The sequence below is a fragment of the Methylobacterium sp. UNCCL125 genome, from assembly GCF_900116795.1.
GTDB lineage: Bacteria > Pseudomonadota > Alphaproteobacteria > Rhizobiales > Beijerinckiaceae > Methylobacterium > Methylobacterium fujisawaense.
Map to the genome: position 1 here is coordinate 15039 of NZ_FPBW01000030.1, position 54395 is coordinate 69433.

53 protein-coding genes and 1 pseudogene are annotated in these 54395 nt (G+C 67.6%); 31 read left to right on the forward strand and 23 right to left on the reverse strand.

Annotation, left to right across the window (positions count from 1 at the left end; all coding sequences use genetic code 11):
* The 6 genes and pseudogenes from BM396_RS33155 to BM396_RS25485 all read left to right on the forward strand — a co-directional run.
* Positions 1-612 (forward strand): hypothetical protein (locus BM396_RS33155; protein WP_210187143.1); only part of this gene is annotated, 612 nt, incomplete at its 5' end.
* Positions 613-1356: 744 nt separating this feature from the next.
* On the forward strand, positions 1357-3348 hold the full coding sequence (locus tag BM396_RS25470; protein ID WP_043386578.1) for a tetratricopeptide repeat-containing glycosyltransferase: 1992 nt from the start codon (positions 1357-1359) through the stop codon (positions 3346-3348).
* A gap of 43 nt (positions 3349-3391) precedes the next feature.
* Complete coding sequence (locus tag BM396_RS25475; protein WP_091995011.1) at positions 3392-4201, forward strand: hypothetical protein; 810 nt, start codon at positions 3392-3394, stop codon at positions 4199-4201.
* 451 nt (positions 4202-4652) lie between these two features.
* Positions 4653-5384, forward strand: coding sequence for a hypothetical protein (locus tag BM396_RS32305; RefSeq protein WP_139239540.1), 732 nt, complete (start codon positions 4653-4655; stop codon positions 5382-5384).
* A 426-nt stretch (positions 5385-5810) separates the two neighbouring features.
* Positions 5811-6554, forward strand: coding sequence for a glycosyltransferase family 25 protein (locus BM396_RS25480; protein WP_081948741.1), 744 nt, complete (start codon positions 5811-5813; stop codon positions 6552-6554).
* A gap of 143 nt (positions 6555-6697) precedes the next feature.
* Positions 6698-7150: pseudogene (locus tag BM396_RS25485) on the forward strand (IS5/IS1182 family transposase); the annotation flags it as partial.
* A gap of 36 nt (positions 7151-7186) precedes the next feature.
* Here BM396_RS25485 and BM396_RS25490 read toward each other — a convergent pair.
* Both BM396_RS25490 and BM396_RS25495 read right to left on the reverse strand, forming a co-directional pair.
* A complete protein-coding gene (locus BM396_RS25490; protein WP_043386572.1) occupies positions 7187-7888 on the reverse strand; it encodes a helix-turn-helix transcriptional regulator in 702 nt (233 codons plus the stop codon).
* A gap of 2 nt (positions 7889-7890) precedes the next feature.
* Complete coding sequence (locus tag BM396_RS25495; RefSeq protein ID WP_043386569.1) at positions 7891-8823, reverse strand: NAD(P)-dependent alcohol dehydrogenase; 933 nt, start codon at positions 8821-8823, stop codon at positions 7891-7893.
* A gap of 950 nt (positions 8824-9773) precedes the next feature.
* Here BM396_RS25495 and BM396_RS25500 point away from each other — a divergent pair.
* The 4 genes from BM396_RS25500 (at position 9774) to BM396_RS25520 (ending at position 13662) form a co-directional block, all read left to right on the forward strand.
* The gene (locus tag BM396_RS25500; RefSeq protein ID WP_236961497.1) at positions 9774-10988 is read left to right on the forward strand and encodes an FAD-dependent oxidoreductase; all 1215 of its coding nucleotides are present in this window, start codon (positions 9774-9776) and stop codon (positions 10986-10988) included.
* A 250-nt stretch (positions 10989-11238) separates the two neighbouring features.
* The gene (locus BM396_RS25505; RefSeq protein ID WP_043386563.1) at positions 11239-12183 is read left to right on the forward strand and encodes a helix-turn-helix domain-containing protein; all 945 of its coding nucleotides are present in this window, start codon (positions 11239-11241) and stop codon (positions 12181-12183) included.
* Positions 12184-13019: 836 nt separating this feature from the next.
* Entirely contained in the window at positions 13020-13313 is a 294-nt protein-coding gene (locus BM396_RS25515; RefSeq protein WP_043354282.1) for a hypothetical protein, read from the forward strand.
* Positions 13314-13377: 64 nt separating this feature from the next.
* Positions 13378-13662 (forward strand): hypothetical protein, encoded by a 285-nt coding sequence (locus BM396_RS25520; protein ID WP_236952889.1) that lies wholly within the window; start codon positions 13378-13380, stop codon positions 13660-13662.
* A gap of 24 nt (positions 13663-13686) precedes the next feature.
* On the opposite strand, the gene BM396_RS32950 is transcribed toward BM396_RS25520, so the two are convergent.
* The 3 genes from BM396_RS32950 to BM396_RS25530 all read right to left on the reverse strand — a co-directional run bounded on the left by BM396_RS32950 (position 13687) and on the right by BM396_RS25530 (position 15361).
* Positions 13687-13863: a hypothetical protein gene (locus tag BM396_RS32950; RefSeq protein ID WP_164706397.1), complete on the reverse strand. Its 177-nt coding sequence runs from the start codon at positions 13861-13863 to the stop codon at positions 13687-13689.
* Positions 13864-13961: 98 nt separating this feature from the next.
* Entirely contained in the window at positions 13962-14810 is an 849-nt protein-coding gene (locus BM396_RS25525; protein WP_043354281.1) for a methyltransferase domain-containing protein, read from the reverse strand.
* A gap of 197 nt (positions 14811-15007) precedes the next feature.
* On the reverse strand, positions 15008-15361 hold the full coding sequence (locus BM396_RS25530; protein WP_043386561.1) for a hypothetical protein: 354 nt from the start codon (positions 15359-15361) through the stop codon (positions 15008-15010).
* A 63-nt stretch (positions 15362-15424) separates the two neighbouring features.
* Here BM396_RS25530 and BM396_RS25535 point away from each other — a divergent pair, with 63 nt between their 5' ends.
* Complete coding sequence (locus tag BM396_RS25535; protein ID WP_043354278.1) at positions 15425-15757, forward strand: hypothetical protein; 333 nt, start codon at positions 15425-15427, stop codon at positions 15755-15757.
* Here BM396_RS25535 and BM396_RS25540 read toward each other — a convergent pair.
* The 9 genes from BM396_RS25540 to BM396_RS25580 all read right to left on the reverse strand — a co-directional run bounded on the left by BM396_RS25540 (position 15699) and on the right by BM396_RS25580 (position 23466).
* On the reverse strand, positions 15699-16190 hold the full coding sequence (locus BM396_RS25540; protein ID WP_244538950.1) for a hypothetical protein: 492 nt from the start codon (positions 16188-16190) through the stop codon (positions 15699-15701). The genes BM396_RS25535 and BM396_RS25540 overlap by 59 nt on opposite strands.
* 132 nt (positions 16191-16322) lie before the next feature.
* Positions 16323-16655: a hydroxyisourate hydrolase gene (locus BM396_RS25545; RefSeq protein ID WP_043354274.1), complete on the reverse strand. Its 333-nt coding sequence runs from the start codon at positions 16653-16655 to the stop codon at positions 16323-16325.
* Complete coding sequence (locus BM396_RS25550; protein WP_043386558.1) at positions 16652-18073, reverse strand: amidase; 1422 nt, start codon at positions 18071-18073, stop codon at positions 16652-16654. Before BM396_RS25550 ends, BM396_RS25545 begins: the two co-directional genes overlap by 4 nt.
* Positions 18070-18822, reverse strand: coding sequence for an aspartate/glutamate racemase family protein (locus BM396_RS25555; protein WP_043386555.1), 753 nt, complete (start codon positions 18820-18822; stop codon positions 18070-18072). Before BM396_RS25555 ends, BM396_RS25550 begins: the two co-directional genes overlap by 4 nt.
* Before the next feature lie 6 nt (positions 18823-18828).
* Positions 18829-19647 carry an ABC transporter permease gene (locus BM396_RS25560; protein WP_043386552.1) on the reverse strand — a complete coding sequence of 273 codons (819 nt, stop codon included), beginning with the start codon at positions 19645-19647 and terminating at the stop codon, positions 18829-18831.
* A 7-nt stretch (positions 19648-19654) separates the two neighbouring features.
* Positions 19655-20542 carry an ABC transporter permease gene (locus BM396_RS25565; RefSeq protein ID WP_170861881.1) on the reverse strand — a complete coding sequence of 296 codons (888 nt, stop codon included), beginning with the start codon at positions 20540-20542 and terminating at the stop codon, positions 19655-19657.
* A gap of 14 nt (positions 20543-20556) precedes the next feature.
* Entirely contained in the window at positions 20557-21600 is a 1044-nt protein-coding gene (locus BM396_RS25570; RefSeq protein WP_043349754.1) for an ABC transporter substrate-binding protein, read from the reverse strand.
* A gap of 37 nt (positions 21601-21637) precedes the next feature.
* On the reverse strand, positions 21638-22720 hold the full coding sequence (locus tag BM396_RS25575) for an ABC transporter ATP-binding protein (protein WP_043386549.1): 1083 nt from the start codon (positions 22718-22720) through the stop codon (positions 21638-21640).
* Positions 22717-23466 carry a maleate cis-trans isomerase family protein gene (locus BM396_RS25580; RefSeq protein ID WP_043349762.1) on the reverse strand — a complete coding sequence of 250 codons (750 nt, stop codon included), beginning with the start codon at positions 23464-23466 and terminating at the stop codon, positions 22717-22719. Before BM396_RS25580 ends, BM396_RS25575 begins: the two co-directional genes overlap by 4 nt.
* A gap of 176 nt (positions 23467-23642) precedes the next feature.
* On the opposite strand from BM396_RS25580, the gene BM396_RS25585 reads away from it, so the two are divergent.
* The gene (locus tag BM396_RS25585; RefSeq protein ID WP_043386546.1) at positions 23643-24371 is read left to right on the forward strand and encodes a GntR family transcriptional regulator; all 729 of its coding nucleotides are present in this window, start codon (positions 23643-23645) and stop codon (positions 24369-24371) included.
* 117 nt (positions 24372-24488) lie between these two features.
* Here the strand turns inward: BM396_RS25585 and BM396_RS25590 are convergent, their stop codons facing one another.
* The 4 genes from BM396_RS25590 to BM396_RS25605 form a co-directional block, all read right to left on the reverse strand.
* Positions 24489-24737: a PilZ domain-containing protein gene (locus BM396_RS25590; protein WP_043386543.1), complete on the reverse strand. Its 249-nt coding sequence runs from the start codon at positions 24735-24737 to the stop codon at positions 24489-24491.
* Positions 24738-24948: 211 nt separating this feature from the next.
* The gene (locus tag BM396_RS25595; protein ID WP_043386540.1) at positions 24949-26490 is read right to left on the reverse strand and encodes a sensor domain-containing diguanylate cyclase; all 1542 of its coding nucleotides are present in this window, start codon (positions 26488-26490) and stop codon (positions 24949-24951) included.
* A gap of 95 nt (positions 26491-26585) precedes the next feature.
* Complete coding sequence (locus tag BM396_RS25600) at positions 26586-28028, reverse strand: HAMP domain-containing sensor histidine kinase (RefSeq protein ID WP_051976218.1); 1443 nt, start codon at positions 28026-28028, stop codon at positions 26586-26588.
* Complete coding sequence (locus BM396_RS25605; protein WP_043386537.1) at positions 28021-28698, reverse strand: response regulator transcription factor; 678 nt, start codon at positions 28696-28698, stop codon at positions 28021-28023. Before BM396_RS25605 ends, BM396_RS25600 begins: the two co-directional genes overlap by 8 nt.
* Before the next feature lie 285 nt (positions 28699-28983).
* On the opposite strand from BM396_RS25605, the gene BM396_RS25610 reads away from it, so the two are divergent.
* From BM396_RS25610 to BM396_RS25630, 5 genes are all read left to right on the forward strand, one after another.
* Complete coding sequence (locus tag BM396_RS25610) at positions 28984-29181, forward strand: polyhydroxyalkanoate synthesis regulator DNA-binding domain-containing protein (RefSeq protein ID WP_043386535.1); 198 nt, start codon at positions 28984-28986, stop codon at positions 29179-29181.
* Positions 29182-29257: 76 nt separating this feature from the next.
* Positions 29258-30616 carry an efflux RND transporter periplasmic adaptor subunit gene (locus tag BM396_RS25615; protein ID WP_244538951.1) on the forward strand — a complete coding sequence of 453 codons (1359 nt, stop codon included), beginning with the start codon at positions 29258-29260 and terminating at the stop codon, positions 30614-30616.
* 8 nt (positions 30617-30624) lie between these two features.
* Positions 30625-33789, forward strand: coding sequence for an efflux RND transporter permease subunit (locus BM396_RS25620; RefSeq protein ID WP_043386530.1), 3165 nt, complete (start codon positions 30625-30627; stop codon positions 33787-33789).
* A 161-nt stretch (positions 33790-33950) separates the two neighbouring features.
* Positions 33951-34913 carry a glycosyltransferase gene (locus tag BM396_RS25625; RefSeq protein WP_043386527.1) on the forward strand — a complete coding sequence of 321 codons (963 nt, stop codon included), beginning with the start codon at positions 33951-33953 and terminating at the stop codon, positions 34911-34913.
* Positions 34903-35361, forward strand: coding sequence for a GtrA family protein (locus BM396_RS25630; RefSeq protein WP_051976217.1), 459 nt, complete (start codon positions 34903-34905; stop codon positions 35359-35361). The genes BM396_RS25625 and BM396_RS25630 overlap by 11 nt, the downstream gene beginning before the upstream one ends.
* Positions 35362-35737: 376 nt before the next feature.
* Here the strand turns inward: BM396_RS25630 and BM396_RS25635 are convergent, their stop codons facing one another.
* The gene (locus tag BM396_RS25635; protein WP_043386524.1) at positions 35738-37351 is read right to left on the reverse strand and encodes a hypothetical protein; all 1614 of its coding nucleotides are present in this window, start codon (positions 37349-37351) and stop codon (positions 35738-35740) included.
* Between the two features lie 412 nt (positions 37352-37763).
* Between BM396_RS25635 and BM396_RS25640 the strand changes: the two genes are divergently transcribed.
* Positions 37764-37991, forward strand: coding sequence for a hypothetical protein (locus BM396_RS25640; RefSeq protein WP_043349788.1), 228 nt, complete (start codon positions 37764-37766; stop codon positions 37989-37991).
* A 37-nt stretch (positions 37992-38028) separates the two neighbouring features.
* Here the strand turns inward: BM396_RS25640 and BM396_RS25645 are convergent, their stop codons facing one another.
* Complete coding sequence (locus BM396_RS25645) at positions 38029-38292, reverse strand: hypothetical protein (RefSeq protein WP_043349789.1); 264 nt, start codon at positions 38290-38292, stop codon at positions 38029-38031.
* Positions 38293-38531: 239 nt separating this feature from the next.
* Here BM396_RS25645 and BM396_RS25650 point away from each other — a divergent pair, with 239 nt between their 5' ends.
* On the forward strand, positions 38532-38822 hold the full coding sequence (locus tag BM396_RS25650) for a hypothetical protein (protein WP_043349792.1): 291 nt from the start codon (positions 38532-38534) through the stop codon (positions 38820-38822).
* Positions 38823-39132: 310 nt separating this feature from the next.
* Here the strand turns inward: BM396_RS25650 and BM396_RS25655 are convergent, their stop codons facing one another.
* On the reverse strand, positions 39133-40308 hold the full coding sequence (locus BM396_RS25655) for a type II toxin-antitoxin system HipA family toxin (protein WP_244538952.1): 1176 nt from the start codon (positions 40306-40308) through the stop codon (positions 39133-39135).
* Between the two features lie 761 nt (positions 40309-41069).
* Here BM396_RS25655 and BM396_RS25660 point away from each other — a divergent pair.
* The 8 genes from BM396_RS25660 to BM396_RS25690 all read left to right on the forward strand — a co-directional run bounded on the left by BM396_RS25660 (position 41070) and on the right by BM396_RS25690 (position 49323).
* The gene (locus tag BM396_RS25660) at positions 41070-41960 is read left to right on the forward strand and encodes a hypothetical protein (protein ID WP_043386523.1); all 891 of its coding nucleotides are present in this window, start codon (positions 41070-41072) and stop codon (positions 41958-41960) included.
* A 110-nt stretch (positions 41961-42070) separates the two neighbouring features.
* Positions 42071-42514 carry a hypothetical protein gene (locus BM396_RS25665; protein ID WP_139239541.1) on the forward strand — a complete coding sequence of 148 codons (444 nt, stop codon included), beginning with the start codon at positions 42071-42073 and terminating at the stop codon, positions 42512-42514.
* A 14-nt stretch (positions 42515-42528) separates the two neighbouring features.
* Positions 42529-44253 (forward strand): AAA family ATPase, encoded by a 1725-nt coding sequence (locus tag BM396_RS33470; RefSeq protein ID WP_244538953.1) that lies wholly within the window; start codon positions 42529-42531, stop codon positions 44251-44253.
* 582 nt (positions 44254-44835) lie between these two features.
* Positions 44836-45408, forward strand: coding sequence for a hypothetical protein (locus tag BM396_RS32310; protein WP_139239542.1), 573 nt, complete (start codon positions 44836-44838; stop codon positions 45406-45408).
* On the forward strand, positions 45402-46403 hold the full coding sequence (locus BM396_RS25675; protein WP_051976216.1) for a GHMP family kinase ATP-binding protein: 1002 nt from the start codon (positions 45402-45404) through the stop codon (positions 46401-46403). Before BM396_RS32310 ends, BM396_RS25675 begins: the two co-directional genes overlap by 7 nt.
* A gap of 68 nt (positions 46404-46471) precedes the next feature.
* A complete protein-coding gene (locus BM396_RS25680; protein WP_043386516.1) occupies positions 46472-47404 on the forward strand; it encodes an NAD-dependent epimerase/dehydratase family protein in 933 nt (310 codons plus the stop codon).
* A gap of 82 nt (positions 47405-47486) precedes the next feature.
* A complete protein-coding gene (locus BM396_RS25685) occupies positions 47487-48074 on the forward strand; it encodes a D-sedoheptulose 7-phosphate isomerase (protein WP_043386513.1) in 588 nt (195 codons plus the stop codon).
* A gap of 10 nt (positions 48075-48084) precedes the next feature.
* On the forward strand, positions 48085-49323 hold the full coding sequence (locus BM396_RS25690; protein ID WP_244538954.1) for an HAD-IIIA family hydrolase: 1239 nt from the start codon (positions 48085-48087) through the stop codon (positions 49321-49323).
* 54 nt (positions 49324-49377) lie between these two features.
* On the opposite strand, the gene BM396_RS32955 is transcribed toward BM396_RS25690, so the two are convergent.
* Entirely contained in the window at positions 49378-49527 is a 150-nt protein-coding gene (locus BM396_RS32955; RefSeq protein WP_164706398.1) for a hypothetical protein, read from the reverse strand.
* 98 nt (positions 49528-49625) lie between these two features.
* Positions 49626-50168 (reverse strand): NUDIX hydrolase, encoded by a 543-nt coding sequence (locus BM396_RS25695; RefSeq protein WP_043386508.1) that lies wholly within the window; start codon positions 50166-50168, stop codon positions 49626-49628.
* A 207-nt stretch (positions 50169-50375) separates the two neighbouring features.
* Here BM396_RS25695 and BM396_RS25700 point away from each other — a divergent pair, with 207 nt between their 5' ends.
* The 4 genes from BM396_RS25700 to BM396_RS33160 form a co-directional block, all read left to right on the forward strand.
* Entirely contained in the window at positions 50376-51632 is a 1257-nt protein-coding gene (locus tag BM396_RS25700; protein ID WP_244538955.1) for a class I SAM-dependent methyltransferase, read from the forward strand.
* Positions 51633-51634: 2 nt separating this feature from the next.
* Positions 51635-52600, forward strand: coding sequence for an NAD-dependent epimerase/dehydratase family protein (locus BM396_RS25705; protein WP_043386502.1), 966 nt, complete (start codon positions 51635-51637; stop codon positions 52598-52600).
* Positions 52587-53513, forward strand: coding sequence for an NAD-dependent epimerase/dehydratase family protein (locus tag BM396_RS25710; RefSeq protein ID WP_043386500.1), 927 nt, complete (start codon positions 52587-52589; stop codon positions 53511-53513). The genes BM396_RS25705 and BM396_RS25710 overlap by 14 nt, the downstream gene beginning before the upstream one ends.
* 323 nt (positions 53514-53836) lie before the next feature.
* On the forward strand, positions 53837-54395 hold a 559-nt coding region (locus BM396_RS33160), incomplete at its 3' end, for a hypothetical protein (protein WP_210165438.1).

Sequence of the window (54395 nt, forward strand, 5' to 3'; positions counted from 1 at the left end):
GGTTCGACCGGCTCGACGGGCGCCACCGGAGCCACGGGCCGCACCGGCGCGACGGGTTCGACCGGCTCGACGGGTGCCACCGGAGCCACAGGCCGCACCGGAGCGACCGGTTCGACCGGCTCGACGGGTGCCACCGGCTCGACCGGCTCGACCGGCAGCACGGGCGCGACGGGCGCCACTGGAGGCCACCATCACCACCACCACCATGGTCACGATCATCACCATGGTTACGACTCGGCGGATGCGACGAGATCGAACGGCGGCGCTGGAGCTGTGATCGATCAGGGATCCGTCAGCACGGGGATGGACCCGGTCTTCGCTCAGTCGACTCAGGGTTCGAGCGTGTCCGACATGGATGTCCTGAGATCGCTGGGAGACCTCATCAGCCGGTTGATCTCCAACAACGGCTCGGTGAGTGGCCTACTCAGCGATACGGCCGCGCAACAAGACATCCTGACTCTCATGAACGCGTTCCGGCTCGGCGGAAGCTCGGGCGACGCGACGACCCAAGCGAGCGCCTCGCTCGGAGCGAGCCGGTCGACGGCGGGTGGCGCGTCCTCGAACACGTCCTCGCCGACCGATCTGCTCAACAATCTGGGTCGGCCGAGCTGACTGGGATGACATGCGGAGGGCGCCTTTCCGGGCGCCCTCCGGAACAGAGAGGCCGCAGCTCGCCGCTGCGGCCTCTCCACGTTCGGCGCGGGCCGCGCAGGGCGAGGCGAGATGCGTCCGGCGCCCGAACCGCTCCGGTGCCGGCCCGCCACGGAGACCACGAGCGGTGCGCATGGGGGCGGCATCGGTGTTGCGTGGGTGGCTTCGATGCGCCGTGGCCGCGCGCATACCGAATGGTAATTCTTGGTCCCGACCGACGGCGACGTTCCCTCGGCAGCGCCAGACGCACCTCACGCCTGCGGGCAGACACCGCCCACACGCACGGAAGCCCTCGCCGACCGTCGCATCCAGCAGTACCTCGCGACACGAAAAGGCCTGCGACCTCGTCCGGGATGGCCTCAGCGGCTGGTCGACCAGACGTCGGCATAGCCCAGCCGGTCCGCGGCCCCGTCGTCCGGCACCTGACCGAGGGGCGGTTCTGTGCCCTCCGAGATCGGGATCTCACCCCATGCGGGCTTTTCGAGCCGGGACGATTCTGTCCAGATCGTTCCTGCCGACAGATTGATGTTACACCGCGCGAGCTATACTACCCGGCGAAGATATGGCAACATAGGCGTCTTATCGGCGCCCTGAAATCTGTAATATATCAACGAAGTCCGGTTTTCATGTGCGCCATGCGTCCGGACGGGGGTACTGAAAATTCTTGTCAGCCGCTCGCCTCTTTGATCGGGAGAGAACGGGACCATGGCAAAAATTGGCTTGTCCATGATAGTCAAGGACGAGGCGCGCGTGATCGAGCGCTGCCTCGAGAGCATGCTTCCTCTGATCGACTACGTGCTCATCTCCGATACCGGATCGACGGATGGCACCCAGGACATCATTCGTTCCTGGCTGGAGCGGAATCATGTATCGGGGGACGTCGTCGAGGAGACGTGGCAGGACTTTGCCACAAATCGAAGCTCGGCTTTGCGCCATCTCAGAGCGCGGAACGTCGTCAAATACGCCTTCGTCATGGACGCGGACGAAACGCTCACCTTCGACGACGGTTTCGACCCGCAGAAATTCAAAGCGTCTTTGAGCCATGATTATTACAACGTCGAGATCCGACGTGGCGGCATAAGATATTGGCGCCCTCAAATCATGTCGAACGAAAGGGATTTTTACTACAAGGGCGTGCTGCACGAGTATATCGAGGCACCGGACGGCGTCACATCGGGAGACGCCATCGGATTTCACATCGCATCGGGCGCATCGGGCGGCGCCCGAGAAAAGGATCCGGACACTTATCGCCGCGACGCCCGCAGATTGGAGGACGCCCTCGATGTCGAGAGCGACAGTTTCCTTCGGTCAAGGTATACGTTCTATCTTGGCCAAAGTTACCGAGACAGCAATCAGCTCGAGAAGGCCCTGGATGCATATCTCGCACGGAGCGAGATGGGTTATTGGACCGAAGAGGTGTACATCAGTTTATTGGAAGCCGGCCACCTCATGGATCGTCTCGGCCGGCCCGTCGACGAGATCGCTGACGTCTACCGACGCGCCATAGCGGTTTGCGGGACTCGCGCGGAAGCTTTTCATCACATCAGCGACCTCTATTTTCGACACGGCCGCAACGAGGAGGGCTTCGCTGCGGCCAAAGCGGGTTCTCATCTCGTCGAACCCGCAGGCGGACTCTTTCTTTCCAAATGGGTCTACGATTACGGCTTATTGGACAAGCTCGCCATCAACGCTTACTGGGCGGGACATTATAGCGAATGCTTAGAGGCCTGTCTGAAGCTTCTGGCGGACAACAGGCTCCCGCTGTCGGAACGCGCTCGGGTCGAGGCCAATGCCCGTGCGTCGTTGACGAAGATCCAGGACGAGAAGACCGCCGTCCGTCTGGGCTCGCGCGCGACGCCGAATTTCCTTGAGCAGTACGAGATCGGCCCCGCGCGGGAGCTGAAACCCGCCGCCGCAGATGCCCGCGTGCTGGTCGCGATATTGGCGAAGCAGATGGCCGCAGCGCTCCCACTCTATCTCGACTGCTTGAGAAATATGGATTATCCGAAATCCAAGATCGTACTTTATATAAGAACCAACAACAATACGGATGAGACGGAGAACATCCTGGCGCAGTGGATCGAGACATTCGGCGCTCAGTATGCGGCCGTCGAGTTCGATGCCAGCGACGTCGAAGATCCCGTCCAAACCTACGAATTGCACGAGTGGAACGCGACGCGGTTCCGGGTCCTGGGGCGCATCCGTCAGGAAAGCCTTCAACGGACGATCCATCATGGATGCGATTTCTACTTCACGGCCGATGTCGACAATTTCATTCGGCCAAACACGCTTCGCGAACTGGTGGCGCTGCAGTTGCCCATCGTGGCCCCCTTTCTACGATCGGTGGAGAGAGGAAGCTATTACTCGAATTACCATGCGGCGGTCGATGATCAGGGATACTACAGTCATTGCGACCAGTACGATTGGGTGTTGAACCGCTGGATCACAGGTGTCGTCGAAATGCCGGTGGTCCATTGCACCTACCTCGTCCGGACCGACGTCATCCCGCTGCTCAACTATCAGGACGGAACAGACAGGCACGAGTATGTGATTTTTTCCGACAGCGCTCGGAAGAGCAATGTCGTACAGTACATCGATAATCGTCAGATCTACGGCTACATGGCGCGCGATGACATACGAAGCGATACCGAACAGGCGCGCATCCTGCTAAGCCGCAGCCCGACACATGCGGGATAGGCTGATCTCACGTCGGAGCGTCGCTTTTGCTGGAGGTTTATACATGATAAGCCTCGGCCGTACCAGAGCAGGCAGCGCTCCGATCCTGGCGAATCCTGTCGAAGTCCGGGGCGAATGGCTCGCGCCGCCACGGTCGGCCGCGCTCGTGATCGGCCGCATGCGGGAGGCCTGCTGCTCCGGCATCCGCATGGTGTCCGATCGGCAGCCGCAGATATTACGGATCGAGAATTGCCCCGCCGGTCCACCCGCGGTCTGGCTGCATCGGGATGCGAGCGATACTGCCATCATCCATGTCGACGTGGGCGAGCGTGCTTGGACCCAGTTGGCCTATCAGTTCGGCCACGAACTGGGTCATGTCGTGAGTAATTCTTGGGACAGCGAAGCGAAACCCAGCGCGCCATGCCAGTGGGTTGAAGAAATGATCGCTGAAAGCTTCTCGCTCCGCGGTCTCGCCAACCTGGCGGCGGATTGGGAGGGGACCCCGCCGTTTCCGGGAGATGCGGGCTATGGGAAGGAGATAAGCCATTATCGAGATAACATTCTGACCCAGTACAATCAGATTGCGTCATCTCAAGGCCTCGGAACGTCCAGCTCTTGGTTCACCCGCAATAGATCAACCTTGGAGGGTTTCGTCGGACTATCCGACCATGCGAAGGCGGCGGTTTCGATACTGCTACCCGCCCTGATGGCGCGTCCCGCGCTGTTGGAAGACATCGGTGCGCTCAATCGCTGGCCGGAACGGGCGGCATTACCTCTGGATGCGTATCTCAGTCGGTGGCGCGCGAGTTGCAAGAGCTTGGGATCGGCCGGTTTATTGCCCGATCTGATCGAGACGACGATCTGCTCGCGCTGATCCGGATCGATCTCTGCTCATCCGGGTTCGCACAGTCCTCGGCAGCGGCGCCTTGTCTCTGGAGGTCTTGCCAGCCGTGAGGCGGCAATCAGGGGGCCGCATCGTGGGAGCGGCGCAAGTCTTCGACACGGGGCGAGCCGGTCGACAATCCGCTCATGGCGACGGCGGCACGGCCGAGCGGCGAAGTGCTCCTGGCCCTTGTCGGGAGTCGCGACCGCGAGGGTGTTGGCGCTGCCGACGCAGGCGCTTCGGTGGACCCGATCGGCGCGAGGGTTGCCGCCCCGTTCGCCGCTCGTCCCGCGACCGGCGGCAGACGCGGAGTTTCTTGGCAGAACTGGCGACGACCGCTTCCGATTCCTGAATGGGCAACTGATGCAGGAGCAAGGTTCTTGCGAATGCTGTCAAGTTGCGTCAATAATAGTCTTCCTTGCATCAGCGAGGCGGGATCGAGATGCGCATCATTGCCTCTATGACGACGATACCGTCCCGTATCGCGGAGATCGAGCCCGTCATCGCGTCTGTTCTCAATCAGGACGTGGCTGTCGATCATCTGGAGATCAATATTCCGTTCCATTGCAAGCGCAATGGAGAAGAATACATTCTTCCGGATTGGCTCGTTTCGGAAGGTCAGATCGCGGTTTTTCGAACCGATGATTATGGGCCGATCACGAAGATCGCCCCCACCCTGCTCCGTCATCGACATGACGATGCGTACATATGGTCGGTTGACGACGATTGCCGATATCCGCGAAATCAATTGAGATTGCTGACATCCGTATGCGGTCCGAATGAAGATCGGATACTCACCCGTTATGGAGGCAACCTGAAAGAAGGAGGTCTCTTCGAGCCCTGGTACGGGCACGGCGCATGCACGATGCTCGAGGGGTTTGGTGGGGTCCTGTATCCTCCGAATTGTATCAAGGACGATTTTGATCGATATTTAGTCGACACATCAAACGATAAATTTTGCCGCGCAAATGACGACATCGTTTTAGCCATGTATTTCAATCATCATCAGGTGCCAATATTCTTGCACAACGTCCCTTCTGACGATGTTCCGTATATGGTCGAAGGCTGGATGGCGCATGCCGATCGAGATGCGTTGTCGACCGGTGGGCACAATGTGGCTTATGAGGGCGCTTACAAATTTATAACAAACTACTTTATTTGCAATTCATCGTGACGGATGGAAGGCATCTGGCGCAGGTTCGATTGTCGCACATCGTGTGGATGACTTTCAGGCAGATGTAAATGCGCCTCTGTCCGCCAGATTGCCTTTGTCGCAGCCGCACATCACGCGTTATCATGATCTCGCCACTTGGATAATTCGAATTGGCTTTGCGGATCGGGAGCGGAAAGCAGGGAGTCCGGAACCAGGCCAATACGATCACCGTACTGTGGCTTGATTGATATTCGGACGAAAAGGCAATTTCTTGATGGAAAATCTGAAATTTATATTCATAGATACAAGCAAAAGATTTTTCGTATTGCGCACGAACGCACAAGCCTTTGCTCGACGAGCAAAATTATCAAGAATCTCGCTCTGTGTTGTTGTCTACTCTTTTGAATCAAGATTTTTCGATGTCCCGTGTGGCCGAGGCACAAGACGATGATCGATGCCGACCGGAATGTCCCCGTTCACATCATCAACCTGGATCGCGACGCTGAGCGATTGAAAACATTCATGCATCGCAACGATTTCCTCCAGGTTGTCCGGCCGGACGCTGTCGAAGGCCGAAACCTGGATCGCGACGAACTGGCCAGGACCGGGATGATCCATCGAGATTTGCGCTATACAAATCCAGCCTTGGGCAATGCACACTCCCATGTCGGTCTCTGGACCAAGGCAGCGGACGAGGATGTCTGTGTAACGATTGCGGAAGACGACGCGATTTTTTCGAGAGATTTTCATGCCGGGGCACGCGCAGTTCTGGACGCGCTTCCCTCCGATTGGGATGTCGTTCTTTGGGGGGTGAACTTCGACGCCTTTCTCTGGCTTGAGGTTGTCGAAGGGGTTCGCTGCAAGCTGCAGTTCGAACAGGATGATCTTCGCGCTCGGGTTGCAGAGTTCCGTGATCGTGCCGGGCTGAACGTGCCGCTCCGTTTGCGTCATAGCTTCGGGGTAATGGCGTACACGGTTTCAGCCCTCGGCGCGAGAAACCTCATGAAGATCTGTCTTCCGCTTTCCAATCAGCTGATCGGATTTCCGGGCTATGGGGTCGTGATCGAAAACAACACGATCGATGCGGCAATGAACGCGGCTTATCCGAGTCTCAAAGCCTTCGTCTGCATTCCTCCTCTCGCCATATCGGAAAATCGCCACGAGTCGTCGACCATTCAGGGTGCAAAATAAGGTGATGGCTTCTGCTTCCTGATCGATTATGGATCGTATTTATTCAATAAAAGTGAGCCGGCAGCCTGCCGTCTCAGTGTCGTCCCCCATAACGATAGTGCGGCCCGGCAGGGTGTGATTCACGGCTCCTGCCAGAGGCGCCGATGGATCATTCCTGGCTGACGGACGAGCAGTCTGCGAAGATCGCTCCGCACCTGCCCACCGATACGCGAGGCAAGGAGCGCGTCGACGACCCGCGCGTGATCGGCGGCATCGGTCACGGGCTGAAATCCGGCGGACGTCGGGCGGACGCACCGCGCGAGATCTACGGCCCGAAGAAGACCTTGACCGCTTCATGCGCTGGGCAGGCAAGGACGGGCGGTCTGTTCGAAGCTCTGGCTCAGGCTGGCGGACCGCCGGCCCAGGGTCTGATCGACCCATCCGGGGTGGAGGCCCATCGCTGTTCCACGGGAGGCGAAGGGGAGAACCGATGCGGGCAAGCGGGCGCTCGCGCGGTGGACGCACGGCCGGGATCCACGCGCCCCCCCGACCGCGCCTGCCGCCCGCTCGCTTTCCTGCTGATCGGCGGGCCGATCGCCGACTGCACGGCTGGTGCGGCCGCTTCCTCGGCAGCCCTGCGGAGGACCGCGGCCTTATCGGACCCTTTGCGCGCACAGTCGTTCTGCCACGGCGCGCCACGCTTTGACCAGCTGTCGACGGCTTCCCGGGTAGTGCTCCACGAGAAGGGTCATATCGACAACGCGTTCGGCGTCGAAAATGCAATAACCGGCCTCTCTCTCACACCAAGCTGCAAAGCTTCGCCCGGATCCGTCGAAACCAAGCATGATCGGCCAGACGATCCTCTCCGACGTGCCGCCACTTTCTTCACGGTAGACAACCCGCATCTTACGCTGCTCGCGCATCGCGCGGCGGCACTGCGCCAGATCGAAGCGCGTGGCGACCGAGGGAGGGCCGGAGGCGACGTAGAAACTGCTGTCGTCGAGAGCCGGCCGCAGGGTCGGAGTCAGCACGCTATCGATCTTGGCGAGAGCATTGCGAACGGCCCTAGCCAGGGCGGCGTCGGTCTGACGGCTCACCCATTCCGCACCGATGACCAGTGCGTGCAGTTCCTCTTCGGTGAATGAGAGCGGCGGGAGCAAGAAACCAGGGCGGAGAGCATAGCCGACGCCGGCCTCCGCATCGATGTCGGCCCCCATGGCTTGCAGAGTCGCGATATCCCTGCGGATGGTGCGCAAGGAGACGCCGGCTTCGCGAGCGAGCACCGCGCCCGCGACCACCCCTCGGTGACGGCGGAGACGCTGGAGGAGGTCGAAGAGACGGTGACTGCGCGACACGGCTACCCGATCGTGACGACCACTTTGCCGCGCAGCTTGCGGCCCGCCTCGATTGCCGAGATCAGCGGAATAGCTTGCGCGAGCGGCACGGTTTCGGCAATCGGCAGAACCAGCGTCCTGTCATGGGCTGCCTTTGCCAGGCGGTCGAGCAGGTCCGCACGTGGCTTTCCGACGATCGGTTTCATCCGCCGGTCGAACACGGCACGCAAGAACCGTACGGGCGTAGGCTCGACCGTGGTGAAGGTGCCGCCCTTGCGCAGCATGCCGATACCGGTTGACGTCGAGAGCGTTCCTGCAGCATCGAACACCACGTCGAATACCTCGGAAATCGTGGATGCGGCCTTGACCCGATAATCATAGACTGTTTGGAGCCCGAGCGAGCGGGCACGCTCGATCCCTTCGGCGCCACAGCTGCCCGACACCTTGGCGCCGAACATGCGTGCGATCTGCACGCCGGCCTCTCCGACCGCACCCGAGCATCCATTGATGAACACGCTCTGACCGGGCCTCAGTTGCGCCTTGTCGATGAGGCCATTCCAAGCCGTGACGCCCGCCGTCCCGAGGCATGCGGCCTGCTCGAAGGAGACGGTCGCCGGCTTTTTCGCGAGCGCGGCTTCCTTGGCAATGACAGCTTCGGCCAGTGAACCGGCCTCCTTGAAGCGCGCCATGCCGAAGACCGCGTCGCCGATCTTGAATCGGGTCACGTCGGCCCCGACCGCGGTGACGGTGCCGGCCAGGTCCAGACCCATTCCACGCGGGAACGATCGCCCGGTCACGATCTTCATCGCGCCGTTGCGGACCTTCCAGTCGATCGGGTTGAGCGCGGCGCGACGGACGGCGACCGCCACTTCGTCCTTCCCTGGCGTTCCCAGCGCAAACTCTTCGAGCCGCATGACTTCGGGGCCGCCGTAGGAGTGATATTGAATGCGTTTCATGGACTCGCCTTTCACCCGAGGCGGCGTCCTACGACGCCGTGGTGACAATTTCTGTCACCATCGTGGAAACGGGAGCGGCGGACGGCATCCGCCCGCGTGGGAGCGCGCCCTGATGGCGGGGGCGTACTGGCTTCAACAGCAAGTCAGGGAGCGCTCGGCCGCTGATTGGCCCCGATCCATGATGCAGTCCGAACCTTCGCGATCGAGACGTGGTGGATAGATCGCAGTGCCTGTTTGAGATCTGGATCGGAATCTCTGTCAGATCTGGCGCGATTCAGGCCGCAACATGTGCGACGATGGTCGGTCGGAGGCTGAACGTCGGCTTCTGGACGACGATCTACGGTCCGCTGTCCACCTTAAGTCGAAGGTGTCGGAGGGGCGGTGAATGGCTGCTTCCGGGTGTCGGCGAAAGCTGGCGGCACGGCTGGCAGGGGTTGGGTGCGGACCGGCGGCTCAGGGTGGGTTTCTGACAATCCGCTTCCGGGCGCAAAACGCGAGAAGCAGACGCGTTTACGAGGATCCAGAAGGACACTCAGTCGATGGCCGTCTGATGCACGTGATGATCTCCTATTGGTCGGTTATGGGCCGACGTTTCGGAAACAGGATATCACCACCCTTCGCGCTTCGATTTTCGCGCTCGGCAGGTTGATTTTGGCGCGACTCAGAATATGATTTCCATGTCGAGAAGAGAGCAGACCGATTGGTAGCGCGGTCGCCGCTTGCGGTTTCTCATCGCCCAACTGGCTCCACGACGTTCAAACCTGGCAGACGCCAAGGTGAACGTAGGCGTGCGCGTTGCGCGCCGGTGGAGATGGGCGCCTTATGTCTGATCGCTTAACAGACATCGTCTCGAAAACCATCTCAGCGCTTACCTTGGTAGCTCCAGGTCCTTTCGCAGGCCGCTCCGGCGGCTGGTCGCTCGATCTAGGCCTATATCAAGGACAACAAACGTGAAAATCATCATCATCGGTGCGGGGATCGGCGGTCTTTGTCTTGCGCAACATTTGCGCGCATCGCAAATTGAGGTCGCGGTCTATGATCGAGATGCAGGCCCCTGGGATCGAAAGCAGGGCTACCGCCTGCATCTGGATGCCGATGGCATCTCGGCGCTGAAAGCCGCCTTGCCTGGACCGCTGTTTGCGCTGTTCGAGGCCACCTCGATGCACCCGCTGCCCTACACGACCATCATGGACACGAGTTTCGCAATCCAGCGCCGGTTCCAGACCGACGACTACAGCAAGACGCAGCATCACCTGACCGACGGCATTGCCCAGCATCTGAACGTGAACCGTGCGACCCTGCGCGAGATCCTGTTGCAGGATCTGGAGGATGTTTGTCACTGGGATGCACGGCTCGAAGGTTATGAGACAGATGAGACGGGGGTCTCCGCGATTTTTTCCGATGGCCGGACGGCGCGCGGCACAATGCTGGTGGGTGCGGACGGCGCGGGGTCGGCGTTGCGCCGTCAAAGGGCGCCTGACGCGAAGATGATGGATTCGGGTGCCCGCGCCATCTATGGCCGCCTGGCCTTGAGCGACGCGCGGCGGGTTCTGCCGCCTCACGCCCTGGCCGATATTTTCACCGCCGCCTTCGACACCCGCAAGTTGATCCTGGGCGTGGGGCCTGTGATCTATCCGATGGCGCCCGATCAAGCGGCCCGCGCCTTGCTGCCGCAGGCGAGGCTTCGGACGCAGGATGATTACATCGGCTGCATCATCGCGGGGCGCAAGGAGCTGTTCGGGGACGACGAAGCCGCCCTGCGCGCGGCCTCCAGCGACACGCTGCAGGATCTGGCGAGCCGGCTTCTGGCAGAGTGGCCGTCAGGGGCTGCAAAGGTGCCGCAGGCGGGCGAAGCCGGTTCATTCTTCTATGTCGAGATGGCCTCTTGCATTCCGTTCGATCTCCAGCCGGAGACGAGGGTCACGCTCCTGGGCGACGCGATCCACACGATGACGCCCAGCCTGGGGCGAGGCGCGAACGTCGCCTTGCGCGATGCGGGGCTTTTGAGGAACTGGATCGTGAAGCATCACAAAGGCGAGTTGTCCTGCGATGCAGCGCTTCAGGCGTATGAGCGGGAGATGACCACCTATGGCTTCGAGGTGGTTCGCCGTTCGGCGGATATGGGTGCAAAGCTCCTTGGACAGGATCCCCTGTCGCCGAGTTGAAACGACGGCGACAGCCAACCCGGCCTCGAACGAAAGTGGGGCGCGAACGAGTTACGATCGCTTCCGGGATGCGCTGATCGTCGCCTAAGCGTCTGGCATGGGTCGCGTCCGAAAAAGGCGGCTCGGGATGGGTTTCCGCCGGTCCGTTTTCGGGCGGCCCGCAATGCTTGAATCCTTAGATTATATACAATAGACGGGCGGCCCCTCCAATCTCCGCCCTCGTATGGCGAGCTGTGGACCGAGACCGCGGATGCGACCGCTTTTTTCGACTGAGGGCCTCCACCCCAGGATCGCCTTCCGTCGATGGCGGGAGATGATGTGCGATCAGATGGTTCCGAACGAGATCCGGAATCTTGACGCGGCGCCGTTCCACGGCCGGATCGAGGTCACCGCGATCGGAGCGTTGCCGATCACGCGAAGCGTTCAGAGTTCCACCCGGACCGAAGTGACACCCGAGGCGGTGCGGCGGAACGGCCGGGGTGACCGCCTCTACGCGGTCTTCAGCCAATCCGGCCGCCATGCCGTCCAGCAGAACGAGCGTGAGGCGCTGGCTCGGGCCGGCGATTTCGTCGTGCTCGATCATCGACCGGGCGTGAGCGAGATCGAGACCGGCACCTTCCTGATCCTCGACCTGCCGCGGGAGCGCCTGGAGAGCGTGCTGGGCCCGTCTCAACTGTTCACTGCCCTCGCGGTCGAGGCCAACCTCGCCTCTACGATGCTCGCGAACACCTACGTCCAGGAACTGATCCGGGTGGGAGATCGGCTCAACCCCGACGGTGCGGCGCGCATGGCGTCGATTGGGATCGATCTGGTCGTGGCCAGTCTCGCCGAACGGTTGGCGCAGGCGGTGCCCCGCTCCATACACGGCAACGCCACCGTCCAGCGCGCCAAGGCCTACGTCGAGGCGCACTTGAGTGACACGACCCTCGACCCGCCGAAGCTCGCCGCCGCGGTCGGCGTGTCGCTGCGCCGGCTGCAGGAGCTGTTCCACGAGCGCGGCCGGCACATTTCCGACTACATCTGGGGACGCCGGATAGAGGCGGCAGCCAAGCGCCTAGCCGATCCGGCCTGCGCCCACCTGTCGATCGGCATGCTGGCTTACGGCTGCGGCTTCAGCAGCCAGGCGCATTTCGCGCGCCGCTTCAAGGATCGCCACGGCATGAGCCCGCGTGACTACCGGCGGGCGCACAGGTAGGACGTGCCGTCGGCCGCATCCGTTTTCGGGCTGTCGTCCGAGTCCGCCGAGTGGCCGAATTGGATCGGAGACGGACCGTCCGCTCTTACTTCGACATTGCCCCGACCGGCCCGCTCCGGGTCGGCCGGATAGGGGCGCCGACCGCCGGGCTGATCTTTGTCAGTCGCTCGGATGACGGGAAACCCGACGGCGTGACGGTGGCCATCGATGGGACGACGACCGTCCGCGCCGCCGCCCGCACGCTGACGCACGCGCGGCCCGTCGCCGTTCCGTTTGTGGCCGGTCGACCAGCAGATGCAGGTCGCTGTCCCGCAGGGCCGCCCCGCTGCCCTCGCCTGCGTCACGATCGGGCTGGACGAGGCGAAGCGGCCAGGCGTCGTCCACAGGATCTTCGAGGCCCGCGGCTTCGGTCAGGACGCGGTTGCCTCCCAGACCAGCGCAGCTGGCTCACCGGTCGAGCCGCGTCGGAGCGCCCGTCACATCGCATTCGGGTGGACGGCGGAAGGCCGGGCGCGCGGTTCCGCACGGACGCGAGCCCCGGATCCCATTCATGGGCGGCAATGGCCCGCTTCCCTGGCCGCACGGGGCCGGCCGCCGGGTGAAGAGCGGCCACGAACGGGGAGCTTCGATGAGGGGATGCCAGGGCGCACGGCCAGCCGCGCAGACGCATGGGTCGCCCGATCCGCCGCATGACGTCGATGGTTCACAATCCAACACGTCGGAGTTGCGAACCGCCCGCGTGGCTTGCTGCCCAGGATTGCTTGTGGAACCGTGTGGGCCTGGGAGAGGTGACAGATGCTCCGCACCGAGCGTTCCAAGACGAAGCGCGATCTGAGATGACGGCTGAGGGTCCGCCCGACAAGATGGCCGAGGTTGCTGGACTGGCGGCCGCCATCGCCGACCACATCCTCGCGCAGCACGAGGCCGGTCTCACGATCCCGCCGGACCAGTTCAGGATGCTCGTGAGCGCCGCCCGGATGCTCCTGGACAACGGCGTATCGTGGCCGCCATCGGTGACATACCTCGTGATGGAAGTCGCCCGGCGGGTCGAGGAAGCCGAGCCTCCGCCCAAGGGCGACGAGGTCGTGGCGCACCTGACGCGGGCGCTCAACGCGGCCAAACCCACCTGAGGCCTGCCTGAGGCGCACCGTCACGCGGCGGGCGCGCCGATTTCCTGCGGGATCGGCGCCCTATATGGGCCCCATGCCCACACTCGGCCTCAAGCTCCCGCTCCGGATCTGCGTCCTCGAGAACGCCGCCTGCGTCGAGGATGCCGGCGGCCGGCGCACCGGCTACGTCTACTGGGACGAGGGCAGGCCGGGAGGAGGCGACAGTGCCTTCACCCGCGCCGAGGCCATCGAGCAGGTCCGGATCATCGCGAGCGCCTGGGCCGGCGCCCTGGTCCACAGCGGCACCCTCGACACCGGCCCGGCACCCGAGCCGGGCGCCGCCGCCGCCGAGCCATCTCCGGAAGGCTGATCGCTCCCGGTAAAGCGGGATCCGCTACAGGCCGGCGCCGCTCACGTACGAGACCGGCGCGCCCGAGCTCGTCGCGGAGGCCGCCACGGTGGCGGCGATCCAGTCGCCGTCGCCGGTCGCGGGCACTCGGCACGCCCGTGCCATGGCCCACATCTGACGGCGCCAGAGCCAGAGGCGGAGGGTGTGGATGAGGTCGTACACGGCCGGCCCCCCATGCTGTCGCTCCCGTCCATGTGGGGCGCGCGCTCGGTCCGCTCAAGCGTGCGGCGCCCTCATGGCCGCGTTCGGATGCCCCGCACCTAAGCGGCGACGTGCTTCATCACGAAGTGGAAGCCGAGTTCGGGGTTCTTGCTGAAATCGGCATCGTAGAATGCGTTCTCATTGCCGGAACCTCGGCAAAAATCCTTGAACTGAAACATGCTCTTCGGGACGAATTCGAGCCCGTGCTGCCGGACAAGCTCGCGCCACCACGTCTCCGGCTTGACTGTAGGATGGTAGCTCACGCCGTTGGCGACATCGTCGTATGTCGCGGCGGAGCCCACGAAAAGACCGCCGTCGGCCAGGTGAGATTTCACATTCGCAAACAGCTGAGGAAGCAACGATTCCTCGATGTGCTCGAGGACCTCCCACATCGTGATGACGTCAAATTTGGCTTTCGTACCCGTCTTCTGATCTATCAGAGAAAATGGCTTGGTAATATCGCATGTCTTTAGATAATCTGGAATGATAGACCATTCGGCGCGCTGCGCGCGAAGGGAGTAATCGCTTCCCTCGATTCCGAATGCCGCGTTGCCTCTGATGAGGAAATCGAAGACGAGGCCGCCCCCTGCGCAGCCGAGGTCCAGGGCGGTGACCTTTCGGCCGAAATGGCTTTCGATCGCATGACAGAACCGCTGATTGCGTGTATTGTCATCCTTTGTTCCGCGCGGAACCGTGTGATCGTTGCTCTCGTAGGCGATCGGATGATCTGTCACGAGACAGAAGTTGTTTTTCGGCGCCAGCTGAACGACGGCGAGGCGCCTGACATCTTGCATCTGTGCGAGCTGCTGCGCGTGAGCCGCCATGATCTTGCTGTCGAGGGCGGCGTAGAGCTGGCGGCCCACATCAAGAATCTGCTGGGTGATGAATTGCTTGTCTTGGTCGTTCATCACAAATTCCTGACGATCGATCTCGGTGTGACGCGGCGTGGCTGAGCCCGAATTTATCCCAGATCCTGTATCAAATCTTTACGCGACGGTCTGAATCCGGGGCGCGAAGCGGCGGCGCCCCGCCCGACGGCGCGCTTCGTCCGGGACCTGCGTCCGGGACCTGCCGCCAGCCCGGTCCGGTAGGCCGACCGAACGCCTCACGCCCCCGCCCCCGGCAGCCCGGTCCAGGCCTCGCGGATGAGCGCGAGGCGCTGAGCGGCCCGCGCCGCGTCGGCCTCCGCGACCTGGTGGAGGACCGCCTCCAGCGCCTCGGATCCGCCGAGCGCCGCGGCCGCCGCGCCCTGGCGGCGCATGGCGGAGCGGTGTGCCCGCATCGCCGGCCCCGCCTTCGGCCCCGTTTCGATCCCCTCCAGGGTGGCGATCAGGGCCGCCGCGAACGGGGCGACGTCGCGCCAGGATGCCGCTGTGGTCGCCGCCGAGGTCGCCGGCTCGGGGGAGGCGGCCTGCGCCGGCGGCGGCGCGGAGAAGCTGGTGGTGAGCGGTCGCTTCATGACGAACCTCCACGGGCGCGATATCAAGGGGGATCGGCCGGCGCGGAGCTGTACGAGGAGCGCATGGCCGAAAGGCGGAAGGCCACCGGATCCGGCGAGGACGGCCTGTCGCGCCACATCCTCCCCAATGCCGGTACGATGGTCGGTGTCTGCACCACGCTGATCGGCCTCGTGAAGATCGCCGAGGGCTGGATCGGGCCGAGCCACGTCGACGAGGCCGCCGCCCTGACGGCGGTCCTGTTCCTGGTCAGCGCGATCGCGTCCTACCTGTCGATCCGTCTGGGGGATGTCAGCGACCTCGCGATCCGCCTGGAGCGCTGCGCCGACATCTGTTTCGTCATCGGGCTGATCGGCCTGACGCTGATCTCGGTTCTGTTCGCCTACGAGACGATCTGACGGCGTGCCGCAGGGAACCGTCGGGTAGGGCATCGGGGTCGGTCAGCGCCGCCGCGAGGAGCGCGAACAGACCGAGATGCAGGGCGAGCGCCGCCGAGCCGGCATCGTGCAGGGACCACAGGCCGGCCGCACCGACCGCCATGAGCGGCGGCCCGGCCACGTAGACGAGGCTCCGCCACGCGGCCGCGGGGCGTCCGAGGCGCCAGAGGCAGCCGGCCAGCGCCGCCAAGGCAAACCCGCCCTTGATCAGCGCCATGAAGCGGATCACCCGCACGAGATCGGGGTCGATTTCGGCCGCAGGGGAGCGTCCGGCCGCGATCCAGGCCAGCGGAAGTGCGAGGACCGTCAGCGCGGCCAGCATCAGGCGCGCCGGAGGGGCGCCGCGCGTCGCGCGCCCGGCCGCGGCCGGGATCGTCATCGCCTGAACCCGCATCGGCTTCCTCCTGCGCCCCGCTCCGATCGGAATCGAGTCTAGGCGCTCCGGGGGCCTCGGTCACCTCAAAGGGAGAGGGAGCCGGCAGGGCCGCGCCGCCGCAGGCGCGTGCCGGGACGACGCACCCCCGGCTCAGCAGCCGCGGAACAGGGCGACGCCGAAGGCGGTGAATTTCAGCGGCAGGTGGCAGTGGCCGTCGGGGTCGTCGATCCGGAAGCGGATCGCGGCCTCCTCCAGGAACCCCTCCCCCGCCGCCCCGACGAAGTCCCCGATCGCGAACACGACCTCGTAGAGTCCGGCGGCGAGCCGCGTCCGCACGATCGGATGATCGAGCGTCCCGTCCGCGCCGAGCCGCCCCTCGGCGAGCACCCGCCGCCGGGACCCGGCCCGCAGGACGCGCACGCGCATCCCCGCGGCCGGCCGGCCCGTGGCGGCGTCGACGGCGTGGAGCGACAGGCCGGTCACGGGGCGCCGCCCTCCCAGAGCATCCGCCAGGGATGGGCGGCCTCGTAGGCCGCCGCCATCGCCACCAGAGCCTCGTCGCGGCCCCAGGGCGCCACGAGCTGGAACCCGATCGGCAGCCCGGCACGGGAGGGGCGGCAGGGGATCGAGATCCCGGGACAGCCGGCGGCGTTGACGAAGCCCGTGAAGGTCGCCGAGCCGCGGGGGCCCACCGGCACCCCGGCGATGCGCTCCGGATGGGTGTCCTCCGCCCGCCAGGGCAGCGCCGCCGCCGTGGGCGTCATCAGCAGATCATGCGCGGCGAACAGGGTGGCGAGATCCTGACGCAGCGCCAGCGCCATCCGCTGCACGTCGAACAGGTCGGCCGCCGAGAGGGCCGCACCGGCCTCCGCCAGGGCGCGGATGTCGGGGCCGAGGTCGTCGCGCCGGCCCGGATGCGCCCGCATCAGCCAGGCGATTCCGGCCTGGCCGAGGATTGGCCACGCCTCCGTGATGGCGGTCGCCGCGTCGAAGCGGCCGGTCTCGACCCGGTGGCCGAGGCCGGCGAGGCGCCCGGCCGCCTCGGCGACGCTGTCGGCGATCTCGGGATCGACCGGGGCGGTGCCGAAGGCCGGGACATGGAGGATCCGCAGCGGGCGCTCCGGCATTGCGGCGGTCCCGAACGGGCCGAAGCCGTTCGGCGCGACCGCGTTCGGATCGGCCGCCCCGAGGATCCGCATCAGCGCCGCGAGGTCGTCGACCGTGCGCGCCATCGGCCCGACCACCTCGAGGTCGAGCATGATCGGCGGCAGCCCGCCGGTTCGCGGCACCCGTCCGGCGGTGGGTTTCAGGCCGACGAGGCCTGTATGGGAGGCGGGGCGGCGGATCGAGCCGCCCGCATCGGTCCCGAGGGCCAGGGGGCCGATCCCGGCGGCCACCGCCGCGACGGCGCCGCCGCTGGAGCCCCCCGGGGTCAGCGCCGGATCCCAGGGGTTGCGGGTGACGCCGGAGACCGGGTTCCCGGTATAGCCCTGGACGGTCAGTTCCGGGACGTTGGTCTTGCCCAGGATCACCGCTCCGGCCGCGCGCAGGCGGGCCACCGGCGTCTCGTCCCGGTCCGCCCCCTGCCCCGCGTAGAGCCGGCTGCCCCAGCCGGTGGCGAACCCGGCGACGTTCAGGCTGTCCTTGATGGTCACCGGCACGCCGTCGAGGGGGCCGAGCGGCCGGCCCGCCGCCCAGCGGGCCGCGCTCGCCGCGGCGGCGCGCGCCGCACCTTCGGGATCGACGGCGACCAGGGCGTTGAGCCCCGGGTTCACGGCCTCGGCCCGGTCCAGGCAGGCGCGGGCGGCCGCGACCGGGCTCGCCGTCCCGGCGGCGTAGCGTCGGCCCAGGGCGGTGGCCGAGAGGGTCCAGAGCGGGCCCGTCGCATCGGTCTGCATCATGGCTCTCCCTCGCGATGCGCGATCCAGCGGGCGAGCGGCCCGCTCAGGCCCGTGGCCGGTTTCGCGGGCGGCCGGGCGAAGCGTCCGGCCCGGGGCGGCCGCGTCCCGAGCCGCACCAGCGCCTGCGCCTGGCCGAGGGCGGCCGCCAGCGGGTCGACCAGGGGCACCGGCACCGCGTCCCGCAGGGTCGTGGCGAGGCCGGCGAGGGGCGCCCCGGCCAGGATCACCGCGTCGGCCCCCTCTTCGACCGCCCGCTCGGCCAGGGCCAGGATCTCGGGCCGCAAGTCGTCCTGGACCTCGGTCACCGCCTGGAACGGCCGGCGCACCGCGTAGAGGCCGGCGCAGCGGGCCGACAGGCCGGCCAGGGCCACCGCATCCTCGTACCAGGGCAGCAGCGCGGGGGCGAAGGTGACGATCGCGAAGCGCGCTCCGACCTGGCAGGCGGTCAGCATCGCCGCCTCGGCCATCCCGACCACCGGCAGGTCGAACAGCTCCCGCGCCGCGATCAGCCCGGGGTCGCCGTAGGCCGCGATCACCGCGGCATCGTGGCCGGCCTGGTGCGCGGCGAGCGTCTCCAGTACCGCCGCGCCGGCGAGCTGCGCCTCGGCCCGGCTGGCGATGTAGGGCAGGCCCGTCGTGGCGGTGAGCGCGGTGATCCGCGCATCGGGGGCCAGCGCCGCCTGCGCCGCCCGCGCCATGCGTTCGGTCATCGCCGCGGAGGTGTTCGGGTTGAGGAGCAGGATCCGCATGGCGGGTCAGCCCGCCATCCGGCGGGACAGGCCGGCGGCCCGCTCCATCACCACCGCCAGCACCACCGTCACCAGGATCAGCAGGCTGGAGGCTGCCGCCACCGTGACGTCGAGGCGCCCCTCCAGATCCTGCCACATCCGGATCGGCAGCATGTCGGTGGCGGCGTCGCGCAGGAACAGCGAGACCGGGACGTTGTCGAAGCTCGCCATGAAGGCGATGAAGCCCCCGGCCAGGATCCCGGGCCGGATCAGCGGCAGGGTCACCCGGCGGAACGTGTAGAGGCGCGAGGCGCCGAGGGAGGTCGAGCTCTCCAGCAGCACCGGGTCCATCTGCGACAGGGCCGCGACCGTGGTGCGGACCACGAAGGGCACGCAGACCACGGTGTGGCCGAGGATCAGGGTCAGCGGCGAGACCGGGATCCCGGCGAGGCTGAACAGCATCAGGGCGGCGAGCCCGAAGGCCAGGGCCGGCAGGACCAGCGGCGACAGGAACAGGCTGTCGAGGAGCCGCGCGGAAAGCCGCCGCGACCGGGCGATGGCGAGCGCAGCCGCGGTGCCCAGCACCACCGACAGGAGGGTCGCCCAGCCCGCCACCACCAGGCTGTTCCAGGCGGCGGCCTGGAGCTGCTCGGCCTCCGCGAGCGCCGCGTACCAGCGCAGGGAATAGCCCGGCGGCGGGAAGCGCAGGGAGAAGCCGTTGGTGAACGAGACCACCACGACGATCACGGTCGGCGCCGCCAGCAGGACGAGGCAGAGGCCGGCGAGCAGCAGCACGGTGCCGTGGAAGCTGAACCAGTCGAAGTCGCGCCGCAGGGACGTCCGCATGGTGACCTCAGGCTTGCGCGTAGCCGCGCGACAGGCGGCCCACGAGGTTGAGGAGCGTCACGCAGGCCAGCACCGCCACGAGGAAGACGATCGCGATCGCCGCCGCGAAAGGCCAGTTGTTGAGCGAAGAGGCCTGCTGGTACAGGTACATGGGCATGAACAGCATCTGCCCGCCGCCGATCAGCGACTGGGTGATGAAGGCGGTGATCGCCGCCGCGAAGGTCAGCAGGCAGCCCGCCACGATGCCGGGCAGGCAGAGCGGCAGGGTCACCCGGAGGAAGGTGCGCCACGCCCCCGCCCCCAGAGCCGCCGAGGCGTCGGCGAGGTTCGGGTCGATCCGCGACAGGGCGGTCACCAGCGGCAGGACCATCAGGGGCATCTGCACCTGCGCCAGCGCCAGGACGAGGCCGCCCTCGGTGTAGAGCAGCTTCAGGGGCGTGTCGGTGAGGCCGAGGCCGAGCAGGGCGGCGTTGACGATGCCCTGGCGCCCGAGGATCACGATCCACGCGAAGGTCCGCACCACCACGCTCGTGAGCAGCGGCAGCAGCACGATCAGGGTCAGCAGGCCGCGCAGCCGGCCGGGCGCCCAGGTCAGGAGCAGCGCCAGCGGCAGGCCGAGCAGCAGGGTCAGCGCGGTGACCTCGACGCCGAGCCACAGGGTCGCGCCGAGCACCCGCAGGGAGAACGGGTCGAGCAGGAACCGGGCGTACTGGTCGAGGCCGAACCGGGTCATGCCCGGATCGGCGTAGAAGCTCACCAGCAGCAGCAGCGCCAGCGGCGCCAGGAAGAAGACCAGGAAGAACGCCCCGAGGGGCAGGGCGAGGCGGATGTCGTAGGCCGCCGTCCAGGCGCGGACCGGGCGGCCGGGCGCCGCGACCGGGCCCGCCGTCGCCATGGCCGGGCCGGCGGTCACACCCGGATCTCGCGGTTGAAGCGCTCGATCCAGGCCGACCGGCTGCGGTTGATCGCGGCCCAGTCCTGGAAGACCGACTTGCGCTTCAGTTCGTCCGCGTCCTTGGCCAGCACCTTCGCGATCGCGCCCTCGATCGCGACCTTCCGGTTGGTCGGCACGATCAGGTAGGGGCTCTGCATCAGCTTGGCCTGCACCTCCGGCGAGAGGGCGGCCTCGATCAGCTTGAAGGCCAGCTCCTTTACCGGCGTGTTCTTGACGATGTGGATCGTCGTCTTGAAGGCGATGATGCCCTCCTTCGGAATCGCGAACTCCACCGGCACGCCCCGGGCCTTCAGGATCTGGATCGCGTTGAAATTGCCCGGCCCGATGTCGACCTGCTCCTGCTGGTAGAGGGCCGCCAGGGCGCCCGGGTTGGCCGCCACGGCGGCGAGGTTCGGCTTGAGCGCCTCCAGCGCCTTGAAGCCCGGCTCGACATCGGTCTCCGAGCCGCCGTGCATCCGGGCGATCTCCACGAGGAAGCCGGTGCCGAGCGTCGAGTTCAGGTTGGTGATGCCGACCCGGCCCTTGTACTCGGGCTTCCACAGGTCGGCCCAGGAGGTCGGCGGCGTCTTCACCTTCTCGGGGTTGTAGGTCAGGCCGACGATCTGGAAGAACGGCGCCGGGCCCATCGGCTCCTGCGCGTCGGCGATCAGGTCGCCGTAATGGGCCGACTGGGCCACCGGATAGGGCTCGACGAGGTCCTGGGCGATGGCCGTGAGGGCGGGGCCCGGATCGTGCAGCATCACGTCGATCGGCGGGTTGGCGCGAGCGGCCTGGACCTTGGCGATCTGGTCGACCGAGAGCATCGGATCGAGGATGACGTCGCCCCCCGAGCTCTTGCGGAAGGCCGGCACCAGCACGGCCCGGTGCGCCTCCTCCCAGCTGCCCGTGAAGGTCGCGAAGACGAGCTTGCGCGCCTGCGCGCGGGACAGGCCCGGGAAGGCCTGCGCGGCGCCGAGGGTCAGGGCGCCGGCGAGGAGGCTGCGGCGGTGCAGGGTCATGGTCGGCTCTCCTGGCTCGGACTCGGGCGGCTCGGCTTCAGTGGCGGGAATCGGGGAAGACGCTGACCCGCTCGGGCGCGGTCGGCGACAGGCGCACGCGGGTGCCGGGCGGCCGGGGCCGGGCGCCCGCGGCCCGGGCCTCGGCGGTCTTCAGGCGGGCGCCGCCGTCGAGGCGGATCTCGTGGACCAGGGTGGCGCCGAGCGGCAGGCCGATCTCGACCACGCCGTCGAGCCCCTCCCCTCCGGTCGCGAAGGCGACGTGCTCTGGCCGCAGGCAGGCGGCCACCCGCGTCCCGTCCGGCAAGGCCGTGACGGTGGGCAGAAGGCCGCCGGTCTCCAGGGCCACCACGCGGGTGCCCCCCGGCCCGGTCGCGAGCCGGCCGTGCAGGACGTTGGCCGTGCCCACGAAGGTGTTGACGAACAGCGTCTCGGGGCGGTCGTAGACGTCGGTGGGCGGTGCGAACTGCTCCAGGCGGCCGGCATTGAGCACGGCGACCCGGTCGGCCATCGACAGGGCTTCCTCCTGGTCGTGCGTGACGATCAGCGTGGTGGTGCCGGCGCTGCGCTGGATGCGCTTGATCTCGATCTGCATGTCGAGGCGCAGGTTCTTGTCGAGGGCCGCGAAGGGCTCGTCGAGGAGCAGGATCGAGGGGCGCACGGCGAGCGCCCGGGCCAGCGCCACCCGCTGCTGCTGGCCGCCCGACATCTCCCGCGGGTAGCGCCCGGCGAGGTGCTCCAGCCGCACCAGCGCCAGCATCTCGGCCACCCGCGCCTTCTGCTCGGCCCGCCCGATCCCCCGGGCCGCGAGGCCGTAGGCGACGTTGTCGGCGACGCTCATGTGGGGAAACAGGGCGTAGTTCTGGAACACGATGCCGACGGTGCGGCGGTTCGGCGGCAGGTGGTCGACCGCCTGGCCGCCGATGATGACGCGCCCCTCCGTCGGCTTCAGGAAGCCCGCCACCGCCCGCAGCAGGGTGGTCTTGCCGCAGCCCGAGGGCCCGAGCAGCGCCACGAGCTCGCCGCCCTTGATGTCGAGGGTCACGGTGTCGACGGCGAGCGCCGTCCCGTAGCGCTGGGTGATCCCGTCGAGGATCAGGGTGGTTCCGGCTCCGGCGCTCACGGACGGCCCTCCCCGTCCGCCGCGAAGGCGCGGCCATGGGCGGCGAGATGCGCGGTCGGGCAGCCGGCGAGGTCCAGGCCCTTCCACAGGGTGACGGCCACCGAATCGATCACCGGCACGCCGAGTTCGGCCTCCAGATCCGGAGCGAGGACGGCGCCCGCGAGATTCGTGCAGACGATCGCCACCGCGTCGACGCCCTCGGCCGCCACCGCCCGGACCATGCCGGCGATGGCCTCGGGACCGGCCTCGGCGAAGGCGAAATTCTCCGACAGGCCGAGATGGCGCTCGGCGCCGCAGTCGAATCCGGCCGCGCCCCAGTTGGCCTGGATCCGGCGCTGGACGTCGCCGGTATAGGGCGTGACGAGGCCGATCCGCCGGAAGCCCCGGGCGCGGAACAGGTCGCGGAAGGCGAGCGCGGCGGTGGAGGCCGGGCGTCCGGTCCGGTCGGTGATCGCGGCGCCGAGGCGCTCGTCCGCGTCGAAGCCGAGCCACGCGCCGGAGGTGCCGTTCCACAGGATCGCGGCGACCCGGGCGTCGGCGAGCAGGTCGGCCGCGCTCAGGATCGGCTCGGGGTCGAACTGGTCCAGCGCCGCCGCCGACAGGCCGATCTCCGTCACGCGGAAGCGGGCGAAATGGGCGCTCACACCCGCGCAGCCGGCCAGCAGATGGGCGGTGGCCGGCTCGAGGACGCTGTTCGACGAGGGCGTCAGCATGCCCAGGCGCGTCGTGCGGTTCGGTCGTTCCATCGCATCCTTCCCCGACACGCGGAGCATCCGACAGGCCGGGACGAGCGACAAGGTATTTTCTGCATGCTGCATGCAATTTGCGCAAATGCATGATATGGCAGCGCAAGTGGCCGAAAAATGGATCATCGATCGGGCGGCCGCACGCGCTAGGCTGGCGCGGTGGAGCGGGAGGATCGATGGACGTCGTCGCACGAGGCCGGGGCCGGCCCCGCAAGGCCCTGATCGTCCCCGCCGCGCAGGTGCACAGGATCGGCCTGCACGAGCAGGCGGCGGCCCGGCTCAAGGACATGATCGTCCGCGGCGTGTTGCCGGCGGGCGCGACCCTCGTGGAGACGGACCTTTCCGTCGCGCTCGGGGTCTCCCGGACCCCGCTGCGGGAAGCCCTCAAGCTCCTGGCCGCGGAGGGGCTGGTCGACCTGCACCCGAATCGCAGCGCGCGCGTCCCGGACTGGACGCCGGAAGAGATCCTCGAACTGTTCGAGGCCTTGGCCGGCATCGAGCGGCTCACCGCGGAACTCGCCGCGCCGCGGATTTCCGAGGCCCTGATGGACGACCTGCGCGGCAAGCAGGCTCAGCTCGACCGCATGCACCGGGACCAGGTGCTCGACGCCTATTTCGCCCTCAACCAGGAGATCCACCGGACGATCGTCACGGCCGCCCACAACCGTCCGCTGGCGGAGGCCCACGCGCCGCTCCAGGCCCGGGCTCAGTGGGCGCGCCTGCGCGCGCTCTCCAGCGGCAGCCGCTGGGCGGAATCCGCCCGGGAGCACCGGGATCTGTTCGAGGCCCTCGCCGGGCGGGACGCCGCCGAGGCCGGGGCCATCGCCCATCGCCACGTGCTGCGGACCGGCGTGGTGATCGCCGAGACGCTCCACGCCCGGCGCGCGGCCCCCGCCGCCCGGTAAGGAAACGTTAACCCTGTCGGCGCATCGGTGGGCCACCAGCCGGACGCAGGCCTTCCACGCCCCTCCGATCCGCCCCTCAACACGGGTGGGCGTGGAAGCCTCGTCTGGCGCGGGCCGTCAGGCGTCGTCGAACGCGATCCCGAGTTCGGTTTCCTGACGCCACGTGACGCGAACCGGCCGACGCTGACCGTTGATCCCGTAGGACAGCACGAAGGCGTCGGGAACGCCGATCACGCTGACGACGCGCAGGCGGGCGCCGCCGTCCGAGATGTTGCGGATCGTGCAGTCGATCGCACCGCCACCGGCGAGTTCGATGTGCCCCTCGAGAAGCGTCCGTCTGCGGGGCGCCACACGTCTGTCGTCCATCCTCGTTACCCTTGGCTTGCGGGGCCGGATTCCACGCGAAATCCACACGAGCATCGCTGATCCGACGCACGGGTCCCGCTGCCTACCCGTCCATCGGCGCGCGATGACGACGGGCGGCACGGGCCGGTCCGTCAGCCATCGGCGCGATGAGATCACGGTTTTCGTGTCGATTCCGTCAAGAAATCGGAAGACCGATCGCAGCCGGGCCCCGTCAGGACGTCTTCACCAGTTGCAGCGCGCCCCTTTGGAGCGGCGCGGGTGACGGCGCCGCGCTGCGGGTCTGATTGCGGCCGCCGGTCTTGGCCTCGTAGAGGGCGCCGTCCGCCAAGCGGTACAGGTCCGGCGGGGGCGCGCTCCGGTCGCCGCTCGGCCGCGCGGCGGCGAGCCCGATGCTCACCGTCACGACGCCTGCCCCGAGCCCGGCCGACGGGACGGGGAGCTTCGCCACCTCGGCATGGATCGTGTCGGCGACGCGCCGGGCGCCCGCCTCGTCGGTTTCGGGCAGGAGCACGGCGAACTCCTCGCCGCCGATGCGGCTGGCGAGATCCTGCGGGCGGTGCACGCTCGCCGACAGACTGCGCGCCAGGCCCTGCAGGACCGCATCGCCCACCGGGTGCCCGTATTGGTCGTTGAAGCGCTTGAAATGGTCCGCATCCACGATGAGCAGCGACAGGGGATGGCCGTCGCGCCGGGCCGCGTCCAGAGCCCGCTGGTACATGTCCTCGAAGCAGCGGCGGTTCGGCAGGCCGGTCAGGGCGTCGGTGCGCGACAAAGCGGCCATCTCGGCCCGCATCGCCTCGCGGCGGCGCAGCTCCCGCCCGAACAGGAGCGACAGCGCGATCGTGAGGCCGCACAGCGCCAGCACGATGCCGCCGATGATCGTCGCCTTCGCGGCCCAGTCCGCCTCCACGTCCTTCGTGGACAGGGCGACGTTCAGGATCAGCGGCAGGGTCCCGATCCGCGTGAATTTGTAGCTCCGCTCGACGCCGTCGCGCACGGAGGTGCTGACGAAACTGCCCCGCCCCTCCCGCAGGAACCGCCTGAAGGTCGGCGCCTGCGCGATGTTCGCCCCGAGATCGGCCTCCACGTAGGGATAGCGCATGATGCGGGTGCCGTCGGTCAGGTACAGGTTGATGGCCCCGCCCGGCCCGAGGTCGATCTCGCTGAACAGGTGCGTGAAGTAGGACAGCTTCACGGTGCCCAGAACCACGCCGCCGAAGCTGCCGTCGGGCTTGTCGACGCAGCGACTGAACGGCAGCATCCGCTCGCCGTCGAGCCGCGACACGATCGGGCGCCCGACATGGAGGCCGAGCCCGGCGCTCGCCTGGTGAACCTGGAAGTACTCGCGATCCGCGTAGTTGCCCTTGCGGGGCGGGACGGCCGCGATGTCCGCGACGACATCGCCCTCCTCGTTCAGGATCAGCATCACGCCCATGTCGCGGGCGGTCGCGGCGCGGTCGAACAGGATGAGCTGGCGCAGGCGCGGATCGGCCTCGGTCAGGCCCGGCACCTTCAGGTTGTCGACGGCCGCGCGGATCGAGAGATCGTACATCTCGATGTTGCGCACGATGTCGCGTTCGAGAACCTGGAGGAGGTTCCGGCTGGTCTGGTCCGCGCTGTCCCAGGCGTCCCGGCGCAGATCGGCCAGCATCAGGGCGGACGTCACCACCATGCCCAACGGGGCCAGGACGCCGAGCGCGATCCAGGTGCGGGCCGATCTGAGCCAGGAACCGGCGCGCCGCAACACGTTCATCGGCCCCACACAGGCGTCGTTTCGTTGCCGGGTACTGACATGGCGCGCCTTAACCGCGGCTTTCGCACCCGAGCGGCCGAGCCATCACGGGCGAATTATGGGGATGACGGTCCACTTGTGATGGACGGCGCTGACCGGGCCGTCCGTGGGCCGGCCTCCGCCTCGGCGTGCGGGAAGCGCAGCTCGACATGGCAGCCGCCGCCCGCCGCGTCGCGGATACCCACGGGGGCGCCGTGCAGGTCGGCGATCGCCGCCACGAGGCTCAGGCCCAGGCCGTGGCCGGGCGTCTGGCGCGCCGCCTCCGCGCGATAGAAGCGGTGGAACACCTGGCTGCGCTCCCCCGGTGGCAGCCCCGGGCCGGTATCGGCGACGGTCACGACGATCGCGGCCTCGGTCCGCTGCAATCCCACCGCGACGCGGCCGCCGGGCGGCGTGAATTTCAGGGCGTTGTCGAGGAGATTCGAGAGGGCCTCGAAGCACAGGTCGCGGTCGCCGTGGACGGGGTGCGGCCCGTCCGGCGCCGCGAGCGCGAGGTCGATGTCCTTCTCCTCGGCGAGCGGCGCGTGGAACTCGACCGCCACGGCCGCCACCTCGCCGAGATCGACCCGCGTGAACGCGCCGCGCCGCCGCCCGTCCTCCATCTCGCCGATCCGCAGGACGGCGGTGACCATGGCGAGCGTCTGGTCGATCCACACGAGCCCCTGGTCGATCGCCTCGTGGAACTCCGCGACGGTCCGGGCCTGGGACCGGGTGCGCTCGAGCCGGGCGCGCAGGCGGGTGAGCGGCGTGCGCAGGTCGTGGGCGACTGCGTCGCCGACGCTGCGGACCTCGCCCATGAGGTGCTCGATCTCGTCGAGCATCCGGTTCACGGTCCGGGTCAGCCGGTCGAACTCGTCGTCGCCCAGGCCGACCGGCAGGCGCTTGCCCAGGTCGCCGCGCATCACCTCGGCCACGGCGGCCTCGGTGGCGGCCAGGCGGCGGCGCGCGCGGCTCGTGAGCAGCAGGCCGCCCAGGGCCGAGAGCGCCAGCGTCGGCACCAGCCCGAGGCCGAGGGCGCGCAGGATCGTGGCCTTCACGCGGTCGATCTCGTCGGTGTCGTGGGCGATCACCACGGTGCTGCCGTCGGCGAGCGCCAGCGCGGCCGCCCAGATCTCGTCCTGGAGGCTGCGACCGGCGAGATCGACCGTCGCGCTCACCCGGTACGCGTCGCCGTCGCGCGCCAGACGGGCCGGCAACGCCCCGAGATTGCCGGCCCGGCGCGTCCCGTCCGGCGCGAACAGGCCGCCGTAATGCGTGGCGTGGACATCCATCGCGATCCACGTATCGACCCGGGTCGCCGCGACGCCAGGGTCGGCCGCGGCCGCCCGGACCTCCAGCCGGAGCGTTTCGGCGAGTTCCTCCCGCAGGTAGTCGGCCGTCTGCCAGTAGACGAAGGCGAACATCGCCAGGGCGAGCAGGAGCGACCACAGGGCGATGCCGAGCGCCCAGCGGATCGCGGTGGAGCGGAACAGGTCCGCCGAGCGGAGCCGATCAACCATCGGGCGTCAGCGTGAAGCCGGTGCCGCGCACGCTGTGGATCAAGGGCGGCTCTCCCCCCGCCTCCAGCTTCCGGCGCAGGCGCCCGACATGGACGTCGATCAGGTTGGACTTGGGCGTGAACCGGTAGTTCCAGACCTCCTCGAACAGCATCGCCCGGGTCACGATCTGGCCGGGGCGGCGCATGAGATACGCCAGGAGCTTGAGTTCGCGCGGCAGCAACTCCAGGTCGCGGGCGCCGCGCCGGCCCGTGCCGGCGATCAGGTCGATCGCGAGGTTGCCCACGTGCAGGACGGTCTCGCGGCTGTCGACCGGCCGCCGCAGCAGCGCCTCGATGCGTGCGGCGAGTTCGGCCAGCGCGAAGGGCTTGGCGAGGTAGTCGTCCCCGCCGGCGCGCAGGCCCCGGATCCGCTCGTCGACGTCGCCCAGGGCGCTCAGGACCAGCGCCGGCGTCCGATCCCCGTCGCGGCGCAGATCCTGGAGGACGCTCAGGCCGTCCCGGCCGGGGAGCATCCGGTCGAGGATGATCGCGCCCCAGCCGCCATCCCGGGCCGCCCGGGCTCCGTCCGGACCGGTCGCGGTCCAGACGACCTCGTGGCCGCGCCCGCGCAGGTCGTCGAGCACGTCCCCGGCCGTCTCCGCATCATCCTCGATCAGCAGCAGCTTCGCCACGCGCGGCCCCCGCCCCGGTTCCACGCCCCGGCGCAGGCGCGGCTGTTTCCCGGTCCCGGACCCTTGTGCCGGACTTCGCGGCGCAAATCGCCCCGCGACCGTCCGCATGAACCCGAATTTAATGGCACCGCATCGCGTTGGCCCTCTTTATTGGAATGACTCTAGCCCGTACCCGCCCGCCCCTCGGCCGCCGGACGGTGCGCTTCCGGATTCCCTCGATGCGGACTTGGTCTCGCCTTCCCTGCCCGTCCCGCCGCTTCGCGCCCGATCCGTGGACGTCGGTGCATGCCTAGGAAGCGGCGCCCGCGGCGCCTGATCAACCGCTACGCGGCGAGCCGCCTGTACGATGTCGAGGCCCGGGCCTACGTCACCCTCGATCACCTCAAGGATCTGCGCAGCGCGGGCTACGAGGTCGTGGTCCGTGAGGTCGAGACCGGGCGCTTCGTGACCGAGGACGTGCTCAAGCCGGGCCTCGACGCGTGAGGCGGCCGGTCGAGTCGGCTGCGGCGCTCGGCGCCGGGCGATGGGGAGGCCTGCGGTGGATCGGATGGCGCTGACCATGGACGCCTCCGATGCCGCGCGGGAGGCCGAGACCGACGCGCAGGCGCCGCATCCGGATGTGGGGCCGACCGCGGCGGCCGCTCCAGAGGTCCGGCCCGGGAAGGCCCGGCGCGGCGGCGCACGCCTGGCCTGGCTCGTCCTGATCCTCGCCGCGCTCCTGGGCGCCGGCTGGATCTCGCGCGACGCGCTGCGCGACCGGCTCGGCTTGGGGCCTGCCCAAACCGGTGACGACGCCTCGATGACGGCCTCGTCCGCCGCGAAGACGGAGGACGCGCCGGCACAATCGGACTTCGTCACCCTCGACGCGGCCGGCCAGAAGCGGTTCGGCCTCGCCTTCGGGACGGCCGAGACGCGCCGGATCGTCCTGCCGGTGCGCGCCCCCGGCACCGTCGCCTTCGACGAGCGGCGCGTGACGCATCTGAAGCCGCGCACGCAGGGGCGGGTCCTGAGCCTCGCGGTCCAGCCCGGCGACCGTGTCGCGGCCGGCCAGACCCTGGCGACCCTCGACGCCGCCGGGATCCTGGACGCGCGCAACGGCCTCCAGGCCGCCCAGGCGACCCTGGGCGAGGCGCAGGCCTCCGAGCGGGCCGCGGAGATACAGCTCAAGCGCGGCCAGGAGCAGCTCAAGTTCGGCGGCGTCGCCCAGGCCGAGGTCGAGCGGCGGCAGGTCGATCTCGCCAAGGCGCGCGCGGCGGTCCAGTCCGCCCAGGCCAATGCCGACATGTACCGGGCGCAGTATCAGCGCCTCGCCCCCGCGGAGGGCGCCGCGCCCGGCACCAGCGCGGTCGTCACCCCGATCGCCGGGGTCGTGACGCAGGTCGGCGTGACCCTCGGCGAGGTCGTCGACACCGCCCGCGACGCGTTCACGGTGGCCGATCCGGCCCGCGTCGTCGTGCTGGCCAATCTCTACGGTCCCGACATCACCCGGGTGAAGGCCGGGGACGCGGCCACGGTGGACAGCCCGATCCCCGGCCAGCCGCCCTTCGAGGGCCGGGTGCGCTCCGTCAACGCCGCCCTCGATCCGGCGACCAACACCGCGCCCGCGCGGCTCGAACTCGACAATCCCGAGGACCTGCTGCGCGCCAACATGTTCGTGTCGGTCACGGTGGCCGCCGATCTCGGCCGGTCGGGCGTCACCGTCCCGGCCGCCGCGATCCAGCAGACCGAGGCGGGCCCGATCGCCTTCGTGCGCGTCGCCCCCGACCGCTTCGAACGGCGCGTCCTGACCCTCGGGATCCAGCGGGCGGACTGGGTCGAGGTGACACGCGGCGTCGCGGCCGGAGAGAGCGTCGCGACGGCGGGCAGCTTCGGCCTCAAGGCGATCCTCATGCGCAGCCTGCTCGGCTCCACGGATTGAGCACCGCGATGAAGACCTGGTTCGCCCTGATGGTGCGCCGCCGGTTCCTGGTCCTGGTGGTGGCGCTCGCGGCCGCCGCGGGCGGGATCGCCAACCTCGAGGGCCTCTCCATCGACGCGGTGCCGGACATCTCGCCCCGGCAGGTGATGGTCCTGACCCTGTCGCCGGGGCTCGGCCCCCTGGAGGTCGAGCGTCTCGTCACCTTCCCGGTGGAGAATGCCATGGCGGGCGCGCCGGGCCTCGCCAATGTGCGCTCCACGTCCCGGGCCGGGGTCTCGGCGGTCTACGCGACCTTCGACGAATCCGTATCGGTGACCGAGGCCCGGGCCGAGGTGTTCCAGCGCCTGCCGCAGGCCAAGAGCCTGATGCCGGCCGGCGTCGGAGACCCGCAGATGGGCCCGATGGCGACGGGCCTGGGCGAGATCTACCAGTTCGAGCTGCGCGGGCCGGCCTACACGCCGATGCAGCTCAAGCGCATCCTGCAATGGACGATCGCCCCGAAGCTCAAGCTGACGCCGGGCATCGCCGATGTGAACATCTACGGCGGCCAGATGCCGACCTACGAGGCCCGCATCTCCGCCGACGCCCTGCGCCGTTACGGGGTCACCCTCGCCCAGGTCTACACGGCGCTCGCCGACAACAATGCCGCGCGCGGCGGCGCCTATCTGGAGCACAACGATCAGCAGGAGGTGATCCGCGGCCTCGGCCTCGCCAAGGGCCCGCAGGACATCGCCGACGTCGTGGTGGCGACCGGCCCCGGCGGCGTCCCGGTCACGCTCGCGACGCTCGGAACCGTGCAGGAGGCGCCCAAGGTCCGGCTCGGCGCCGTCACCCACGACGCCGCGGGCGAGACGGTCGTGGGCATCGCCCTCATGCGCTACGGCGAGAATGCCAGCGCGGTGGTCGAGCGGGTCAAGAAGACCATCGACGACCTGCGCCCGCAACTGCCGCCCGGGGTCGCGATCGTCCCCTATTACGACCGCAGCGCCCTCGTGGATCGCACGATCCATACGGTCGCGCACAACCTCCTTGAGGGGGCGGTGCTGGTGATCGTGGTCCTGCTGCTGCTGCTGGGCAACCTGCGGGCCGGCCTGATCGTCGCCGTCGCGATCCCGCTCGCGATGCTGATGGCGTTCGCCGGCATGCGCCTGCTCGGCCTGTCGGGCAACCTGATGAGCCTCGGCGCCATCGATTTCGGTCTGATCGTCGACGGCGCCGTGGTGATGATCGAGAACGTGCTGCGCGCGCGCGGGGAGCATCCGGACCGGCCGGCCACCGAGGTGGTGCGGGACGCCACCGCCGCCGTGGCGCGGCCGGTGATCTTCGCGGTGGCGATCATCATCCTCGTCTACGTGCCGATCCTCGCGCTGCAGGGCGTGGCCGGCAAGATGTTCGTGCCGATGGCGCTGACCGTGATCCTCGCGCTCGCCGGCGCTCTGGTCGTCACCCTCACGCTGATGCCGGCCCTGGCCGCCCTCTTCCTCGCCGGTCGCGGCGTCGGCGAGCGCGAGACGCGCCTCGTCCGGGGGATGCGCGCCGCCTACAGGCCGCTGCTGCGCGGCGCCGAGCGGCACGTGGTCCTGACCGTCGAGGTGGCGCTCGCGCTCTTCGCCGGCTCCTGCGTGCTGGCCACGCGCCTCGGCGGCGAGTTCCTGCCGAAGCTGTCGGAGGGCGCGATCGTCGTCACCTCGGAGAAGCTGCCGGGCATCGCCCTCGACGCGTCGCTGGCCACGGTCGGCCGGATCGAGCGGGTCCTGAAATCCTTCCCCGAGGTGAAGCGGGTGGTCTCCCTCACCGGCAGCGCCGAGATCCCCACCGACCCGATGGGCGTCGAGTCGACCGACAGCTTCATCACCCTCGCCGACCCCGCCACCTGGACCACCGCCGCGACGCAGGACGGCCTCGTGGCCGCCTTCGACACGCGGCTGAAGGAGGAGGTGCCCGGTGTCGCCTACAGCTTCTCGCAGCCGATCCAGATGCGCATGGACGACCTGCTGGAGGGCGTGCGCGGCGACGTCGCGATCAGCCTGTACGGCGACGACCTCAAGGTCCTGAAGGACACGGCCGATGCCATCGTGCGGACGGTGTCGGGGGTCGAGGGCGCGGCGGACGTGAAGGCCGAGGCGCAGGCCGGCATGCCGGCGCTCTCGATCCAGGTCGACCGGGCCCGGGCCGCCCGTTACGGCATCAGCGTGTCCGACGTGCTCGACGTCGTCGAGAGCATCGGCGGCCGCACCGCCGGCATGGTCTACGGGGACGACAACTCGATCACCGACATCGTGGTGCGCCTGGATCCCGCCGACCGCGGCGACATCGAGCGCATCCGTGCCCTGCCGGTCGGCCGCTCCGGCCAGGAGGCGGGTCGAGAGGCCGGCAGCCGGATGATGGTGCCGCTGGCGATGGTCGCCAGCGTGGAGGTCGCGACGGGACCGGCGCAGATCAGCCGCGAGCGGCTGCAGCGGCGGATCTCCGTTCAGGCGAACGTCCGGGGCCGCGACGTGCAGAGCTTCGTCGCGGCCGCCCAGGCCGCCGTGGCGCAGCAGGTCACGCTGCCGCCGCGCTACGCCCTGGTCTGGAGCGGCCAGTTCCAGAACCTGCAGGAGGCGACCGGCCGGCTGACGCTTGTCGTCCCGGCCGCGCTCGCGGCGATCCTGATCCTGCTGGTGGTGATGTTCGCCGATATTCGCATCGCCGGCCTGATCTTCCTCAACGTGCCGATGGCGGCCACCGGCGGCATCCTGGCGCTGACCTTGCGCGGGATGCCGTTCTCGATCTCGGCGGCGATCGGCTTCATCGCGACCTTCGGCATCGCGGTCCTGAACGGTGTGGTGCTCACGAGCTACATCCGGGACCTCGAGGCCACCGGCCTCGGCGCCAAGGAGGCCGCGACGCGCGCCGCCGAGATGCGGCTGCGGCCGGTGATGATGACCGCCCTGGTCGCCGCGCTCGGCTTCCTGCCGATGGCGCTCTCGACGAGCGCGGGCGCGGAGGTGCAGCGGCCGCTCGCCACCGTGGTGATCGGCGGCCTGATCTCCGCGACGCTGCTCACCCTCGTGGTGCTGCCGGCGGTCTATCCGGTGGTCGCGGGCCTGCGCCTGCCCTTCGGCGGACCCGGCCGCGCGGCGCCCGCCGGCGTCCCGGAGGCGCGGAAGCGGGCGCGGGCCGAGGCGTGAGCCCGCGCGGCCGTCTCCGCCGAAGGACGTAGCCCGCCCTCCTTCGGCCGGCGCCGCTACGTCGAAAGCGCGGTCCGGCTCCGGAGCGCGGCCGATTGTGGTCGATCCGGACGGCCCGCACGGTGGCGGCAGGCCTCAGGCAGAGGCCGCGGAGCCCCGCCATGTCCGTCCTTGGCCTCGTCGCCGAAACCGCGCGCCCGCCCCGCCTGGCCGTTCTGGTCCCGTGCTACAACGAGAGCCTGACGATCGCTCAGGTCGTCGGCGATTTCCGCGCGGCCCTCCCGACGGCGCAGATCTACGTCTACGACAACAACTCCACCGACGGGACCGCCGAGGTCGCCAGGGCCGCGGGCGCGATCGTCCGGATCGAGCCGCGCCAGGGCAAGGGCAACGTCGTCCGGCGGATGTTCGGCGACGTCGAGGCCGACATCTACATCCTGGTCGACGGGGATGGCACCTACGACGCCGCGGCGGCACCGTTCCTGGTCGGACGGGTGCTCAAGGACGACCTCGATTTCGTCAACGGCGCCCGCGCGGAGGTCTCGCAGCAGGCCTACCGGCCGGGCCACCGCTTCGGGAACCGCGTCCTCACCGGCCTCGTCCAGGGCGTGTTCGGGCGCGAGTTCCGGGACATGCTCTCGGGCTACAAGGTCATGTCGCGCCGCTTCGTGAAGTCGTTCCCGGCGATGTCCAGCGGCTTCGAGACCGAGACCGAACTCGTGGTCCACGCGCTGGAGCTGCGCATGCCCGCCGCCGAGGTCACGACGGCCTATCAGGAGCGGCCGGCGGGATCGGTCAGCAAGCTGCGCACCTACCGGGACGGTGCGCGCATCCTGTACCTGATCCTGCGCCTGATGAAGGACGAGCGGCCGCTCCAGTTCTTCGGCGCGCTCAGCGTGGCGCTGCTGCTCGCCGCGCTCGTGCTGGTCGCGCCCGTCATCGTCACCTTCGTCGAGACCGGCCTCGTGCCGCGCCTGCCGACGGCGGTCCTGAGCCTCGGCATCGTGATCCTCAGCGTGCTGACCTTCTTCACCGGAATCGTCCTCGACCTGACGACCCGCACCCGTCAGGAGCTGAAGCGCCTGCTCTACCTCTCGGTGGCCCGGCAGCTCGATGTCCGCTGAGGCCCGGGCACCCCGCAGCGAGGCGGAGCGCTTCGCGAGCTTCTGCCTCGTCGGCGGGATCGGATTCGTCACCGATGCCGGGCTGATGGCGCTCTGCATCCACGGCTTCGGCTGCGGGCCCTTCGCAGCCCGGGCGGTGTCCTTCACGGTGGCGGTGCTGGTCACGTTCCTGCTCAACAGGAGCCTCAGCTTCGCCGATCTGCGGGGGCGCCCGGTCCTGAGCGCCCTGGCCGGCTACCTGCTGGTGCAGGCCTTCGGCTTCGCCTGCAACATGCTGGTTTTCGCTCTGGCGATCCTCCGGCTTCCCGAGCCGTTCTCCGCCCCCCTCGCCGCCCTGGCCCTGGCCTCCGCGGTCGCCCTCGTCCTGAACTATGCGGGCGCGCGCCTCCTCGTCTTCTCCCGGGTCGGCTCCCGGGTCGGCTTGTCGTCCGCCCCCGAGCCTCGATAGCGGGGCGGCGCGGCTGCCCAGGCCAGCCTCCGAGCCGCAGGCCGCGCCGCGATATCGGGACGGGTCCGGCCGTACCGGACGGCCGTGTCCGGATCGCTCCCTGGATGGAGCCGGCCTCTCGGTCCGGCCGTGCTGGACCAATCCGCACCGTCGGCTTCGGCTGCCGGAAGGCGCTTGAGCCGGTTCAGCCTCGGGACGGGCCCGTTCGTTGCCCGGTGAGATCGTCTGAAGGTCCGGGCGGCGCGATCCGCGCCTGAATGCCCGACCGCGGGGGGACCGCCGCCGTGCATCGCCCGGAGGCGGCCGCTTCGCGTCTCCGCCGGCGCATGCCGTCCGTCCCGCCGCGGACGGGTCGGTTCGGCGCGCGCAGCGCCCGTCACACCGGCTTGCGCGCCGGCTGCGGCTCGCCCGGCCCGCCCGCATGGACCGCGAGCGCCACCATGAACAGCGCGCTGAGCCACGCCAGGCGCGCTTGGTAGCGGTCATGCGGTCCGGACAGAGCGCCGCAGGCCACCGCGTTGACGAGCAGCAGGAGGCAGATCCCGGTCCCGATCAGCATGAGGCGATCCAGACGCGCCCGGGTGTCGGCCCCGAGCCGGTGCCGCAGTGCCCAGTAGAGCGCGGTGACGGCCATCGCGGCCAAGCAGGATAGGAGGTTGACGCCGAAGGCACCCTGCAGGGTCGGGACGAGCGCGGCCTCCGGCGGGCACACGCCGGGTTGCGCGAGGCACCGGTCGAGCTTGGGGATCGTCTTCAGGATCGCGGCCGTCCTGAACTCGGCATCGTCGACGAGGAGATGCGTCCCGATCACGAACTCGGTCATGTCCACGCTGACGAGCTGCCGCAGGGCGTTGCGCGTCGAGGCCGCCGCCTGCGCGATCGGATGATGCAGGATTGCCGCGCGGACGAAGCGCCCCTCCTCGGCGCCGAGCGCCGTGCGCAGGGCGGCGGGCGCGGTGCTGAAGTTGGGACCGGGGCTCCCGCTGCCCCAGAGAAAGTCATTGTGGTCGACGAAGTGCCGGCCTGCGAAGGCGCAGGCCGCGAAGGGGCGATCGGACGGCGTGCAGGTCTCGGTGAGGAGCAGACGCCCCGGCCCATCGGCGATGACGCGCGCCATCAGGTAGGGCGGCGTTCCGACCGGATGCCCGGAGACGCGTTCCGCGAGCCGGAGATAGGCCGCATTGAAGGCGAGCCCCAGGATCAGCGCGCCGCCGATCCAGAGCAGCGACGCCCTGCGGACATGTCGGTCTGCGAACGGGACGAGCCGGCACAGCGCGATCAGGACGAGCGCGGATCCGGCCAGCAGGACGATCGTGGCATGCATCACCAGGCTGAGGGCGACAACGCCCGCATAGGCGAGGGTTTTTCCGCGGGACGCCGCTGTGTCGAAGACGAGCAGCAGGGCCGCCAGGACGAAGGTCGCCGCGAAGATGTCGGGCATCAGGAAGCCGCTGAACGCCCCGGCGGAGGTGAGCAGCGCCAAGGCCGCCAGACCGGCCAGGACCGCACCGGGCCGGGGCCGCTCCCAGACGAGATCGAGGAATGTCACGGTCAGCCAGGAGACGAGGACGGATTGGAGGACGATGATCCACCACACGCTCGCCAGGGCGGACAGGACGTAGAGCAGCAGCGCATAGACCGGGGAGCGCCCGCCCGCGATCGCGGCAAGGCCGCCCGCCGCATCCGAACTCGCGGCCGGATCGGCCATGACGGCGCCGCCGCTGCCGGCCGCCGCCGCCGAACCGCCGAGCCGGGCGAGACCGCTGAGGATGCTCCGGCCGATGATGAAGTAGTGCTCGCTGTCGGGGAACAGGAACGGGTGGCCGTTCCAGAGGGCCGGGATCAGAAACAGGATCGTCCCCGCCGACACCAGGATCGCCAGTCGCCCGGCGCCGCGGCGTCCGGCGGGCGAGCTCTCCGCGGACGCGCGCATGCGGGCGGGGGCGGCGCCAGGGCTCAAGGGGCCGGAGCGCTCGTCGACGATGATCATCGGTCCGGTCCTCGATCCCTCTGGCGCCATCGCGGGCTGCGTCCCCACGGCACCCGGACCCTGGTCCCCGTCACGCGAGCCCAGGAGCGCGCCGCCGATCGGCAAGCGGCTTCCGAGCCGCGATCTGCCGGTCCGACGTGGCACGGGCCGTCCGGGGCGGACTATCTCTCCTTTATGGGTAGGGGGCCGGCACGATCGTCTCGCGGGGGATAGCCGCCCGGGACCGGACGGTGACACCATCCGCAATCGGTATGGGGATACGTAATTCTGTCCGGCTGCTCGCGGTGGCCCAAGACGGCTAAGGGTTTCCCACAAGACTCTCGGGCGCCGGCGGCTTCGCCTCCGACCGCAACCGCGCTCCGGGCGTTGTGCGAGAGGCTCTACGGGATCACGCGTAGAACAGGAGCCCGGCATGTTGGACGGCGACGCCTTTGCCCACGAGATCGCGGCGCTCCTGATCGCCGACATCAAGACGTCCGGCGCACGCACGCGGGGCGAGCTCGAGGAAGCCTGCCGGGTCTCCCTCGAGAGCCTGCTCGGCGACGCCGCGGTGCCGCCCGGGATCGCCGTGCTGATGCCGATCGGGCTGGACCGGTGGCCGCGGGTGGTCGTGAAGGGGCGGCGCCTGCCGGACGTGTAGGGAGCGTGGACCGGTTCCGGCCAGCACCGTCCCGGTCCTAGCGGCCGATCACACCCGTACCGCCGGTCGGGCCGATCGCGTTCGGTCCGGTATTCGGGGCGGGCGTCGCGGCCTGGTTGCGCTGGATGTCCATCCGCAGCGTGTTGCTCTGGGTCGTCTGCTCCTGCCGCAGGGCGCGCAACTGGCCGCCGGTTTCCATGGATCGGTTGGCGGCGTTGGGATTGGCCTGCTGAACCTGGGCCGATGCCGGTGTCGCGGCGATGGCGGCCAGACAGAGGCTCGTGGTGATGAGGAGGCGCATGGGGAGGCTCTCGCGCTGACGGATCTTGCGGGGTCGACCCGCCGAGGGCCCGCCAAGTTCCCTCCGCCCGGCCGCGGATCGCGCTGCGCCGCCTCGGCTGCCCGGAATCCGCGTCGCGCGTGAGCGGGCGTCCCCCGGCCCTGCGGCAGGGTTAGCCGAATCTTGCGGTCCCGCGGCGTCCTTCACGGCTTGTTAAGATGTCGGGGCAAGGCTGGGGGCGCTGTCGGGAGTGGGGTCTGATGCAAGCCTTGTCGGCGGAGGATGAACAAGCGGTCGAGCGGCTCACGCTCCGACTTCTTCAGGACGCCTATTGCGACCTCGCCGCCGTGCTGCGCGGCGCGCAGCCGCAGGCGGCCGCGGCGATCCTCGGGGTCATGGAGCAGCGCGTGACCGACGTCCTCACCCGGATCTGTCGGCAGGGTTCGGAAGGGGCGGCCTCGGTGGAGATCGCCGTCGCCGTCGGCGAGCGGATCGGCGAGATCATGGATCAGGCGCATGGGCGGGATGGGCCCGGTGTGCGGGCCGCCTGATTGAAAGATTGCGGACCCCTCAAAATTGTTATTACTCGATCCGATCGGCTGAGATTTAAAGTTGTGGTAGAAAAATCCTATCTATGAATGTGGTTCGAAAACACGACATGTCACTTCGCAGGCAGATTCAGGCGAGTTTAAAACTGACATAATTGTTGGGCACTTAATTTTTGCCGGAGACATAAATCGGCCTCTAATGATTTTCGGTGTGTTTATTTGACCGAAATATTTTACCTATAAAGGTACGGGCGTTCCGTCGAATGAGACCAATTATAAAGAGGTGGCACTAATTCGCTGATGCGGAGATTCGCTAGGACGTGATAGGTCTGGGCAGCAAGCCGAAGCATGCCAAGAGCATTTCCCGGTCCCGTCGAGATACGCCTCGGGCGTCGAAAAAATCCGGGATGCGTGAGGTCGCTTCATGAATTTCAACGAGAATCGATGTGGCTTCGGCCGTGGAGAGGCCAAATTTGGCGTAGCTCGCGAATGCGATGCTCGGGTTGCACTCTCGACTGATACCGGGAGCTGGGGCGCAGACATGTTTGGTGCCCGAAGGATGCGGTACAACATCGAATACCGGTGAGAGCCGCCAGCCGGCCCCATCGTGGATGAAGGCGTGGTTGCGCAAATGATCATCGGTGTTCCGTAGATAGGCATTAACCAGGAGCCTGCGGAACATCTCGCGCTCTGGATCCTGAACACCGATCCGGCGCGCGGCTGATGCGATGTCCGAATAGGTCTTGCTTGTGGCATATCCATGGGCAGGTTCACTCAGCAAAGTGCCGGCGCTGAGGTAAGACAAACGAGCCCCATCCGAGGACCGGTCGAACCGCGATATCAAGAGAACCGACCGACCGCTAACGACACGCAGTTCGCGGTCAGGGACGCGAAGTCCTGCGGCCTCAGCAAAATCCAGACAAACCGCTTCAGCCCTGGGATTGTCGAACCTGTCATCCCACGTGGAAAATTTGGCTATCCATTCCTTGTCTGAAACCCGAATGCGCGCCTTCGGTCGAGCTCCTCCAATGTCCGAGCTGTGAATGAATAGCTGAGCGAGTTGGTCCGCCGACGCTTCGCCTCCTTCATAATTTTCTGCTGCGATGAGCACCTCTTCGAGAACGTCCTCGCTTTGAACGAACCCAGGCGCCGCGTCCGCTCTGGGTGTCCACCTCTCGGGAGCCTCGGGCGTTGAGCCAAAGGCTAGGTCGCCCGTGCGCGACAGCCCGCCCAGAGCCAGAAATTCCGGCATGCCGAGTTCCAGTTCTGGGAATACCTGCGACAGAATTCCTTTTCCCCAGCCGTCAGGGCCTGCATCGTGAAAGGCCAGATGAACCTCTCCCGGAGCCGCTGGCCGCCACTTGGTTGCGAGCGGCAGGCCAATGGGGTCGAGTGGCCTACGTCCCTCTGCAGCTAGATAGTCGGAGCTATAGGCAAACCGACCGATGCGCCTTGAGCCACCCTCGAAGATCAAGAGGCCGATGGGCACGTAGCCGCTCTGCCCTGACCGAAACACGTGCATTTCCTCAATGCGGTTGTACTTAGAGGTCCGCCACATACCCGCTCACACTGATCCTGCGGCGATACAGCATGAAATCCGCTGTGTCTCTGACGTGGTAACACAGGCAAATGTCGCCACGTTGATCTGTGCGGATCCGTGAGATCGGCGCAGTGTGCAAGACTTTGCTGGCGACAATCTGCCACCCGGCCGCTAGGCGATCATGCGATGTGAAGCGCTCACCTGCAACAAGGAAAAGGGCGCCAGGCTTCCGTTAACGATCGCGACAGGAAGGGCGTCCTCGAGAACATATCGTCGCCGTTGTGGTCTTCTCAAAGACGCCGATCCGGGCCACGTTCGTCCTCGGCAGACCACCCGCACACGCCGCGCCGCTCTTTAGCAGAGGGCGGCCGGCACCGGTGTTAGCAGCACCGAGCGCCGGCCTGACCACGATCCGTATCGCAACAGGATACCGACCATGGCTGAGACCTTCACTACCGGCGTAATCACGCCGACGAAACTGGCCCGATGCATGAATTCCGGGCAGTCCCACCGCCCGTCCCGGCAACCCGCCTGATCGCCTGAAGGTGCACTGGCACGCGATACGCCGTGCCTCAGCGTCCCCTCGCAATCCCGCAATCCTGACGCCTTCGTCGCCGCAGTCCTGAGGCCGCGGAAACGAGCCCGTTCGCCGCCCTGCCGCCGTTCGGCGAAGGGCGCGCGGTTTGGTGTCGCCTGGACGGAAACCATCCATGACCATCGTCGTCCCCCACCCCGCCGCCCAGCGCGGCGGCCGACAGCGGTTATCTGCACGTGGGCAGCCTAGCTCCGGGCCGACCAGCCGGATCACCGTCCCGCTCGGGAGCGCCGCCGCCGTCGGCTACGGCCACGTCCAGCCCCCGATCCCACAGATCTGCGCACCCGAACTGATGGCCGCGGCCGAGGCAGCGCTCGACGGCGCGTTCCGGGCGACCTTCGTGCCCGATCCCCTGCTCGGACCAGGCTTGTCGCAGCTCGGCTCCGTGCTGGCCTCCATGGTCAAGCGGCATGGGTCTCTGATCGAGGCGGCCATCACTGACGTCCTCGAGCGAAGCGGGCGCTACATCGTGCTGCGCAACGTCGCGATGCCGATCACCGTGCCGACCCAGGAACTCGTCCGCGCCAGCAGCGTCGCCCAGCTCAACCAGACCTCGATCGAACTCGCGGGCGCCGTCGCGCAGTCGGTATTCCTCGACCTAATCGTCGTCGACCGGAGAGAGAGCCGAGCCATCATCGCCGAGGTCAAGAGAGGCTCCGGAAAAAATGAGGCTAGGAAAATACACCAAGTCGAATGGGTGCTGCGGTGCGCGCAGGTCCAGGGTCGCTCATTTTTGGCCTCACTCGGCTACGAGGTCGCTCAGACTCGCGCGGTGCTGATCGACGTCTATGGAAGGGCGGGATACTGCGATGACCTTACGGTGAGCGGACCGGCCATAGATCAGCTGTTCGCGACCCCGGTCTCGTCGGCTCTCGAGACTGTGACCGCGGCGCTTCAAGCCCGATTGCGCGCGGCTGTGCCGGACCTTCTGACGATGGCGTTGGCGAGCCTCGCCGTTCCTGAAAACGTCAAACACCCGCACTCGCCCGGGCCGTTCGCGCCCTGATCGCACCACGCTGGCATCGGGTCGCGACCGCGACCTGATGCGTCCATCTCGCTCTCCATCAATCCCGCACCGCGCGCCTGCGCGCCGGCGTGCTCTCCAGGTCTGTCTCAATGACACTCGCTCGTGACCCCGATGCCCACCCCTCCGGCACAACTGACGCGGCCAGCCTCTCGCTGCTGCTGTCCTGGTGGCGCGTCCTCGCCCCTCAGACGCTCGATATGCCGGCGCAGTGCCGCTTGGCCGCTGCCCTGAAGGCCGCGCAGCCCCTGCCGTCCCCCGACTGGTCCGCGGCTTGCCGGGGCGATCCGGCGGCTGCGATCCACATCGCCCTCGGCGTCCTCGCCGAGGCCATCGCCTTTCCTGGGCGCCTCGATCCGGCGATGTCGGCGCTCTGCCTGTGCGCAGCGCGGGGTGACGGCTCCTGCATCGACCTGCTCGTGCACGTGCTCGGGCGGCGCGCTCGACGCCGGGCTGATCTCAAGGTGCTCTGCCTCGCCCACGCTTGGTGCTCCGTTGCGCGCCGCGGTTCCGACCGCGTCGGCGTCGCCCGCTGAGAGGGAGGAATCCGATGGCATTCTCTTCGACCCCGCCTGCCTTGCAGATCGACCCTGAAGCGGCACGTCGCCTGCTCGAACCGATGCTTCCGCGCCGCCTGCGAGCCTGCCTTGCACAGGATCTGCGCGTGGATTCTGCCTGTTCCGAGATCGCCCTGGAGATCACCACCCTCGCCCCGGATGCCGAGGCCCTGGTCTCGGCCTGGATCGCGGCAAGGACTTCTTCGGACGGTCTTTTATGGCGTGACCGTCGATGGATCGCCCGACGATCCGCCCTGATCCGGTTCCTCGACGTGTTGGCCGTGGAGCGCGATCAGCCGGTGGCGCGGGCGTTGGCCGATGTCGCGACGCTGCTTTCCTGCGCCGGCGATGATCGCAGAGCTGCCGCGCGCTTGGCCCAGCCCCTTTGGCAGGAACGCGAAGCGGTTCTCGACCTCCGGAAAGGGTTCGCAGCCCTGGCCGAGGCGCAGACGCGCCTCGCTCTCGGACGCGTTGCCGAACCGGGCGCCGATACGGATGTAACCGGGGCGACCGATCTCGCTGTCGCCCTGCAGGCAGCTTGGCACGACGCGCTCAAGGATGCGCTTCTGACGTTTTCCGAGAAGACGAGCAGCGCCATCGCTGCGGCTGCCGCCCTGGCCTGTGGCGTCGATGACGCCTTCGCCGGCGATGTGGCACTCGTCCACGCGCTCGTACCCGTTGGGGAGGTCTTGACACGGCCGGTTGCAGACAACGCGGCGACGCGGGAGCGGTGCAGGTGGAAGATGATCGAGGCTCGCCTCGCCCAAAACGAGGCGCGCCGGCGCGAGAAGGCGGCGACCGTCGAGACGACGGCACAGATACCGGACGCCGATGTCCCACACGCCGAAGTGCCCAAGGGGCACGTTCTCGTCGTTCCAACGATCCAGGAGACCGGGAGCGACCGCGGCAAGTCCATCGCGCGCGGCTATGAGCACATCATCGGTAAGCCGCTCCCGCTCGTCGAGGTGCCGGATCTCGCGGCTGTGCGCGCTCGGTTGACCTTCGAGTTTCCTTACGCGCAGGCCATGATCGACAGGCTTCTTGCCGATCTGATCGGACGTGAGCACGCCACGTTCCGACCGACCCTGCTGATCGGCCCGCCGGGAGCCGGCAAGAGCCGCTTTGTCGCGAGGATCGCCCATCATCTTGGATTGGGGCTGTGGCGAGTCGATGCGACTCGGGACGCGGGCGCATCGCTGGGTGGCCTTGATCGTCGTTGGGCAACGTCGGAGCCCGCGCATCCGATCATGGCGGTGGCTCGGTCTGGCACCGCCAATCCGCTGATGCTGATCGACGAGTTGGAGAAGGCCGCAACGCGCGCAGATCACGGTAGGCTTTGGGATGCCTTGCTCCCGATGCTCGAGCCGGAGACCGCCCGGGCCTACCAAGATCCTTGTTTTCAGACGGAGACCGACATCAGCCGTGTCTCGTGGCTGGGCACGGCCAACGAGGTGGGCAACCTGCCCGCTCCGTTGCTTGATCGCCTGCGCGTGCTGGAGATGCCGGCACCGCGCCACGCGGATCTGGAGGCATTGCTCGGACCGATCGTGGCCAGGATTGCGGAGGATCGCGGGCTCAATCCCGCCTTCGTTGCGCCACTGGACGGAGTGGCGATAACATTACTTCGACGGTCATGGCGTGGCGGCTCCGTGAGGCGGCTGATGCGATTAGTTGAAGCTTTCGTGACGGCGCGCGAATCTCTTGCCGTTCGACAATAGCTAGACGGGTCTCAATGGACACACCGTAGCGTGAGGCCAGCGTGCCGGAGCTCTCGTGCGAGCGGGAGATCTCGGCACGCGGCTGGGGTTGTGTGTGCTGGATAGGGATGACGAGCATCAGCGCTCTCTACCAGCGAAGTGGCGGCGCAGACCTGCGGATCGCCATGCATGAGTTGTGATCGTCCAGCACGCCGCATCCCGACGACGATCCGTAAATTAACATCTAAAAGCCTTTCCTGTTAGCGTATCTAAAAATTAAGATGCGGGGGCGGAATTTGATTTGATGCAGTCGAATCAGTGCGATCTGCGGCAAGCCTGTGCCAAATCCAGCATTTTTAATCTTATACAGACCGCAAGATCGAATTGTTGATCAGTAGATTTTTTTAAAAGATGATGTCGTAAATGGTGTGCGGCTAGCACAAATTTAAGATGCCGGCATATTTAATTGTCTATCTAATATGTTCATTTAAATCTGCCGTGCAACAGCAGAGGAGTCATGTTGGCGGCTCGGCGGAGCGCCTCTGGGGCGGTGCGATGAACGGATCTGCAGAGTTTACAATCCCTTAACCATAAAGGAGGCATGTGACCTACGGAAAATTTGTCTTCAAACTCGTGGCCGTGGCCGGCATGTGCGCACAGGATGCTGATTTTTCGGATGCGGTCAGGCTAAAGATTGCCGTGTCGGACCGTGTCGTAGTCGTCAGTGAGGCCGATGTAGTTAAAGCTGTGGCATCGGTTGCGTTCAGGTCTTTCTCAGACTCCTCGCGAGCGAGCCGCGTGAACGGTGACGTCGCGACTTGTTCACCGAAGGGCCGGAATCGGTCCATGCTGCCAATTGAAGAGCAGTGGTCCGGTGCTGTCGATCTGACGCGGCCAAAGAAAGGCATTTCAAATCAGTTCAGCTTTGTTGCCCAACGTATTGATGAAATCATGTCAAATCAGAACAATTATAATGATGCAATTACTTCTGCCGATGCTTCGAATATTGACGATGATCATCGACTTTTCGAGGAGAAGTCATTCGGTGCCGGTCATTTCCATGGTGACATGGCTGTGCACGTGCATCGCTCTAGCAATCGAACCGAAATTATAGATCGAAGCTACTTAAATCGAACAAGTTCTGAGGATATAAAATTGGGAAAATTTCTATGCTGACAGTCACGCGAACACCGCTGCGTATTAGCTTGTTCGGCGGCGGCACCGATTATCCGGAGTACTTCGAGCGCGCGCCCGGCGCAGTCGTCGGCGCAGCGATTGATAAATACATCATCATCGCAGCGCTCGATTTGATTGGCTGTCAAGATTACAATTATAGATTAAGTTATTCCCGCGTTGAGCATTGCAACACTATTTATGAAATCGAACATCCGGTCGTTCGGGAGGTGCTTAAGCATTTCGACGTGACTCGCAGGCTTGATATGAGCATCATCTCCGATTTGCCTGCGGCGGGCAGCGGATTGGGCTCTTCTTCGGCTTTCACAGTTGGCTTCTTGCGTACGATCTACGCGATATTGAATCAAAAGCCTACGAAGATCGAATTGTCGAAGAAGGCAATCGAAGTCGAACGTGAAATCCTGCGCGAGAACGTTGGTGTCCAGGATCAGCTCCACGCAGCCTTCGGCGGGATCAACCGATTTGATTTCAGCGGTTCCGCGATCCGCATCTCCCCCGTTCAGATGAGTTCTGCGGCCACACAACAGCTTAACGCGTCGATGGTGCTGGTCCATACGGGCATCGCGCGGCGCGCGACGACCACGGTCGCCGCCCAGATCGCCGTGACGCGCGCGCGCGCGATCGACAAGGAATTGTCCGAACTCTACCGTCTCGTCGAGGAATGCGTCTCGCTGCTGGAGGCGGGGACGAGCGGCTGGCTCACGCAGCTCGGCGATATGCTCTCCGCCTCGTGGCGCATCAAGCGGACCCTGTCGCGTGAGGTCTCGAATGCGGTGCTCGACGATCTGTTCGAGGCGATCATCGCGTCGGGGGCCTACGGGGCGAAGCTGTGCGGCGCGGGCGGGGGCGGTTTCTTCCTCGCCCTCATCGATCCGGACCGGCTTCCGGCTCTGACCGAACGGGTGGCGCCGCTATCCGTCGTTCCGATCGGCATCGATGTCGACGGGTCGACCCTGATCTATCGCCAGACCCGCTGAGCGGCGCCCGCCCATCATTCCAGCCCGGCCGCAGGCGGCCCGACGGCTCATCGCGACGAGAGGCAACGATGCGAATTCTGATCACCGGCGGCGCCGGCTATATCGGGACGATCCTGGTGCCGATGCTCCTGGAGCGCGGGCATCACGTCACGGTTCTCGACACGTTCAAGTCCGGAGGGCCGGACCTGTCCTCGGCCTGCCAGTACGATACGTTCGAGCCGATCAAGGGCGACGCCCGCGATACGCGCATCCTCGACGACCTGATCCCGAAGCACGACGTGCTCATCCCCCTCGCGGCCCTGGTCGGCGCACCCCTGTGCAAGGAGGACGCGATCGGCGCCACGACCCTGAACCGCGATGCCGTGATCGCCCTGGTCCAGCGCGCGGGCGGGGAGCAGAGGATCGTCTACCCGACGACCAATTCGGGCTACGGCGTCGGCGAGGCCGGCAAGTTCTGCACCGAGGAATCACTCCTGCGGCCGATCTCGCTCTACGGCACCACCAAGGTCGAGGCCGAGACGGCCGTGCTCGACAGCGGGCGCGGCGTCAGCCTGCGGCTCGCGACGGTGTTCGGCATGGCGCCGCGCATGCGCCTCGACCTCCTCGTCAACGATTTCACCCACCGGGCCGTGACCGACCGGGCGCTCCTGGTCTTCGAGGGCCACTTCAAGCGCAACTACATCCACATCCGCGACGTGGCCAAAGGCTTCATCCACGCGATCGACAATTACGACCGGATGCGTGGCGAGGCGTACAATCTCGGCCTGTCGAGCGCCAACCTGTCGAAGCTGGAACTCTGCGCGCGCATCAAGGCGCACGTCCCGAATTTCGTTTATGTCGAGGCCCCGATCGGCGAGGATCCGGACAAGCGCGACTACATCGTGTCCAATGCGAAGCTGGAGGCGACCGGCTGGTTCCCCGACTTCGACCTCGACCGGGGGATCAAGGAGCTGATCAAGGGCTTCCGGATGATCCGCAATTCGCGGTTCGCCAACGTCTGATCCGGACGCCTCCAGCCCAGCAGCGATCACCCCGCCGGACGGCCCGACAGGTCGGCCGGCGCGGGCACGGACCGAGGTGCTCATGAGCGCGATCGTCGATTTCCTCACGCAGACCCGCGACACCTTCCAGGCGGCCCTCGACGATCCCCGCTTCCAGGCGACCCTCGCCGAGATCGCCGACGTGGTGACCGCATCCCTGCGCGGCGGCGGCAAGCTCCTGACGATCGGCAATGGCGGGAGCGCCGGCGACGCGCAGCACATCGCGGGCGAGTTCGTCTCGCGGCTCAATTACGATCGGGCGCCCGCCGCCGCCCTGGCGCTGACCACGGACACCTCGGTGATCACCGCGATCGGCAACGATTACGGGTACGAGCACGTGTTCGCGCGGCAGGTGCTCGCCCTCGGGCGGCCGGGCGACGTCCTGCTCGCCCTCTCCACCTCCGGGCGCTCGCCGAGCGTGCTGAAGGCGATGGATGCGGCGCGGGCGCTGGGCGTGCGGGTCGTCGCGTTCACGGGCGCGACGGGCGGAGCGATGCCGGAACGGGCGGATCTGTGCCTGTACGCGCCGTCGGACGCGACGCCCCTGATCCAGCAGGTCCACATCACCGCCGCGCACATCGTGTGCGGCCTCGTCGAGGAAAGCCTGTTCCCCCGCGGGACGGCGGCGTGAAGGGCGGCCCGTGACCGAGAGACCGAGAGGCGCCGGCAGCCCCGTCCGGCAGGCCATGATCCTGTGCGGCGGATTCGGCACCCGCCTGGGCGCGCTGACGTCGGCGATGCCCAAGCCGCTGCTGCCCGTGGCGGGCGAGCCGTTCTTGGACGTCCTGCTGTTCGAGCTCGGCCGCCACGGCTTCACCGACATCGTGCTGCTGGCCTCGTTCCACAGCGAGAAGATCCGCGCCTACGCCGCCGACAACGCGGTCGCGCGACGCTTCGGCATGACGCTGCGGGTCTCGATCGAGCCGGAGCAGGCTGGGACCGGCGGCGCCGTCGTGCACGCCCTCCCCGAGGCGGACGAGACCTTCCTCCTGCTGAACGGCGACTCGTGGTTCGACGTCAACCTGCTGGCCCTGCCCGCCCTGGCGGCGCGTCATCCGGAGGCGGCGATGGTCCTGTCGCTCCGCCGGGTGCCGGACGCGGCACGCTACGGCGTCGCGCTCCTCGACGGCGTGCGGATCACCGCCTTCCTCGAGCGGCCGCCCGAGCCGGGCCCCGGTCTCGTCAATGCCGGCGTCTATCTGGTGTGCCGCGACGCCTTGAAGGGCTTCCCGCCGGCCTGCTCGCTGGAACGGGACGTCCTGCCCGCTTTGGTCGCCGAGGGCCGCGTCGTGGGCGAGGCCTACGACGGTTACTTTCTCGATATCGGCGTGCCCGAGAGCTACGACCGCGCTCAGGTGGAGATCCCGGCCCGCCGGACGAGACCGGCCGCCTTCCTCGACCGGGACGGGGTCCTCAATCACGACCACGGCTATGTCGGTTCCGTGGACCGGTTCCACTGGATGGAGGGCGCGCGTGATGCGGTCCGCGCGCTGAACGACGCCGGCTTCTTCGTGTTCGTCGTCACGAACCAAGCGGGGGTCGCCCGCGGCTTCTACACCGAGGCCGATGTCGCCCGTCTGACGGCCTGGATGCGGGACGACCTGCGCGCGGCGGGCGCGCATATCGATGATCTCCGGTACTGCCCCTATCATCCGGACGGGACGGTGGAGGCCTACAGGGCGGTCCACGGCTGGCGGAAGCCCGAACCCGGCATGATCCTCGACCTGATGGACCAGTGGGACATCGACCGCGCGCGCAGCTTCCTGATCGGCGATCAGCAAACCGATCTCGCCGCCGGCCGGGCGGCGGGGCTCGCCGTGCATCACTTCCGGTCGGACGACCTGCTCGCCTTCCTGCGCGAGGCCGCGCTGACGGGCTAGGAGACGGCAACACGTGTGAGGGATTGTCGAGACGCGCGTCGCCGCGCGGCGGGTTCAGTCGTGGGACTGGATCGAGAGCTCCGCCTCGGCCGCCTCACGCATGGCGCGGTCCCAGTCGAGCCGGCGCTTGGGCGGCGTCTCGCGCTCGGCGTCCGCGGCCTTCCGATCTCGCGGAGCGACGATCTTGATGTCGTACTCGGGCACGCTTCAATCCGCTCTTTAACCTGCGATTAATCGTATTGGCGGAACGCGCGGGCCTTGTCAGCGGTTCGATCGCTCGATCCACAATCCGGTGACGCTCCTCATCCGCAGCCGGACAGACCGATCAGGATCATGGCGGCATGCACGGCTCCGACGATGGAGCCCGACTGGGCGAGCCGCAGAGCCTCGGCCCGCGGCACGCGCATCACCGCGATGTCTTCGCCGGGATCCGGACGCGCCGGCCCGGCCGCAATCACGCGGGCGCGGACGAGATGCATGCGGTTGGCGTAGCGGGCCGGATCCGCGTTGAGGGTGACCACGCGTTCGGCATCGGCAAAGGTGTAGCCGGTTTCCTCGCGCATCTCGCGCTCGGCGGCCGCGAGGATATCCGTGTCGCCGGGGTCGATGGCCCCGCCCGGAAGCTCCAGGCTCGGGCTCCCATAGGCGTGCCGGTATTGGCGTACGAGGATGACGTGATCGGCTGCGTCGATGCCCAGCACGAGGGCGATGTCCGCGGTCTCGAGCACGTAATAGGGATCGAGGACGTGGCCCGACGGTGTAACGCAGTCGTCGGCACGGAGTCTGAGCCATCGATCCTTCACGATGTAGTGCGACTTGCGTATCGTCCACGCGGTTTCGGGCATGATTGTTTCCAAATCGAAGATATTGGTAGTGTTTTCGGCGGAGATGCGCTGAACAGCGCGATGGTGCGGGCGGTATGGATCGGGTCGAATCCAGTGGTCCTGCCCTGTCGTCGATCCGGGCCGGAGCGATCGTTGCGCCCCTCCAGCTCAGCCGGTAAGCGTCTCGGGCACGTAGAGTCTCGCGCCGCGGATGTCATAGGTCGTACGATGACGGGAACGAAACTCGCCATGGCATGCCGCGTCTGCGATGGACGCGATGTCGAGCTGTTCCTCGACCTCACCGACCAGCCGCATTGCAACCGCCTGATCCCGCCGGACCTCGTCGACCGGCGCGAGCCGCATTTCCCCCTGCGCGCCGGCTTCTGCCACGACTGCACGCTCGTCCAGATCGATCACACGATCCCGAAGGAGAGCATGTTCAGCGACTACCCCTACGTCTCGGGCACGACGAAGACGCTGGTGGAGCATTTCCGCCAGACGGCGGCCCGGCTCGTGGCGCGGTATGGCCTCGGGCCGCAGGACCTCGTCGTCGATATCGGCAGCAACGACGGCACGTGGCTGCGGCAGTACGAGCCCTTCGGCCTGCGCCGCTGCGGCGTCGAGCCCGCCGCCAACGTCGTGGAACTGGCCCGCGCCGCCGGCGTGCCGACCTTGAACCGCTTCTTCAACGAAGAGACCGCCGAGATCGTCCGCGCGCAGGACGGGCCAGCGAGCCTGATCACCGCCGCCGGCGTCTTCTTCCACCTGGAGGAACTGCACAGCGTCGTGAAGGGCATCGTCACGCTGCTCAAGCCGGACGGCGTCTTCGTCGTGCAGGCGATCTACCTGGGCGGCATGATCGAGAACACCGCCTTCGATCAGATCTACCACGAGCACCTGTGCTACTACACGCTCCGCTCCCTGGAGCAGCTGTTCGCGCGCCACGGCCTGGAGGTCTTCGACGTCAGCGTGGTGCCGGTCCACGGCGGCTCCCTCGAGGCGCATGTCGGCTTCCCCGGCGCCCACCCGGTCAGCGACGCGGTCAAGCGCATGCGCGCCGACGAGGAGGCCCGCGGCTATGGCACATTCGAGACCTATGTCGGCTTCGCCGAGAACGTCCGGCGCCTGCAGGCGGCGCTGCTCGATCTGCTGGAGCGCATGAACGCCGAGGGGAAGACGGTCCACGCCTACGGCGCCCCGGCCAAGGGCGCGACGCTGCTCAACGCCTTCGGCATCGGCCCGCGGCTGGTTCAATATGCGGCCGAGAAGAATCCGCTGAAGTTCGGCCGCCTGATCCCCGGCGCCCGCATCCCGATCGTCGAGGAGGGCAGCGTGCCCGCGCCCGACGCCTATCTGGTGCTCGCCTGGAACTTCATCGACGAGTTCCTGGCGCGCGAGCGCCGCTACCTCGAGAACGGCGGCGCCTTCATCGTTCCGGTGCCGGACCTCAAGGTGATCACCGCCGCCGACCTGCCGGCAGCCTGAGCGTGGCCGCCCTCCCCTCAGCCCCCTTGCCCGAGGCCGTCGTCGTCGTCGGTGCGACCGGGTTCGTCGGCCGCAACCTCGTCGCGCATCTCGCCGGCCGCGTGCCGCGGCTGATCGCGGTCAGCCCCTCCGGCCAGGCGGTCCCGGGGGCGACCGAGGCCGCGCGCTTCGACGCCCTCGAGGCGCTCTCGGTCCCCGCCGACGCGATCGTCGTTAACGTCGCCGCGCAGCGCTACGACGCCGACAAGTTCGAGACGGCGCAGAGCGACCTGCTCACCGGCAACGCCGAGATCGCCAACCGCCTCTACCGGTTCTGCCTGACGAAGGGCATCCGCGAGGTGCGCGCGGCCTCGAGCGTCGCGGTCTACCCGGCAGCCTGCGATCCCCTCGACGACGCGCGGCCGGTCGACCTCAACGCGCCGCCCAATCCGAACGAGGCCTTCTACGCGTGGTCGAAGCGCTGGTCCGAGGTGGTCGCCGACCTGCACGCCGAGCGCTACGGGATCCACACGATCAGCTTCCGCCTGAGCAACCCCTACGGTCCCCACGACTCGAGGGATCCGCGCAAGGCGCATGTCCTGCCGGCCTTCGTGATGCGCGCGCTGGCCCCGGGCGAGCGCTTCACGATCAAGGGCAACCCGCTGGTCGAGCGCGACTTCATCTACGTCGGCGACGTCGTCGACGCGTTCGCTCGGTCGCTCGCGATCCGGGAGACGAGCGACGCGCTCAACCTCTGCCGCGGCGAGACCACGACCCTGCTCGACCTCGCCCGCACCATCCTGGAGGTGGCGGGAGAGGACCGGCCCGTCCACGCCCCCGACACGACGACCCACGGCGTCCTCGCCCGCCGTTCGACCAACCAGCGGCTGCGCGAGCGCTTCGGAATGTCGACCTTCACGGGGCTCGCGGACGGGCTGCGGCCGACGATCGCGTGGTATCGCCAGGAGTACCGCCATGCCGGGGCCTGAGCGCGACATCGTCATCGGGGCGGACGGCTTCCTCGGGCGCAACCTCGTGCCGCGGCTCCGGGCCGAGGGCCGCGAGGTCGTCGAGATCGGCCGCGCGGCGGGCGACCTGTCCGACTGGGCCAATGTCGAGCGGGCGTTGCGCGACGCCCCCCCGGCCGGCCGCATCTTCCACGTGGTGACCCGCCAGCGGACCGGCGCGATTCAGTACGACATCCAGGGCGAGCTCCTGGCGATCAACGCCCGGATCCACCTGAACGTCCTCGAGGCGTGGCGCCTGTACCAGCCGCAGGCCAAGCTCGTCTCCACGGGCTCGTCCTGCACCTATCCGGAATCGGCCGAGCCCCTCCCCGAGGCGCGCTTCGGACAGGGACCGACCCATCCCTCCGTGATCGGCTACGGGCTCGCCAAGCAGGTCCTGGCGACGGGCTCGGCGGCCTACGCGCACCAATACGGGTTGAGCTTCCTGCACTGCGTGCTGGCGACCCTGTACGGTCCGCACGACAACACGGCCTCCGATCGCAGCCACTTCGTCGGCGCCCTCCTCGACCGGGCCGTGCGGGAGAAGGCAGCGGGCGCGCAGGCCTTCGAGGTCTGGGGCAACCTGCAGACCGTCCGCGAGGTGCTATACGTTGACGACCAGATCGACGCGATCCTCGCGGCCGACCGGGCGTTCGAGAACGAGATCCTCAACTGCGGCGCCAACACCCCCATCACCGTCGAGGCAGTAGCGCGGGCGGCCCTGGTCGCCCTCGACTGGTCCGTCCCCCTCGTGAGCCCGCCCGGCTCGTTCCAGGGTGCGGCCTACAAGATGCTCGACTCGACGCGGTTCCTGGGCCGGGTCGGCTGGCAGCCGCGCATCGATCTCGAGGCGGGCCTGCGCAGGCTCGTCGCGGCGGAGTACGCCGAGCACTGACAAGCCGCATTCGGGACTGGACTTGCTTGGCTGGAGCAAGTCCACTTCGCCGTGCGTTCGAGCTATGTGCCGACGGGCAGGAGTGCCCTCTACAACGAGACGAGTCTGGCAGTTTGATCCTCCAGGCTCCGGCCGGTGATCGCGTAGGCTTCCTCGAAGCTACATCCCACCATAAGGCAACGCGAGGGAGCGGTTCCGGATGTCGCGCGAGATTGGTGCCCGCCCGAGCGCTCCGTAGCAAGCGCACCGACATTCGGTGCAGCCATCGCTCTTGCGACGTTCGTTGCTAGCCTTCCGAGACCTGCAGGCGAGCGAGCATAGCCATGACGGTAGCGGATTCAGTACGAGCTTGGTCGGCCAATGTCCGATGGGACCGGGAGATACGGCGCGCCGCCCGCTTTGTGGCCTGGGCCCTAGCGGATCGCTCTGAGTTTGGCCGAGCGGGTTGCCGGGCGACGGATGCGGAAATCGCCGCCGAACTGGGGGTGGCGGAGAACACCGTCAAGAATGCGATATTGCAGCTGCGGTCGCGCGGTCACATCGATTGGACGTGGCGTACGAGCCGCGGACAGGACATTCGAACCCTTTTTCCTGTCCTCGCCACAGACCAGCTATCGACACCGCGTGTCACTATGGACCCAGCACCGATTGTCGGTGCAGACACCGATCCGGAGCATACCTCATGCGAGTCGCTGAATTGCGAACTCAAGGAGGTCGCAATGACGGCGCCAGCGACAATCAATATCGTCCAGGACATTCCAATTCTTGAACCGAGCCTCACCAAAGAGCGGCTATCGCTACCGCATGCCGCTATAGGCCTAGCACCGAGAGTCGGTGCGGATACCGATCCGGAACCTGCCTCATGCGAGCCGCTGAATGGCG

Bases quoted from the DNA above. Each gene is read 5' to 3' on its own strand.
- BM396_RS25625 (WP_043386527.1), top strand. From the start codon at position 33,951: ATGTCCGTCCTTGGCCTCGTCGCCGAAACCGCGCGCCCGCCCCGCCTG.
- BM396_RS32305 (WP_139239540.1), top strand. From the start codon at position 4,653: ATGCGCATCATTGCCTCTATGACGACGATACCGTCCCGTATCGCGGAG.
- BM396_RS25680 (WP_043386516.1), top strand. From the start codon at position 46,472: ATGCGAATTCTGATCACCGGCGGCGCCGGCTATATCGGGACGATCCTG.
- BM396_RS25610 (WP_043386535.1), top strand. From the start codon at position 28,984: ATGCCTAGGAAGCGGCGCCCGCGGCGCCTGATCAACCGCTACGCGGCG.
- BM396_RS25620 (WP_043386530.1), top strand. From the start codon at position 30,625: ATGAAGACCTGGTTCGCCCTGATGGTGCGCCGCCGGTTCCTGGTCCTG.
- BM396_RS25700 (WP_244538955.1), top strand. From the start codon at position 50,376: ATGACGGGAACGAAACTCGCCATGGCATGCCGCGTCTGCGATGGACGC.
- BM396_RS25530 (WP_043386561.1), bottom strand. From the start codon at position 15,361: ATGAAGCGACCGCTCACCACCAGCTTCTCCGCGCCGCCGCCGGCGCAG.
- BM396_RS25540 (WP_244538950.1), bottom strand. From the start codon at position 16,190: ATGCGGGTTCAGGCGATGACGATCCCGGCCGCGGCCGGGCGCGCGACG.
- BM396_RS25555 (WP_043386555.1), bottom strand. From the start codon at position 18,822: ATGCGGATCCTGCTCCTCAACCCGAACACCTCCGCGGCGATGACCGAA.
- BM396_RS25570 (WP_043349754.1), bottom strand. From the start codon at position 21,600: ATGACCCTGCACCGCCGCAGCCTCCTCGCCGGCGCCCTGACCCTCGGC.
- BM396_RS25525 (WP_043354281.1), bottom strand. From the start codon at position 14,810: ATGAACGACCAAGACAAGCAATTCATCACCCAGCAGATTCTTGATGTG.
- BM396_RS25645 (WP_043349789.1), bottom strand. From the start codon at position 38,292: ATGCGCCTCCTCATCACCACGAGCCTCTGTCTGGCCGCCATCGCCGCG.
- BM396_RS25470 (WP_043386578.1), top strand. From the start codon at position 1,357: ATGGCAAAAATTGGCTTGTCCATGATAGTCAAGGACGAGGCGCGCGTG.
- BM396_RS25710 (WP_043386500.1), top strand. From the start codon at position 52,587: ATGCCGGGGCCTGAGCGCGACATCGTCATCGGGGCGGACGGCTTCCTC.
- BM396_RS25695 (WP_043386508.1), bottom strand. From the start codon at position 50,168: ATGCCCGAAACCGCGTGGACGATACGCAAGTCGCACTACATCGTGAAG.
- BM396_RS25475 (WP_091995011.1), top strand. From the start codon at position 3,392: ATGATAAGCCTCGGCCGTACCAGAGCAGGCAGCGCTCCGATCCTGGCG.
- BM396_RS25660 (WP_043386523.1), top strand. From the start codon at position 41,070: ATGACCATCGTCGTCCCCCACCCCGCCGCCCAGCGCGGCGGCCGACAG.
- BM396_RS25515 (WP_043354282.1), top strand. From the start codon at position 13,020: ATGACGGCTGAGGGTCCGCCCGACAAGATGGCCGAGGTTGCTGGACTG.
- BM396_RS25520 (WP_236952889.1), top strand. From the start codon at position 13,378: ATGGGCCCCATGCCCACACTCGGCCTCAAGCTCCCGCTCCGGATCTGC.
- BM396_RS25650 (WP_043349792.1), top strand. From the start codon at position 38,532: ATGCAAGCCTTGTCGGCGGAGGATGAACAAGCGGTCGAGCGGCTCACG.
- BM396_RS25480 (WP_081948741.1), top strand. From the start codon at position 5,811: ATGATCGATGCCGACCGGAATGTCCCCGTTCACATCATCAACCTGGAT.
- BM396_RS25675 (WP_051976216.1), top strand. From the start codon at position 45,402: ATGCTGACAGTCACGCGAACACCGCTGCGTATTAGCTTGTTCGGCGGC.
- BM396_RS25595 (WP_043386540.1), bottom strand. From the start codon at position 26,490: ATGAACGTGTTGCGGCGCGCCGGTTCCTGGCTCAGATCGGCCCGCACC.
- BM396_RS25635 (WP_043386524.1), bottom strand. From the start codon at position 37,351: ATGATCATCGTCGACGAGCGCTCCGGCCCCTTGAGCCCTGGCGCCGCC.
- BM396_RS25685 (WP_043386513.1), top strand. From the start codon at position 47,487: ATGAGCGCGATCGTCGATTTCCTCACGCAGACCCGCGACACCTTCCAG.
- BM396_RS25580 (WP_043349762.1), bottom strand. From the start codon at position 23,466: ATGGAACGACCGAACCGCACGACGCGCCTGGGCATGCTGACGCCCTCG.
- BM396_RS25550 (WP_043386558.1), bottom strand. From the start codon at position 18,073: ATGATGCAGACCGATGCGACGGGCCCGCTCTGGACCCTCTCGGCCACC.
- BM396_RS25565 (WP_170861881.1), bottom strand. From the start codon at position 20,542: ATGGCGACGGCGGGCCCGGTCGCGGCGCCCGGCCGCCCGGTCCGCGCC.
- BM396_RS25585 (WP_043386546.1), top strand. From the start codon at position 23,643: ATGGACGTCGTCGCACGAGGCCGGGGCCGGCCCCGCAAGGCCCTGATC.
- BM396_RS25640 (WP_043349788.1), top strand. From the start codon at position 37,764: ATGTTGGACGGCGACGCCTTTGCCCACGAGATCGCGGCGCTCCTGATC.
- BM396_RS25600 (WP_051976218.1), bottom strand. From the start codon at position 28,028: ATGGTTGATCGGCTCCGCTCGGCGGACCTGTTCCGCTCCACCGCGATC.
- BM396_RS25495 (WP_043386569.1), bottom strand. From the start codon at position 8,823: ATGAAACGCATTCAATATCACTCCTACGGCGGCCCCGAAGTCATGCGG.
- BM396_RS25590 (WP_043386543.1), bottom strand. From the start codon at position 24,737: ATGGACGACAGACGTGTGGCGCCCCGCAGACGGACGCTTCTCGAGGGG.
- BM396_RS25615 (WP_244538951.1), top strand. From the start codon at position 29,258: ATGGACGCCTCCGATGCCGCGCGGGAGGCCGAGACCGACGCGCAGGCG.
- BM396_RS25535 (WP_043354278.1), top strand. From the start codon at position 15,425: ATGGCCGAAAGGCGGAAGGCCACCGGATCCGGCGAGGACGGCCTGTCG.
- BM396_RS25665 (WP_139239541.1), top strand. From the start codon at position 42,071: ATGACACTCGCTCGTGACCCCGATGCCCACCCCTCCGGCACAACTGAC.
- BM396_RS25505 (WP_043386563.1), top strand. From the start codon at position 11,239: ATGCGACCGCTTTTTTCGACTGAGGGCCTCCACCCCAGGATCGCCTTC.
- BM396_RS25630 (WP_051976217.1), top strand. From the start codon at position 34,903: ATGTCCGCTGAGGCCCGGGCACCCCGCAGCGAGGCGGAGCGCTTCGCG.
- BM396_RS33470 (WP_244538953.1), top strand. From the start codon at position 42,529: ATGGCATTCTCTTCGACCCCGCCTGCCTTGCAGATCGACCCTGAAGCG.
- BM396_RS25560 (WP_043386552.1), bottom strand. From the start codon at position 19,647: ATGCGGACGTCCCTGCGGCGCGACTTCGACTGGTTCAGCTTCCACGGC.